This is a genomic window from Streptomyces sp. NPDC059957, assembly GCF_042730015.1.
Classification (GTDB): Bacteria; Actinomycetota; Actinomycetes; order Streptomycetales; family Streptomycetaceae; genus Streptomyces.
Genome location: NZ_JBHWMB010000037.1, coordinates 23,113 through 80,783 on the forward strand (window position 1 = coordinate 23,113; position 57,671 = coordinate 80,783).

Genomic DNA, 57,671 nt, shown 5'->3' on the forward strand with positions numbered 1-57,671 from the left:
GGGGGGTGGGGGGTGTCCCGTTGGGGGGGGGGGAAAGAGGGGGGGGGGAGGCGGGGGGGTCTGGCCGTTTTTGGCCGCCACCCACCCCTCCCGCCACCGACTCCCGGTCGGGGTCCCGCAACGCCACTTCCAGCCGGGACCGGACGGCCGCGAGGGGGTTCCGCAGCTCGTGCGAGGCGTCGGCGGTGAACTGCCGCTGCCGGGCGTCGCTGCGCTCCAGCCGGTCGAGCGTGTCGTTGACCGTCCGGGCCAGCTGCGCGATCTCGTCGGCGCCGCCCGGGTCCGGGACCCGCCGGTCGAGCTCGCTCCCCGTGACCGCCGCCAGCCCGGTGCGGATCGCCGTGACCGGGCGCAGCGCGTGGCCCGTCACCCACCAGGCCAGGGCCGCCGAGAAGGCGATCAGCGGGGGCGCGCCGGCCAGCAGGCCGAGCGCGACGGCCCGGTTGGCGTCGTCGACGTCGCCGAGAGCGGTCGCGGCGTAGACGGTGTGCGGGTCGTGCGCCCCCGGCGGGCCGGGCGCGTCCACGGCGACCACCACGCGCCGCTGTGCGCCGGGGCGTGCGGGCGGCAGGACGGCCGACCGCACGTCCCGGCCGGGCGCGGGGCTCAGCTCCGTCAGCTCCGGCGTGTCCTTCAGGTCCCCACTGGTGGCCACGACCGTACCGGCCGCGTTCCGTACGAGGACCAGGTCGACCCCGCCCTCGGGCGCGGGCAGCCGGCCCCCGGCCGGGAGGCTCCCCGTGTCGTACTGGGCGGCGACCTTGCGGGCGGCGAGCTCGGTGCGGCCGGTGGTGTTCTCGATGAGGTTGGCGCGCAGCAGGGTGTAGAGCCACAGCCCGCCGGCGGCCAGGACGGCAGCCATCGCGAGGGCGGCGGCCGCGGCGGCGCGGGTGCGCAGGCTGCCGAGGCGGCGGGGCCGGCGGGGCTTCGGCCGCGGCTCAGCCACCGTCCGGGGCCATCCGGTAGCCGGTGCCGTGCACGGTGAGGATCGAGCGGCGGCCGAAGGGGGCGTCGATCTTGCGGCGGAGCGAGGAGACGTAGACCTCGACGATGTTCGGGTCGATGCCGTGCGGGGTGTCCCAGACCTCGTCGAGGATGTCCTTCTTGGCGACGGCCCGGCCGGGCTGTTCCATCAGGCAGCCCAGGACGCCGAGCTCACGGGCGGTCAGCTCGATCTCGTGGGTGCCGCGGCGGCAGCGGCGGCCGCGGGCATCGAGGACGAGGTCGCCGGCCTGCAGGACGCCGGTCCGGTCGGCGTCGCCGGCGGCGGCGGTGGCGCGGCGGGTGAGGGCGCGGAGGCGGGCGGCGAGGACGACGAAGGAGAACGGTTTCGTCAGGTAGTCGTCCGCGCCCGAGTCCAGGCCCTCGGCCTCGTCGTACTCGCCGTCCCTGGCGGTCAGCATCAGCACGGGGGTGGCGACGCCGTGGGAACGCATCCGGGTGCAGATCTCGTAGCCCGAGAGGCCGGGGAGCATCAGGTCGAGGAGGACCACGTCGTACGGACCTCCGGTGAGGGCCAGGTCCAGGCCGCGGTGGCCGTCGTGGGCGAGGTCGACCCAGTGGCCGTCGGCGGAGAGGCCGCGCCGCAGTGAATCGGCGAGGCTGACTTCGTCTTCGACGACCAGGATCCGCATGCCCCAAGCCTCACATACCGGGCACCACTCCCCTTCTCGACGCGGAGCTCGCACCGCTGCGCGGGCTTCGCCCCGCTGCACCGGACTCCGTCCGGTGGCGGCCGGTCGGGGCTGCCGCCACCGCCGTCCCGGCGTGGGCCCGGTGGGCGGGTGGCGGCTGGGTTCGGCCCTGCGGGGCGAAGTCCCCTACCCGCCCTTCCACCGTTCCCAGGGCCGGCCCTGCCCCGGTCCTCAAACGCCGGACGGGCTGAAGCGCCGAACCCCGGGCTGCGCCCGGCCCCCTGGGGCTCGTCGGCGGGGCTGGATTTGGCCGGACGGCCGAAAAGAAGACCACCCCCAACCGGGGGTGAATGCTTGCCCGGGCGGGGGTCGATGGCCTACCCGGCCGGGGTCGGGAGGGGAGCCCCCGGCCCCACCCGCCGCCCGGCACCGACACAGGCCACCCCCAGCCCCTCCGGCGTTTGAGGAGCAGGGGTCCGGGGACTGGTCCCCGGCAGCGCTGCCGGGGGATTCGGGGGCCCGGGGGTGCCCCCGAGGGTGCGGGATCCGGGGCCCGCACAGGCGGCCCCGGCTGCGAAACCAGCGGCGCGTATTGGCACTCCGCTTGACCGAGTGCTAATCCCCGGAATAGTCTCGCGTCTGGCACTCACCCCTGGTGAGTGCCAACACAGCGACAGGCAGGTCCGGCACCCGCGACGACGGATCGACCTGGTCGCCACCTCAGACAATTAACCCCGGATCTCCGAAGCGGAAGGTCAGATCGTGACGACCACCAGCTCCAAGGTTGCCATCAAGCCGCTCGAGGACCGCATTGTGGTCCAGCCGCTCGACGCCGAGCAGACCACGGCCTCTGGCCTGGTCATCCCGGACACCGCGAAGGAGAAGCCCCAGGAGGGCGTCGTCCTCGCCGTGGGTCCGGGTCGCTTCGAGGACGGCCAGCGTCTCCCGCTGGACGTCACCGTCGGCGACGTCGTCCTGTACTCCAAGTACGGCGGCACCGAAGTGAAGTACAACGGCGAGGAGTACCTCGTCCTCTCGGCCCGCGACGTGCTCGCGATCGTCGAGAAGTAATCACTTCTCCAGTTTTGCTTTGAGCTACGCCCCTGGTCACCCCTGCTGATGCCGGGCGGCGAGGGGCGTAGTTCGTTCTTGACAGGCGGTCGCGGTGAGCGGCCGGGGATAGCAACGAGAGGGCTGAACCGCTCCCATGCCGAAGATTCTCAAGTTTGACGAGGACGCCCGTCGCGCCCTTGAGCGTGGCGTCAACAAGCTTGCCGACACCGTGAAGGTGACGATCGGTCCCAAGGGCCGCAACGTCGTCATCGACAAGAAGTTCGGCGCTCCCACCATCACGAACGACGGTGTCACCATCGCGCGTGAGGTCGAGCTCGACGACCCGTACGAGAACCTTGGCGCGCAGCTCGTCAAGGAGGTCGCGACCAAGACCAACGACGTCGCGGGTGACGGCACCACCACCGCCACCGTCCTGGCGCAGGCGCTGGTCCGCGAGGGTCTGCGCAACGTCGCCGCGGGTGCTTCCCCGGCCGCCCTGAAGAAGGGCATCGACGCCGCGGTCAAGGCCGTGTCCGAGGAGCTCCTCGCGACCGCCCGTCCGATCGAGGACAAGTCCGACATCGCCGCCGTGGCCGCGCTCTCCGCGCAGGACCAGCAGGTCGGTGACCTCATCGCCGAGGCGATGGACAAGGTCGGCAAGGACGGTGTCATCACCGTCGAGGAGTCCAACGCCTTCGGCCTGGAGCTCGAGTTCACCGAGGGCATGGCCTTCGACAAGGGCTACCTGTCCCCGTACATGGTCTCCGACCAGGAGCGTATGGAGGCCATCCTCGATGACCCGTACATCCTGATCAACCAGGGCAAGATCTCCTCCATCCAGGACCTCCTGCCGCTGCTCGAGAAGGTCATCCAGGCCGGCGCCTCCAAGCCGCTCCTGATCATCGCCGAGGACGTCGAGGGCGAGGCGCTCTCCACCCTCGTCGTCAACAAGATCCGTGGCACCTTCAACGCCGTCGCCGTCAAGGCGCCCGGCTTCGGTGACCGCCGCAAGGCGATGCTGCAGGACATGGCCACCCTCACCGGTGCCACCGTCATCGCCGAGGAGGTCGGCCTCAAGCTCGACCAGGCCGGTCTGGACGTACTGGGCTCCGCCCGCCGCGTCACGATCTCCAAGGACAGCACCACCATCGTCGACGGTGGCGGCTCTTCCGACGAGGTCCTCGGCCGCGTCAACCAGATCAAGGCCGAGATCGAGTCCACCGACTCGGACTGGGACCGCGAGAAGCTGCAGGAGCGCCTGGCGAAGCTCGCCGGCGGCGTCTGCGTCATCAAGGTCGGCGCCGCCACCGAGGTGGAGCTCAAGGAGAAGAAGCACCGTCTCGAGGACGCCATCTCGGCGACCCGCGCCGCGGTCGAGGAGGGCATCGTCTCCGGCGGTGGCTCCGCCCTCGTCCACGCCGTGAAGGTGCTCGAGGGCAACCTCGGCCTGTCGGGCGACGAGGCCACCGGTGTCGCGGTCGTGCGCCGCGCCGCCGTCGAGCCGCTGCGCTGGATCGCGGAGAACGCCGGCCTCGAGGGCTACGTCATCACCGCGAAGGTCGCCGAGCTCGAGAAGGGCCAGGGCTTCAACGCCGCCACCGGCGAGTACGGCGACCTGGTCAAGGCCGGCGTCATCGACCCGGTCAAGGTCACCCGCTCCGCGCTGGAGAACGCCGCTTCCATCGCGTCGCTGCTGCTCACGACCGAGACCCTGGTCGTCGAGAAGCCGGCCGACGACGAGGGCGACGCCGGTCACGGCCACGGTGGCCACGGCCACAGCCACTGACCTCGTCGGCAAGCACGGCAAGCACGGCAAGCAAGCACGGAAAAGCCCCGGTCACCGCTGCCAAGCGGTGGTGACCGGGGCTTTTCCCGTCTGCTTTCCCGTCTGCCGTCCCGCCTGTTATCCGGGCATCATGCCCATCTGGCGCATCAGGCCCGGGGCGTCGTAGTACCACCAGTCCTCGGCGATCTGGCCGTTGTCGATCCGGCAGGTCGTACAGCCCGACATGGTGAATTCCTTGCCCGTCGGCGCGACCCCCATGAACTCGCCCTTGTGGGTGCCCTTCCAGTCCCAGAGCGTGGTGACGCAGTCGCCTTCGGCGATCTGGCGCGTCATGTCGAAGGTCATGTCGAAGGCGCCCCGCCACATGCCGACGGTCTTGCGGATGCCCTCGCGGCCGTTGCCCTCGCCGGCGCTCTCCATGATGTCGTGGGTGACGTAGTCGGCCGCGATGCACTCTTCGACGGCGTCGAAGTTGCCCTTGCCCACGACCTCCTCGAGGAAGCGGTTCACGACGAGCTTGTTGAGGTACTCGTCGCGGACCACGTCGAGGTTCATGAACTTCGGCATTCCGTCGCAGAGCGCCACCATCTCCTGGAACATCCGGTCGGTCTCCGGGAGTTGGGAGTTCTTCATGGCCTCTTCGTACGAGGGGAACTCGATGAGGTCCACGTAGTGGGTCTTGGAGTCGCGGTCCTTGCCGATGAGGGTGTGGGTGACCGTGCGCTTGCCGGTGGTCTGCTCGGCATAGCGGTCGATGAGACTGTTCATCTCGTCGAAGCGCTTGGTCTCGTAGTCGATCACTTGTACGAATGTCATCGCGTCGCCTCCCGCGCTGGATGGGACACATCCAGTCTAGGGAGATTTCACCCATATGCCGTGTTTACTCACAGGTCACCACGGGCCGGACTGCTGAGGCCGCCATGGGGGCCGCTACGGGCGCCGCTACTGGGGTCCGTACTTGCGCCCCGTACGCGAGGACACCCCGCCCAGCAGCCCCCGCGGGGTCAGTTTCACCACGCTCATCAGCGCCTTGTACCGCGGGTCCGGGATCGACACCGTCCTGCCCCGCGCCAGATCGGCCAGGGCCGCCGCCACCAGCTTGTCGGCGTCGAGCCACATCCAGCCGGGGATGTTGTCGGTGCCCATGCCGGCCCGCTCGTGGAACTCGGTCCGCACGAAGCCCGGGCACAGCGCCATCAGCCGTACGCCCGAGCCGGTCAGGTCCTTGGCCGCGCCCTGGGTGAACTGCACGACCCAGGCCTTGCTCGCCCCGTAGGTGCCGCGCGGCAGGAAGGCGGCCACCGAGGCCACGTTGATCACGCCGCCGCGCCCGCGCGAGCGCATCGGCTCCACGGCCGCCGAGGTCAGCCGCAGCACGGCCTCGATGTGGACCTTCAGCATGGCCAGCTCATCGGCCATGGAGACTTCGAGGTAGCGGCCCTTGTTGCCGAAGCCCGCGTTGTTCACCAGCAGGTCGACCGGGTGCTTGCGGTCGGCGAGGCGTTCCTCGACCGCCGCGATGCCCTCCTCGGTGGAGAGGTCGGCGGCCAGCACCTCGGCCTCGATCCCGTGCCGGTCGTGCAGCTCGGTGGCCTGATCGCCGAGCCGCTTCGTGTCCCGGGCCACCAGCACGAGGTTGTGCCCCTGGGCGGCGAGCCGCCGGGCGAAGGCGGCGCCGATGCCCGCCGTGGATCCCGTAATCAACGCAGTCGTCATAGGCGCAACCTAGTCGCCCTGCTTCCCGTACTTCTCCAGGTGGGTCAGCGCCTTGTCCCGGGCCTCCGGCTCCAGTGCGTCACCCGCCGCCAGCGTGCGCGGCAGCAGCTCCCGCTCGGTGGTGAAGGCGCGGAACCAGAACTCCACCGTCACCTCGTGGTCCGGGCGGTGCGCGATCTCGATGGTGTCGCCGGGGGAGACCGAGCCTTCCCGCAGGACGCGCAGGTAGGCGCCCGGCCGGGCCTCCTGGGTGAACCGCTTGACCCAGGCCTTCTCGCCGAGCATCCCCTGGAAGGTCCGGCACGGGATGCGGGCCGAGGCCACCTCCAGGAGCAGATCGGGGCCGACCCGCCAGCGCTCGCCGATCAGCGCGCCGTTCACGTCGAGGCCGGAGGTGGTGAAGTTCTCGCCGAAGATCCCGCCGGGCAGTTCGCGGCCGAGCTCGTCCTCCCACCACTCCAGGTCCTCGCGGGCGTACGCGTACACGGCCTGGTGGTCCCCGCCGTGATGGCGCAGGTGGCAGACGTCGTCCCCCTCCACACCGCTCGCGCCGACCCCCTTGGGGCCGGGCGCGAAGACCCGTACGGGGCCCGGCGCCGGGATCTTGCCGTGACCGGTCAGCCCGTCGGGGGCGTCGGTGTGGTCGACGGCCGTCGCACGGCCCAGGTTCACGGAGATCAGATGCATGGCAACACGCTAGCCGAACGGCCCCAAAGCAGTCGGGGATTATTCGCGCCCGCATCAAAGCACCCCTTATGCTCGAAGGGTGATCGAGGCACGCCATCTCCGAGTTCTGCGCGCTGTCGCCGGAACCGGGTCCTTCTCCGCCGCCGCCCGCGAGCTCGGCTGCACCCAGCCGGCCGTCTCCCAGCAGATGAAGGCGCTGGAACAGTCCGCCGGCACCCCGCTGCTGATCCGCACCGGGCGCGAAATGCGCCTCACCCAGGCCGGTGAGGCGCTGGTCCGGCATGCCGCCGGGATCCTCGCCGGGCTGACGGCCGCCGAGGAGGAGGTCGCGGCCATCGCCGGGCTGCGCGCCGGCCGGGTGCGGCTGGTCTCCTTCCCCAGCGGCAGTTCCACGCTGGTGCCGACCGCGCTCGCGGCGATGCGCGCCGAGCATCCGGGGACCCGGATCTCGCTGGTCGAGGCGGAGCCGCCGCGCTCGGTGGAGATGCTGCGCGAGGGCGACTGCGATCTCGCGCTGGCCTTCCGCTACGGCGGCGCCTCCGGATCGGCGTCCGAGTGGGAGGACCTCGTGGTCCGGCCGCTGCTGACCGACCGGCTCGTCGGACTGGTGCCCGAGGGGCACCGGCTCGCGGGCGCGGAGCGGGTGGGCATGGCCGAGCTGGCCGACGAGCCCTGGATCGCGGGCTGTCCGCGCTGCCGGCGCCATCTGGTCGAAGTCTGCGAAGCCGCCGGCTTCACCCCGCGCATCGACTTCGCCACCGACGACTACCCGGCCGTGGTCGGCCTGGTCGGGGCCGGGCTCGGGGTCGCGGTGCTGCCGGAGCTCGCGGTGGAGTCCGTACGGGCCAAGGGAGTGAGCACCCTCGTCGTGGAACCGGCCGTCGAGCGGGAGGTCGTCGCGCTGACCCTGCCCGACCTGGCCCGGGTCCCGGCGGTGGCCGCGACCCTGGCCCAGCTGGAGCGGGCCGCCCGGCGCTGACGGTCCGGCGGCTGATGGTGCGACGCCGGTGATCCGGCGCTGATGGTCAGGCCGTCCGGCCCATCGGCGCCGGATCGCCGGCCCCCGGACGGGGCCGCCACGCGAAGGACCGTACGGCGGTACGGCCGGTCGGGTGACAGCCCGGTCCGGTGCGCGGCACGCCGGGGCGTGCCGGTGCTGTGTGCCGAATCAGAGAAACGTTCCTTCGGTCGTTTCGTGTGAAGCCCGCTCAGTGCGGAGCGATCGGCGTGCTCGGTCCGATCGCGGTGGTCGCCGGGATCAGGCGATGGCGTGCGCGGCCCATCAGTTCTTCGCGTTCGTCCTCGGTGAGGCCGCCCCACACCCCGTAGGGCTCGCGGACGGCGAGTGCGTGCGCGGCGCATTCAGAACGCACCGGGCATCGCATGCAGACCTCTTTAGCCGAGGTCTCGCGCGCGCTCCTGGCCGCGCCCCGCTCGCCTTCCGGGTGGAAGAAGAGGGAGCTGTCGACCCCGCGACAGGCAGCCAGCAGCTGCCAGTCCCAGAGGTCGGCGTTCGGTCCGGGGAGGCGGGAGAAATCTGCCATTGGTAGTCCTCTTGGTGCCGGTACTGAGGCGGATACGGTCCATGTCTCCACACCTACTGTCGTAGTAGATGTAAATATGACTCATTGGGAATCTAGCCTCAGACATGCGCCAAACGGAAGGAAAGCCGCCAAATAGGGCATACCGTCATCTGGAGGACACGCGGCGAGTGGCGCCCGCCTTGTGTTCGCTTCCTCACGTAGAGTGCCGAAGGTGTCCGTCCGACCCGTAACTCTTTCGAGTGACCATCGTTGAGAGTGCGAAGGCGGTTGAACCAAGAAGTTCTCGGACAGGTGTCCGGGGGCATCGACCGCACAGGTGACGATACGTACCAGCCTGGAGGCTCAAGGTGACGCGCATCAGCAGCTGCGGAGGGCGGTCATGACATCCGTCCTCGTCTGCGACGACTCCCCGCTTGCCCGAGAGGCGCTCCGTCGCGCGGTTGCCACCGTGCCCGGCGTCGAGCGTGTGACGACGGCTGCCAACGGCGAGGAAGTCCTCCGCCGCTGGGGTGCCGACCGTTCCGACCTGATTCTGATGGATGTACGGATGCCCGGGCTCGGCGGTGTGGAGACGGTTCGCCGGCTGCTCTCGGCCGACCCCGGCGCCCGCATCATCATGCTGACGGTCGCCGAGGACCTGGACGGCGTGGCCCTCGCGGTTGCCGCCGGCGCCCGGGGCTATCTGCACAAGGACGCCTCGCGCGCCGAACTGCGGGCCACGGTCACCCAGGCCCTCGCAGACCCGACCTGGAGGCTGGCCCCGCGCCGGCTCCGCTCGGCCGAGATGGGCGCCGCGCCCACGCTCACCGCGCGCGAGATCCAGGTGCTGGAGGGCATGAGTCACGGCCGGTCCAACGCGGAGATCGGGCGCGAGCTCTTCCTCTCCGAGGACACGGTCAAGACGCATGCCCGCCGGCTGTTCAAGAAGCTGGGTGCGTCCGACCGGGCGCACGCCGTGGCGCTCGGGTTCCGCTGGGGCCTGGTCCGCTGACCGCGCGACCGCCGGCCCTCACCGGCCGGCGGTGCCGCGGGCGGGCCGGCCCGCCCGGCTCCCCCGGATCCCGCGGTCCCGACCGCCCTCCGGAATCTCCCGCCGTCCGATCCGCCGCACCCTGGTGCGCACCGGGGATTGACGGTGCACAATCCGGGGGACGTGTCGCTTCGGGCGCGATGCCGCATGCTTGAGGGTGTGGCGCATCCTGGAGATGTCGCCGCGGGGACGATTCGGCCGAGCGGGAGGGGAGGGGCCAGAGCATGAGTTCCGGTGCACCCACCCCGCACAACCCGTCGACGCATAACGCTTCGACGTACAACACGGGCCGCGGTGCCGCGAATGCCCCGGCGCCAAGGCACCATGGATTGATGCGCGACGACGAGGCCCCGGGGTCACCCGCGACCACAGGCGGCAGCGGCGCCTCCCGGAGCAGTGCCTCCCGAAACAGTGACGCCTCCCGGAACAGCGGCGACAGTACCGTCAGCGCGCTCGTACGCCGTGCGGTGGAAGGCGACGAGCAGGCCACCCACGATCTGCTCGCCTTCGTGCACCCCCTCGCCATCCGCTACTGCCGCTCCCGCCTGTCGCGACTCCCCGGTGACGCTCGTCACTTCGTGGAGGACCTGGCGCAGGAGGTCTGCGTCGCCGTGTTGATGGCGCTGCCGCGCTACCGCGACACCGGACGCCCCTTCGAGGCCTTCGTCTTCGCCATCGCCGCGCACAAGGTCGCCGATCTCCAGCGGGCCGCCATGCGCCATCCGGGCAGTACGGCCGTGCCCTCCGACGAGATGCCGGAACGGCCCGACGACTCCCTGGGTCCGGAAGAGCGCGCGCTGCTGAGCAGTGACGCCGCCTGGGCCAAGAAGCTGCTCGCCAACCTCCCGGAGAACCAGCGCGAGCTCCTCGTCCTGCGCGTGGCCGTCGGACTGACCGCCGAAGAGACCGGGCAGATGCTCGGAATGTCCCCCGGGGCGGTGCGCGTCGCCCAGCACCGGGCGCTGAGCCGGCTCCGTGCGCTCGCCGAGCAGTAGGCCGTACGGGGTTTTTCCCGTAGGAAGCTACGAACCTTGCCCTTGATCTTGGTCGTGGAATGAGACGCGTCGGGATCCCGTTAGCATGGACATCCGCGCTGAGCAAGACCATCTTGGAAGGTGTCATGACTGTGAACGCCGACGGAGTGCCCGACAAATTCGCCACGCTCGGCCTCACTTATGACGATGTGCTGCTGCTCCCGGGGTCCTCGGACATGTCCCCGGACGCCATCGACACGTCCTCGCTCATCTCCCGCAACGTCCGTGTGAACGTCCCGCTGCTCTCCGCGGCCATGGACAAGGTCACCGAGGCCCGGATGGCCATCGCGATGGCCCGCCAGGGCGGCGTCGGCGTCCTGCACCGCAACCTCTCCATCGCCGACCAGGCCAACCAGGTCGACCTGGTCAAGCGCTCCGAGTCCGGCATGGTCACCGACCCGATCACGGTGCACCCCGACGCGACCCTGCGCGAGGCCGACGAGCTCTGCGCCAAGTTCCGGATCTCCGGCGTCCCGGTCACCGACCCGGCGGGCAAGCTGCTCGGCATCGTCACCAACCGCGACATGGCCTTCGAGTCGGACCGCAGCCGCCAGGTGCGCGAGGTCATGACCCCGATGCCGCTGGTCACGGGCAAGGTGGGCATCTCCGGCGTGGACGCCATGGAGCTGCTGCGCCGCCACAAGATCGAGAAGCTGCCGCTCGTCGACGAGGCCGGCCTCCTCAAGGGCCTCATCACGGTCAAGGACTTCGTGAAGGCCGAGAAGTACCCGAACGCCGCGAAGGACAAGGACGGCCGGCTGCTCGTCGGCGCGGCCGTCGGCGTCGCGGGCGACGCGTACGAGCGCGCCCAGGCCCTGATCGAGGCGGGCGCCGACTTCATCGTCGTCGACACCGCCCACGGTCACTCCCGACTGGTCGGCGATATGGTCTCCAAGATCAAGTCGAACTCGACGGTCGACGTCATCGGCGGCAACATCGCCACCCGTGACGGCGCCCAGGCCCTCATCGACGCCGGCTGTGACGGCATCAAGGTCGGCGTCGGCCCCGGCTCCATCTGCACCACCCGCGTCGTCGCCGGCATCGGCGTTCCGCAGGTCACCGCGATCTACGAGGCCGCGCTCGCCGCCAAGGCGGCCGGTGTGCCGGTCATCGGCGACGGCGGCCTGCAGTACTCGGGCGACATCGCGAAGGCGCTCGTCGCCGGTGCCGACACCGTGATGCTCGGCTCCCTGCTCGCCGGCTGCGAGGAGTCCCCGGGCGAGCTGCTCTTCATCAACGGCAAGCAGTTCAAGTCGTACCGCGGCATGGGCTCGCTCGGCGCGATGCAGTCCCGCGGCGACCGCAAGTCCTTCTCCAAGGACCGCTACTTCCAGGAGGGCGTGGGCGGCGACGACAAGCTCATCCCCGAGGGCATCGAGGGCCAGGTCCCCTACCGAGGCCCGCTCTCCGCGGTCGTGCACCAGCTCGTCGGCGGCCTGCGCCAGTCGATGTTCTACGTCGGCGGCCGCACGGTGCCGGAGCTCCAGGACCGGGGCCGGTTCGTCCGGATCACCTCGGCGGGGCTCAAGGAGAGCCACCCGCACGACATCCAGATGACGGTCGAGGCTCCGAACTACAGCCGCAAGGGCTGATCGCAGCAGCGCCACGGCAGCACCGCAGCAGCACCTGAGGGGCGGGCCCGCACGGGTCCGCCCCTCAGGCGTGCCCGGTGCGTGCGTCCGTACAGCGGTCACCGGAACGCGGCGCGCCGGGGTTCGGGGATACTGGACGGGCAGACCCACAGGAAAGGCCACCACACGTGACTGAGATCGAGATCGGGCGCGGCAAGCGCGGCCGCCGGGCGTACGCGTTCGATGACATCGCCATCGTCCCCAGCCGCCGTACCCGGGACCCGAAGGAGGTCTCGATCGCCTGGCAGATCGACGCCTACCGCTTCGAGCTCCCGTTCCTGGCCGCTCCCATGGACTCGGTCGTCTCCCCGCAGACCGCCATCCGCATCGGCGAGCTCGGCGGCCTCGGCGTGCTGAACCTCGAAGGCCTGTGGACCCGGTACGAGGACCCGCAGCCGCTGCTCGACGAGATCGCGGAGCTGGACGAGGCGACCGCGACCCGCCGTCTCCAGGAGATCTACTCCGCTCCGATCCAGGCGGACCTGATCCGTCAGCGGATCAAGGAGGTGCGCGACTCCGGCGTCGTCACCGCCGCCGCGCTCTCCCCGCAGCGCACGGCCGAGTTCTCCAAGGCCGTCGTCGACGCGGGCGTGGACATCTTCGTGATCCGCGGCACCACCGTGTCGGCGGAGCACGTCTCCGGCGCCGCCGAACCGCTGAACCTCAAGCAGTTCATCTACGAGCTCGACGTCCCGGTCATCGTGGGCGGCTGCGCCACCTACACCGCGGCCCTGCACCTGATGCGCACCGGCGCGGCCGGTGTCCTGGTCGGCTTCGGCGGCGGCGCCGCGCACACCACGCGCAACGTGCTGGGCATCCAGGTCCCGATGGCCACCGCCGTCGCGGACGTGGCCGCGGCCCGCCGCGACTACATGGACGAGTCCGGCGGCCGCTACGTGCACGTCATCGCCGACGGCGGCGTGGGCTGGTCCGGCGACATCCCCAAGGCCGTCGCCTGCGGCGCCGACGCCGTGATGATGGGCTCCCCGCTGGCCCGTGCCACGGACGCGCCCGGCAAGGGCAACCACTGGGGCATGGAGGCCGTCCACGAGGACGTGCCGCGCGGCAAGAAGGTCGACCTCGGCACGGTCGGCACCACCGAGGAGATCCTCACCGGCCCGTCGCACTCCCCGGACGGCTCGATGAACATCTTCGGTGCGCTGCGCCGCTCGATGGCCACCACCGGCTACAGCGAGCTCAAGGAGTTCCAGCGGGTCGAGGTCACCATCGCGGACTCCCAGCACAGCCGCTGAGGCCCGTCTCGCACCGCCTGAGGCCCGGCTCCCCCTGTGGGGAGCCGGGCCTCAGGCGTTGTCCGGGGCGGCCCGGTGCGCGGTGCCGCGTCAGTCGCCGATCTTCTTGGCGGTGCTGAATCCGACGAAGGCGCCGAGGGCCAGGAACAGGAAGGTGAAGACGTCGGCGTCCTCCTTCCAGATGTCGACCAGGCCGGCGACGCCGAGCGTGCTCAGCACGTCGCCCAGGCCGGCGCCGCTGCCCCCCGCGATCGCGAGTGCGTAGTAGAACAGCTGGCCGAGGAAGACGGAGACGACCGAGAGGACCGCGCCGACGATCGGAAGGATCGGGTTGCGGCCGCCGAGCTTGCCGGCGGCGAAGCCGATGATGGCGCCGACGCCGACCGCTGCGTAGCTGATCTCGCGCTCGAGGGCGTTCATGATGCCGCCGTACGCCGCGGCGGCGGCCAGGGCGGCCACGAGCGCGGCGACGATCCCGAGGCCCACGTTTGCGGGGCGCGCCGGGGTCGGGGCCTGGGCCTGGAGGAAGTCGGCGCCGGACGGGCCCGGGTAGGTGTAGTCGGCCGGGGCGGCGGTGGTGTCGCTCGCGGGCGTCGGGGCGTCGGGTACGGGCGGCTGGGACTGCTGGCTCATGGAGAAATCCCCCCCAGGGATTTTGGGCACACGGGGCCCGCACGGCTGACGTGGGGGTGTATGCGCGAGATAAGTCGCCGCAGGCTAGCAGCAGCCTGCGACATCCGTGGAGGGGTTTCGGGCGGGCGGCGGCACCCCCTACAGGCGGTGTGCGGCGCCCGCCGGGCTGGCGCCGCGGGTGTCCAGGAGCAACTGGGCCTTGACCGCCAGGCCTTGCAGATCGTAGGTGCGGTGGTGCTGGAGCAGGATCGTCAGATCGGCGTTGGCGGCGGCCTCGTACAACGATTCGGCGCGGGGGACGGGCTGGTCCCTGACGCGCCATCCGGCGATGTACGGGTCGTGGTAGCTGATCAGCGCGCCGAGGTCGAGGAGGCGGCTGGCGATCTCGCGCGCCGGGGAGCCCTCCTGGTCGGCGAGGTCCGGCTTGTAGGTGACGCCCAGGAGGAGGACGCGGGCGCCGCGCGCGGACTTGCCGTGCTCGTTGAGCAGGGTGGCGCTGCGCTGGATGACGTACTGCGGCATCCGGTCGTTGATCTCCTGCGCCAGACCGACCATGCGCAGCGGGTGACCCGGGGTGCGGGTGGTGTGGGGGAGGTAGTTGGGGTCGAGGGGGACTCCGTGGCCGCCGACGCCGGGGCCGGGGCGGAAGGCCTGGAACCCGTACGGCTTGGTCTCGGCGCAGCGGATGACGTCCCACAGGTCCACGCCCAGGTCGTGGCAGAGCACGGCCATCTCGTTCATGAGGGCGATGTTGACGTGCCGGTAGTTCGTTTCGAGGAGCTGGACCGTTTCGGCCTCGCGCAGGCCGCGGGCGCGGACCACCTTGTCGGTGAGGCGGGCGTAGAAGGCGTGTGCCGACTCGGTGCAGGCGGGGGTGAGGCCGCCGATGACCTTGGGGGTGTTGGAGATGCCGTGCGTGCGGTTGCCGGGGTCGAGGCGGCTGGGGGAGTAGGCCAGGTGGAAGTCCCGGCCGGCGCGCAGGCGGGAGCCCGATTCGAGGATCGGGCGCAGATAGTCCTCGGTGACGCCCGGGTGGGCCGCCGATTCGAGGATGACGGTGGTGTGCGGGCGCAGCCGGGCGGCGAGCGTGCGGCCCGCCTCGCCGACCGCGGACAGGTCGAGTGCGCGGTCGGCGCCGAGCTGGGTGGGGGCGCAGATGACGGCCGTGCGGACCCGGCCCAGTTCGGCGGGGTTGGTGGTGACCCGGAAGCCGGCCGCCGACATGCGGCGGATCTCGGCGGCGGTGAGGGTGGAGTCCGTCGCCGGACCGCTGTCGTAGCCGACCGTCTCGATCCCGGCGGCCACGGCTGCCTGGGCGAGCGGGAGGCCGAGATGGCCGAGTCCGATGACGGCGAGATCTGCGGGCATGGGGGTGCCGTCCCTTCCCTTCCCTGACATGCATGAGGGGGCGGAGCGCGCAAGTCCTGTGGAGGAGGAAATCTGGCGCAATGTCAGACTAGGCGTATATATGACAGATATGTCGTATTCAGGGGTCTTGGTCGCCTCCGTGTTATCCACAGGCGGTGGCTGATGTGGATGCGGCCGGACAGAATCATGAACGGGCGATGTGAGCGGGATCACCCACGACCGGTGGGATGACCGCATAGGGCGGACGGGGCGACCCGCGTCAACGGGAGGCAGGCAGCCGTGAGGACTGGGACAGGGGCAGGGACGGGCGCAGCGGCGGGTACGGGGCGGGTGCCGGGGGCGGGGATGGGCATGGGCGCGGGGATGGGGGGAGGCGGTGGACGGGCCTCGCTGGGGCCCGTGCAGCGGGCCGAGGCGCTCGCCGGGATGGCCGAGCGGGAGCTCGACGTGCTGGTGGTCGGCGCCGGTGTGGTGGGCGCCGGTACCGCCCTCGACGCCGTGACCAGAGGCCTGGCGACCGGGCTGGTGGAGGCGAGGGACTGGGCTTCGGGTACGTCCAGTCGGTCCAGCAAGCTCATCCACGGAGGGCTCAGATACCTGGAGATGCTCGACTTCGCCCTCGTGCGGGAGGCGCTGAAGGAGCGCGGCCTGCTGCTGGGGCGGCTCGCCCCGCACCTGGTGAAGCCGGTGCCGTTCCTCTACCCCTTGCAGCACAAGGGGTGGGAGCGGTTCTACGCCGGTTCGGGCGTGGCGCTGTACGACGCCATGTCGCTCTCCAGCGGTCACGGGCGCGGTCTGCCGACGCACCGGCACCTCTCCCGCAAGCGCGCCCTGCGGATCGCGCCGGCGCTGCGCAAGGACGCGCTGGTGGGCGCCCTGCAGTACTACGACGCCCAGATGGACGACGCCCGTTACGTGGCGACACTGGTCCGGACGGCCGCGGCTTACGGGGCGCAGTGTGCCAACCGGGCGAGGGTCATCGGCTTCCTCCGGGAGGGCGAGCGGGTCGTCGGGGCGCGGGTGCAGGACGTGGAGGGCGGCGGGGAGTACGAGATCCGGGCGAAGCAGATCGTCAACGCCACGGGGGTGTGGACGGACGACACCCAGGCGCTGATCGGGGAGCGCGGGCAGTTCCACGTGCGGGCATCGAAGGGCATCCACCTCGTGGTCCCCAAGGACCGGATCCACTCCTCGACCGGGCTGATCCTGCGGACCGAGAAGTCGGTGCTCTTCGTCATCCCGTGGGGCCGGCACTGGATCGTGGGCACCACCGACACCGACTGGGACCTGGACAAGGCGCACCCGGCCGCTTCGAGCGCGGACATCGACTACCTGCTGGAGCACGTGAACTCGGTGCTGGCGGTCCCGCTCACCCGGGACGACGTCCAGGGGGTCTACGCCGGCCTGCGGCCGCTGCTGGCCGGGGAGTCGGACGCGACGAGCAAGCTCTCGCGCGAGCACACGGTGGCGCACCCGGTGCCCGGGCTGGTGGTGGTCGCCGGCGGCAAGTACACGACCTACCGGGTGATGGCCAAGGACGCGGTCGACGAGGCGGTGCACGGGCTGGACCAGCGGGTCGCGCCCTGCGTGACGGAGGACGTGCCGCTGGTCGGGGCCGAGGGGTACCGGGCCCTGTGGAACGGCCGGGCGCGGATCGCCGCGCGGACGGGGCTCCACGTGGTGCGGGTGGAGCACCTCTTGAACCGGTACGGCTCGCTGACGGAGGAGCTGCTGGCACTGATCGCGGAAGACCCCACCCTCGGGGAGCCGCTGACCGGTGCCGACGACTACCTCCGCGCCGAAGTGGTCTACGCGGCCTCGCACGAGGGGGCGCGCCACCTGGACGACGTGCTGACCAGGCGGACGCGGATCTCGATCGAGACCTTCGACCGGGGGACGCGATCGGCGCGCGAGTGCGCGGAGTTGATGGCTCCGGTTCTGGGCTGGGACGAGCAGCAGATCGAGAAGGAAGTGGAGCACTACGAGAAAAGGGTGCAGGCTGAACGGGAATCGCAGCGCCAGCCGGACGATCAGACGGCGGACGCGGCGAGGCTGGGGGCGCCGGACATCGTGCCGTTGTAACTCCGCGACGTTGCGGGCGGAACCGCGGACCCGGGGCTCCCGTCCGTTGCGGAGTAAGGGACAATGAGGGTTCTGCCGGGGCGGGTTACCGGGCACCCCGGCCGCTGCCAGGGCAACCGGAGCAGGCGGCACGAACGCAGAGGGGACGCATGTCGAAGCCGGAGCACACCGAGTCGCCGGAGCCGTCTGTCGGGACGGGATCGCCGGTGCCTCCGGCGACACCCCCGACGGATCCGAAGTCTCCTGCCGAGACGCCTGCGGCGGGAGCCGCGAAGCGTGCCACCGCCGCGAAGCCCGCGGGGGCGGGGGCCGCGAAGGCCGCGCCCGCCGGTGCGAAGCGTGTTCCGGCGCGGGCTGCGAAGGCCGGCGGCGGTTCGGCCGCCGACCCCACGGACGCTGACACCGGTGCCGAAGCGGACGCCGAATCCGGCGCCGAATCCGGTGTGGGCAGCGCTGCTGGGGCCGCTGCGGGGGTGGCCGGTCCGGAGGACGCGAAGCCCGCGGCTTCCGTGGCGGAGCCGGAGCCGCGGAAGGCGGCTGCTACGAAGCCTGCCGCGGCGGAGGCTGAGCCCGAGGACGCGAAGCCTGCGGGTGCCGGGTCCGGGGGTGCGAAGGCTGCCGGGGTGAAGGGTGAGCCCGAGGACGCGAAGCCTGCCAGGGTGAAGAGTGAGCCGCAGGATGCGAAGCCCCTTGGGGTGAAGGCCGAGTTGCGGAAGGCTGCCGTCGTGCGGGCGGACGGTGGGGGCGAGGACGCCAAGCCCGTCGCGGTGAGCAAGGCCGACGAGGTGGCCGCAGCCGTCAAGGCCGCCGCCGCCAAGGCCGGATCGGGCGCCCAGGACGAGGGCCGACTGCTCGCGGGCCGGTACCGGCTCAGTGACATCCTCGGCAAGGGCGGCATGGGCACCGTCTGGCGCGCCCAGGACGAAACCCTCGGCCGGACCGTCGCCGTCAAGGAACTCCGCTTCGGCAGCGGCGTCGACGACGACGAGAAGCGCCGCCTCATCACCCGCACCCTCCGCGAGGCGAAGGCCATCGCCCGGATCCGCAGCGGCGGTGCGGTGACCGTCTACGACGTCGTCGACGAAGACGGCCGGCCGTGGATCGTCATGGAGCTCATCGAGGGCCCCTCGCTCGCGGAGTTCATCCGCGAGAGCGGCCCGCTCACCCCCCGCCGCGCCGCCGAAGTCGGCCTCGCCGTGCTCGACGTACTGCGTGCCGCCCACCGTCAGGGCATCCTGCACCGGGACGTGAAGCCGTCCAACGTGCTCCTCGCCGACCACGGCAACGGCCGCGTGATCCTCACCGACTTCGGCATCGCCCAGGTCGAAGGCGACCCCTCCGTCACCTCCACCGGCATGCTCGTCGGCGCACCCTCGTACATCTCGCCCGAGCGGGCCCGCGGCCAGCGGCCCGGCCCGCCGGCGGACATGTGGTCGCTCGGCGGCCTGCTGTACGCCGCGGTCGAGGGGGTTCCCCCGTACGACAAGGGGTCGGCGCTCGCGACGCTCACCGCCGTGATGACGGAGCCCGTCGAACCGCCCAAGAACGCCGGTCCGCTGACCGAGGTCATCTACGGCCTCCTCGTCAAGGACCCCGCCCACCGGCTCGACGACGAGCGCGCGCGGGTGCTGCTGACCGCCGTGATCGAAGCGCCCGAGCAGCCGGCTCCCGTACCCGCCCCGGATGTCGAGGAGACCCGGCAGATATCGCTCGCCGAGGCTCGGGACGCCGCCGAGAAGGCGGCTGCCGACAAGGCGGCCAAGGCCGCCGAGAAGGCGGAGAAGAAGGAACGCGAGCGCCGTGAGCGCGAGCAGCGCGAGCGCGCCCGCGCGGCGTTGAAGTCGGCCCGCAAGGCGGCGGCCGCCAGTGCCGCGGCCGTCGCCGCCGAGGCAGCGACCGCGAGCGCCGCCGAGTCCCCGTCGCCGCGCCCCGCGCCCGTCGCGGCCCCGCTCACCGACGTCGTGCCGCGCCGCACGATCGCGCTCGCGATCGCCGGCGTGGTCGTGGCGCTCGCCGTCATCGGCTCGGTCATCGCGTACGCCATCACCGGCGACGACGACAAGGGCGGGTCGCCGAAGGACGGCAAGGGGGGCAGTTCCGCGTCCGCTTCGAGCTCCGCGGGCGGTTCCGTGCCGCAGCCCCCGGCTTCGCCCTCGCCCTCGCCCTCGCCGAAGTCCGGCGATTCTTCGGGCGGAGGGTCCGCTTCGCCGGACCCGGGCCAGTCGCAGGGCTCCGGCACCAATCCCGGCCAGGGCCAGGGAGCCACGCCCGGGGGGTCCCTGCCCGGGATCCCGCCCGGGTACTTCCAGGTCGACGACCCCGGGTTCCACTTCGCGATGGTCATGCCCGAGGGCTTCAAGCAGACCGGCGTGATAGGGAAGAAGGACGGCGTCGTCTACAGCCGCGACGGCGGTTTCCCGCGCATCCAGATCGACTTCAACAGCTCACCGAAGGACGACGCCCGCGCCGCCTGGCTCGCGCTGGCCCCGAGCGTGGCGAGCAGCAGCACCAACTACAAGCTGCTGCGCCTCGAACCGGTCCAGTACCGCGGGTACCCGACCGTCGCGGACTGGGAGTTCGAGCGGGACCAGAAGGGCGTGCGGGTCCGGGTGCTCGACCGCGGGTTCCGGATCGACGCGAAGCACGGCTACGCCATCATGATCACCTGCCTCGCCGACCAGTGGGACGCGGCGGAGTGCGCGTCGATGCGCAGCACGGCGTTCGACACCTTCCAGCCACGGGGCTGATACCCGCCCCCAGCGGGCTCGGGTCAGCCTCTCCAGGGCCGGGACGCGGGCGCCTCGGGCGTCGTATCGTGTCAGCGGGGCCTGGGGGACGGGCCCGCAGCTCTCGGGGGAGGCGATGTGGAGGACTACGCGGGCCGGATCCTGGCCGAGCGCTACCGTCTGCCGCTGCCGCCTTCGGACGCTTACGAACTGATCGAGACCCGGGCCTTCGACACGCGCAGCGGCCAGGAAGTCCTCGTACGGCAGGTCCCGTTGCCGGAGGTCGTCGACGCGGAGCTGCTGGACGGCACGCGGGGCGGTCCCCCCGCCGCGGAGGGCCGGCGCGTACCGCACGGTGAACTGCCCGCCGTGCGCAGGGCGATCGAGGCGGCGCAGGCGGCGGCGTCCGTGCCGGACCATCCGCGGCTGGACCAGGTCTTCGACGTCTTCGCGGAGGGCGGTTCGCTGTGGATAGTCAGCGAACTCGTCCCGGCCCGACCGCTGGCGGCGCTGATCGCCGACGAACCGCTGAGCCCGTACCGGGCCGCGGAGGTGGCGGCGGACGTGCTGACCGCTCTGCGGGTGCTGCACGCGCACGGGTGGACGCACCGGAACATCACCATGCGGACGGTACTGATCTGCGAGGACGGGCGGGTCGTCCTGACCGGGCTCGCGGCGGGTGCGGCGGAGGACGCCCTGTGCGGGTACGACCCGGTCCCACCGCGGGACGGTACGGGCGATTCCGCGGGGCCCTGGCCGGGTGGTGAACCGGGTGGTGAACCGGGTGGTGGTGTGGGGCTCCCGGCGGGGCGGCCGGCGAGTGGCGGCGGGTACGGAGACGGGTACGGCGGAGCTGCCTTGGCAGGGCCGGGGGCGGGTGCGGGGTACGGCGGCGGGTCCCCGGGCGGCTCCTGGGGCGGGCCGGCGGCGGATGCGGCTGGGCCGTCCGGCGCAGAGCTCGGCTACCGGTACGACGATGCGTATGGCGGCGGGGCCGCGGAGCTGTCCGGGGCCGATGGCGGGGCCGGTGCGGGTGCGGCCGTCCAAGAGGGCGGGTACGCGGCGGAGTACGCGCCGCTCGTGGCTCCGGGATACGACACCGGGCCGCGCTACCGGGACCACATAAGCCCGAGCACGACCGGTACCCCCGGCGCCACCGGCACCTCCGGAACCCCCGGCACCTCCGGAACCCCCGGCACCTCCGGCACCCCCGGCACCTCCGGAACCCCCGGCACCTCCGGCACCCCCGGCACCTCCGGCACGCCCGGAACCCCCGGCACTCCGGGAACCTCAGGCGCTCCCGGTACCTCCGGCACCCCCGGGGACCGGCCCAATCTGAAGGCCGCCGCGCGGGCCGGGGCCGTCGCCGCGTACCGGGCCGGGGCCCAGGCCGCCGCGCGGATCACCGAGCAGCGCAGGGCGGCCGGGGCGGAGGCCGCGCCGGAGCAGGAGGCGGAGCCGAGGCCGGCGGGGTCGAAGCTGCCGCAGGGGTACTCGTACCCGTACGGCGGCCCGGACAGCGGCGCGACCTGGCACGGCGCCACCCCGCGCCGCCAGGCCCTGCCCCCGGCCGAGGCGGAGCCGCCGGCCCGCGCCGCGCTGCCGGCGCAACTCGCGCTTCCGCAGGGCTACCAGCAGGCGGACAGCCCGGGCGAGGACACCCCCCGGGCCTCCGACGACGGGCAGGGCCCCGGGCAGCCGACGGCGCCGGTCGGTCAGGCGCATCCGCAGGACGGCGCCGTGCACCGGGCGGCCCCGGGGCCGGGGCCGGGGTACGAGCCCGGCTACGGGCAGCCCTCGCCCGGACCCGGCCGCCCGGACCGGGCGGGCACCGGCCGGCCGGTCGCACGGGACGGCGCCGACCACGGCCGGCAGCCCCGGCTCGGGCCGGGTCGCCCGGATCAGGCGGGCTTCGGCCAGGCCGGCCCGCAGGGCGGTGCCGGGTATGTGACGGCTTCCGGGGCCCGGGTCCCGGGCCAGAGCGGTCCGCAGGCCGGCCCGCAGGCAGATCCGCAGGCCGGCGCCGGATATGTGGCGGCCACCGGGGCCGATGGGTACGGCCAGGGTCGTCCGCGGGACGGCGCCGGGCGCGCCGGGCTTCCCGGGGGCGACGGGTACGGCCGGAGCGGTCCGCAGAGCCGTCCGCAGGGCGGTGCCGGGGCTTCCGGGGCGGGCGGGCACGGTCAGGCCGACCCTCAGGGCGGCGCCGGGTACCCGGCGGTTTCCGCGGGTGGCGGCTACGGGGCGTCCCGCCCCGGCGGTGGCGCTGCCGGGTGGGGGAACGGGCCGCGGAGCGGGCTCGACGCGGAGCGGGCCCGGCAGACGCGGATGGCCGTGGTCGGGGCCGTCACCGAGCGGTGGGCTCCCGAGCAGGCGCAGGCCGTGCACGGGCCGTGGCAGTTGGCCGCGCCGGTCGGGCCTGCCACCGACCTCTGGGGGCTGGGGGCGCTGCTGTACCGGGCCGTGCAGGGCCATGCCCCGTACCCCGAGGACAGCGTCGCCGAGCTCGTGGAGATGGTCTGCGCCGAGCCCCCCGCCTTCGCCGAGGAGTGCGGCCCGCTGCGCCCCGTCGTGGAGTCCCTGCTGCGCCAGGACCCGACCGAGCGGCCCGACTTCGAGGAGCTCCGCGGCTGGCTGCGCTCCCTGGTGCGGTCCGCCCCGGAGCCCGACGGCGGCTTCGCCATGCTGCCGCCGGTGGTGGAGGATCCGGCCAGGCTGCCCGTCGTACGGCGGCGGGCCGACCTGCACGGCCGGCACCGCAGTGCCGAACATCCCCGCAAGCCGCGCTCTCTGGGGCGTTCCCTGTTGCTGGGGATCCTCGTCCTGCTCTCGGGAGCGGTGGCCTACGCCCTGTTCTTCATGCCCCGGGCCGCCGATCCGCAGGGCGGGCAGAAGGCCGCCGGAATGAGGCCGCCCGCCGCGACCCAGTCGCAGAGCCCGGGCCAGAGCCCGAGGCCGAGCCCGAAGCCGAGCGGGTCCGGCCAGGCCCCGAGCCCCTCCGCGAACCCGCCCGAGTCCAAGCCCGCCCCGCAGACCAACGCCCCCGCCCCTCCCGGGTACACGGCCCAGCAGGACGCCGAGCACTTCTCGATCAACGTTCCGAACGGCTGGGAGCGTCGCGGAATGAACGAGTCCGGTCAGGTCCGCTACACGGAGGGGGACTTCGTCCTGACCGTCGTCCCCGGCCGGGACAAGGTCCAGGGCAACCCCGACCCGGCCACCTACCAGAAGGACAAGGAGCCCGAGCTGGCCCCGTACCGCTCCTCCACCTGGTCCAGCGTCAGCGACATCAAGTCCACCAAGGTCGGCAACCAGCTCCGCGTCACCGGCCGGTACACCTGGATCGACGGCAACGGCCGTTCCGTCGTGGCCCGCAACTTCGTGGTCGCGCTCGGAGGTTCCTACCACGTGGTCATGGTGACCGGCCCGCAGGACCAGGAGGGCAAGGTCACCGAGACCTTCGAGCAGGCGACGGTCAGCTACAAGAGCGGCGGCTGACGAGGCATCAGTACGGCGATTGCGTCACAGTGCGGCCCAACCGCCTCCGAGTGGTTCCGCCGCCGCCCGCGATCTCCGTAGTCTGACCGGAAGTGCACAGAGCGGCGGCGGGGATTCGTGGAACAGCAGACAGGTGCGGGTGCGGTGCTCGCGGGCCGGTACCGGCTCGTCGAGCCCATCGGCAGGGGCGGCATGGGCAAGGTGTGGCGCGCCCACGACGAGCTGCTGCACAGGACGGTCGCCGTCAAGGAACTGACGGCCGGCCTGTACGTCGCCCAGGCGGACCGGGACGTCCTGCACGCCCGGACGCAGAAGGAGGCCCGGGCCGCGGCCCGGATCCAGCATCCGGCGGTCGTCACCGTGCACGACGTACTGGAACACGACGACCGGCCCTGGATCGTCATGGAGTACATCGACGGCCCCTCCCTCGCCGACGCGGCGAAGACGGCCGGCCGGATCGAACCCCGCGAGGCGGCCCGGATCGGGCTGCACGTGCTCGGCGCGCTGCGCGCCGCGCACGCGGTCGGCGTACTGCACCGGGACGTGAAGCCGGGCAACGTGATGCTCGCCAAGGACGGGCGGGTGATGCTCGCCGACTTCGGCATCGCCGCGATCGAGGGCGACTCCTCCATCACGCGCACCGGTGAACTCATCGGCTCCATCGACTACCTGGCCCCCGAACGGGTCACCGGCGGGTCCCCCGATCCGGCCTCCGACCTGTGGTCGCTCGGTGCGACGCTGTACACGGCCGTCGAGGCGCGCTCGCCGTTCCGCCGTACCTCGCCCATCTCCAGCCTCCAGGCCGTGGTGAACGAGGAGCCCCCCGCCCCGACCCACGCGGGCGCGCTGGCCCCGGTCATCACGGCGCTGCTGCGCAAGGACCCGGCGCAGCGGCCGTCGGCCGACGAGGCCGAGCAGATGCTGCTGCAGGCGATGGAGGGCCGCGAGCCGAAGTCGGCGCAGGCATACGTACCCACGCGCGCGATGGGCTCCGAGGAGCTGGGCGCGGCCCGGAACGAGCCGACGGACACGGCCGCGCTGCCCGAGGACGAGGGACAGGGGCAGGGGCCGGACCGGGGCCGGGCCGCGGAACCGGAGCCGGCGTTCGCCGCCAGGTCCGAGGCCGGACCGGGCGCGCAGGGCGGACCGGGCGCGCAGGGCGGACCGGGCGCGCAGGGCGGGCCGGGTCGGCCGGGTGCCGGGGCCCCCGGCTGGATCGGGCGCGCGGCGGTCATCGCCGTGGTGGCGGCGTTGCTCGGCGGCGGCGGGGTGTTCGGGATCCTGAAGTACACCAGCGACTCGGAAACGGACGGCGGGATTCCGGGCCGGACGGCCGGTGGGCCCCAGTCGCCGGGCGATTCGTCGGGTGCCGGGAACGCCAAGGGGCAGGCGGAGGAGGCTCCGCCGGCGGGCTGGTCGAAGACGGTCGACAAGCAGGGCTTCTCCCTCTTCGTCCCGGACGGCTGGAAGCGCCGGGAGGACGGGACGCAGATCGACTACACCGGGGACGGCGGCAAGCACTTCATCCGGATCGCCATGGACCGCAAGCCGACGTTCAGGGACCCGTACGCCCACCTGCTGGACCTGGAGAAGCAGGTCGCCAAGCGCTCCGACTACGTGCGGCTGACCCTGCACCCGAACACCTTCCGGGGGCAGGTCAAGGCCGCCCTGTGGGAGTTCGTCTGGACGGAGAAGGCAGGGGCCTTCGCCGGGCCCCGGAAGGCCATCGAGCAGATGTACTACGCGCCGGACGGCACCGAGTACGCGGTGTACATGTCGGGTCCGGTCGCGGACTGGGACACGACCCGGTCGCAGTTCGACATCGTGCTCAGCGGCTGGCAGCCGGCCCCGGCCGGCTGAGGCCGGGGCCCCGACCCCGCCCCCCGACCCCGCCCCCCTGGCCCGCTGGGAACGGGCCCCGACGGCTGCGGCGTGCCCGGATTCCGCCATCCTGCCAGCGATCACTGGCAGAAATGGCAAAATCCGGTTACCGGCGGGTACCCAAAGCACCCCCGGGCGCAATACGCTCACGGCCATGACGGACACGCAGGCCCCGGCCCCCCTCCGCAGCGCCCCGCAGCCCACCAACCCGGTCGCCCCCGCCCCGGCCGGCGCCCGGAGCGCCGCCGACGTGGTGACCCCAGAACTGGTCGCCCGGCTGACCCGCGGAGTGGCCGGCTCCGGCCGCACCGCCAACCACAGCCCCTTCACCGGGGACCGGCTCGCGGAGCTTCCCGAGGCCACCCCCGAGGACGTGGCGAACGCCTTCGCCGCGGCCCGCGCCGCGCAGCCCGCCTGGGCGGCCGTGCCGGTCCGCGCGCGGGCCGCCGTACTGCTGCGCTTCCACGACCTGGTCCTGGCCCGGCAGGCCGAGGTGCTCGACCTGATCCAGCTGGAGACCGGCAAGGCCCGCCTGCACGCCCACGAGGAGGTGCAGGCCGTCTCGATCGCCGCCCGGCACTACGGCCGCAAGGCGCCCTCGTACCTGCGCCCCAAGGGCCACACGGGTGCCATGCCCACCCTCACCAAGGTCACCGAGCTGCGCCAGCCGCGCGGGGTCATCGGCCAGATCGCCCCCTGGAACTACCCCCTCGAGCTGTCCATCGGTGACGCCCTGCCCGCCTTCGTCGCGGGCAACGCCGTCGTGATGAAGCCCGACACCGAGACCGCGCTGACCGCCCTGTGGGCCCGCGACCTGATGATCGAGGCGGGCCTGCCGGCCGAGGTGTTCCAGATCGTCCTCGGCGAGGGCCCGGTCGTCGGCCCCGAGCTGGTCCGGCACGCCGACTACGTTTCGTTCACCGGCTCCACGCGTACCGGCCGCGAGGTGGCCCAGGGCGCGGCCGCCCGCCTGGTCGGCGTCTCCCTCGAACTCGGCGGCAAGAACGCCATGCTCGTCCTGCGCGACGCCGACGTGGAGAAGGCCGCCGCCGGCGCCGTCCGCGCCTGCTTCTCCTCCGCGGGCCAGCTGTGCATCTCCATCGAGCGGCTGTACGTCCACGCCTCGATCGCCGACGAGTTCGTCGCCCGGTTCGCCGCCCGGACGAAGGCCATGCGCCTCGGCTCCTCCCTCGCCTACGGCGCGGACATGGGCTCCCTGGCCGGCGAACGCCAGCTGGCGGCCGTACAGCGCCACGTGGACGACGCCGTGGCCAAGGGCGCCACCCTCGTCACCGGCGGCGTCGCCCGCCCCGACATCGGCCCGCTGTTCTACGAGCCGACCATCCTCGACGGCGTCGAGACCGCGATGGCGGTGTGCGGGGAGGAGACCTTCGGCCCGGTCGTCTCCATCTACCGCTTCACCGACGAGGACGAGGTCATCGAGGAGGCCAACGGCACCTCCTACGGCCTGAACTCCAGCGTGTGGACGAAGGACGCCCGCCGCGGCCACGCCGTCTCGGCCCGCCTGCGCACCGGCACCGTCAACATCAACGAGGGGTACGCCCCGGCCTACGGCAGTGCCCAGGCGCCCATGGGCGGCATGAAGGAATCCGGCCTCGGCCGCCGCCACGGCTCCGAGGGCATCCTCAAGTACACCGAGGCCCAGACCGTCGCCCACCAGCGGCTGCTGCCGATGGCGCCCTCGTTCGGGATGGACGACGAGAAGTACGCGGCGTTCATGACCCGCAGCCTCAAGGTCATGAAGGCCTTCCGGCTCCGCTAGTCCGCGGGCCTGCCCGTCGCAGGCCCGCCAGTCCGCAGGCCCGCCAGTCCGCAGGTCCGTTGCGCAGCAGGTCCGTTCCGCTTGGGTCCGTTTGGGAGGCACCGCAGTGTCGTACGACTACGACCACGCTTACGACTACGACGTCATAGTCATCGGATCGGGCTTCGGAGGAGCGGTCTCGGCGCTGCGGCTCACCGAGAAGGGGTACCGGGTCGGCGTCCTGGAGGCGGGACGCCGGTTCACCCGCGCGACCCTGCCGAAGAACAGCTGGGACCTGCGCAACTACCTGTGGGCCCCGGCCCTGGGCCTGTACGGGATCCAGCGCATCCACCTCCTCGGCAACGTGATGGTGCTCGCGGGCGCCGGGGTCGGCGGCGGCTCCCTCAACTACGCCAACACCCTCTACGTGCCCCCCACCGCGTTCTTCGAGGACCGGCAGTGGGCGTCCATCACGGACTGGCAGGACGAGCTCGCCCCCTACTACGACCAGGCCAAGCGGATGCTGGGGGTCAGGCTCAACCCGACGACGACCCCCTCCGACGTCCACCTCAAGGCGGCCGCCGCCAAGATGGGCGTCGCCGACTCCTTCCACATGGCCCCGGTCGGCGTCTTCTTCGGGGACGGCGCCGATGCCGAGGGCCAGGGCAAGGTCCGCCCCGGTGACGAGGTCGCCGACCCCTACTTCGGCGGCGCCGGCCCCGCCCGCAAGGCATGCACCGAGTGCGGCGAGTGCATGACCGGCTGCCGGCACGGCGCGAAGAACACCCTGAACGAGAACTACCTGCACCTCGCGGAGCGGGCCGGGGCCGTCATCCACCCCATGACCACGGTCACCGCCCTCTCCGACCACCCCGACGGCGGCTACCGCGTCCGCACCGTCCCCACCGAGGGCCGCCGCCGCGCCGAGCCCAAGGTGCTGCGCGCCCGCTACGTGGTCGTCGCCGCGGGCACGTACGGAACCCAGACCCTCCTGCACACGATGAAGGACCTCGGCGAGCTGCCCCGCCTCTCGGACCGGCTCGGCGATCTGACCCGGACCAACTCCGAAGGCCTCGTAGGAGCGCAGACCGATGACCGCCGCTACCGCAAGCGGCACGGAAAGGACAAGCGGGCGGACTTCACGCGGGGCGTGGCCATCACCTCCTCGGTGCACCCCAACGCCGACACGCACATCGAGCCGGTGCGCTACGGCAAGGGCTCCAACGCGATGGGGTTCATGACCATCCTCCAGGTGCCGTACTCCACCCACCGGGTCCGCGCCTGGTTCGGGCGCACCGCCCGCCACCCCGTGCAGCTGCTGCGCTCGCTGTCCAACCGGCGCTGGTCGGAGCGGACCATCATCGGTCTCGTCATGCAGTCCCTCGACAACTCCCTGACCACCTACCGCAAGCCCGGCGGCATAGGGAAAGGGCTGCTCACCGCCCGGCAGGGCCACGGAGCGCCCAACCCCGTACAGATCGCCGAGGCCACGCGGGCGGCGACCCTGCTGGCGGAGGAGATCAACGGGTTCCCGGGCAGCAACATCGGCGAGCTGATGGGCACCCCGCTGACGGCGCACTTCCTCGGCGGCTGCCCGATCGGCGCCTCGCCCGAGGAGGGCGTGGTCGACCCGTACCACCGGCTCTACGGGCACCCGGGCATCTCGGTGGTGGACGGCTCGGCGGTCTCCGCGAACCTCGGGGTCAACCCGTCGCTGACGATCACCGCACAGGCGGAACGGGCGATGTCCTACTGGCCGAACAACGGCGAGCGCGATCCGCGTCCGGAGCAGGGGGCGGCCTACACCCGCCTGACGGCCGTGGAACCGGTCCGCCCGGCGGTGCCGAAGGAGGCCTTCGGGGCGCTCCGCCTGCCGTTCCTGGCGGTACCGGAGGTTCCGCCGCGCACGGCGTCCCCCGCCGAATAGCCGCAAGCGCCGCATGCCCGCCGAATGACTTCGGCGGGCACCGCACTCCCCCTCCGAGCGCGGTACCCGCCGAACTACATGGAAGACATCCGCCCGGCCCGGATGGTTGTAGCGGAAACCGCCGACGGTGGTGTGGTGTGCGTCACACGGTCAACAGGGCAACCGAGGAGGGCCTTCGCGTGTCAGGACCGGCATGAGAAAGCACATCTCCCTGCTGGCGGCAGCCGGCCTGGTGGCCGTCGGCCTGGCCGCCACCCCCGCGTACGCCGCGGATCCGGTGTTCACGCTCGTCAGCCCGGCGGAGATCGGCCTGCACCCGCACCCCGGGCAGAGCGGCCGGCCGCAGAAGACCACGGTCGACTTCCGTGTCGAGAACGAGACCGGGAAGGGCTTCGGCGAGCAGAGCACCTACACGATCGACCTGAGCGCCCTCAAGGGCATCGCCGACGTGACGATCGGCGGGGAGACGTCCGCGGACTGCACCCTCACCGCGGCGGCGGTCACCTGCAAGGACTGGGCGATCTGGGAGCACGGGACCGAGGTCGTGTCCCTGGACCTCGCCGCCGCCAAGGGCAGCGCCGTCGGCACGGTCGTCGACCTGACGATGACCGGCGCGGCGCAGGGTGCCACCTTCAAGCCGACCACGACCAAGGTCAAGGTCGGCGGCCCGGACCTGGTGATGGAAGAGGCCAAGCTGAAGCAGAAGCTCGTTCCGGGCGAAACCCAGCCGCTCCCGATCGTCTTCGGCAACACGGGCACCGAGTCCGTCGACGGCGTGGCGCTGGAACTGCAGACCACGCACGGCATGGGCCTGGTCGAGGAGTACGACAACTGCGCCTACAGCGAGGACGACAGCGAGGGCCAGCCCTGGAACGTGGGCTGGGGCACTACGGTCTGCACCTTCGACAACGAGATCAAGCCGGGCGAGATCTGGGAGATCGCCGGCGCGCTCACCCTCGAGGCCCGTCCGCACGCCTTCATGGACGAGGTGCTCTACGGGGTGCACGAGGCCGGCTCCCAGCCGAAGTCCACGCAGAAGTTCAGCACGCCCCGCACGGGCAAGAAGCTGGGCCTCAAGGTGCGCTCGGCCAAGGCCGCTCCGCGGGCGGTCGACCTGGACCCGTGGAACAACCAGCACGAGTTCGGCTTCCAGGTGAAGAACACCGCCGACCTGGTGGCCACCTCCACCTTCCTGAAGGGCAAGGCGGGCGAGACGGTCAAGGCCGAGCTCGGCTTCCGCAACCAGGGCCCGGCATGGGTCGCCTACCTCCGCTCCGGTGAGAACGTGGCCCTGACGGACATCGTGATCCCGGCCGGCGCGAAGGTCACCAAGGTGCCGAAGTCCTGCAGGGCCGTCACGGCCTCGGGGGACTACCGCGAGCAGCAGCTGGGCGCCCCGCGCTACATGTGCCCCACCTCGCACGTCATCGGGGAGAAGCAGAAGTACGCGTACCCGTTCGAGCTGAAGATCGAGAAGGTGATCGCGGACGCCACCGGCTCCGTCTCGGTCGGCGGCTGGTCCCCGGAGGGCACCGCGCCGGCGAGCTGGGACGCGAAGCACGCCAACAACAAGGCCGCCTTCGTGATCAACGGCACGGGCGTCGCCCCCACGCCGACCCCGTCCCCGACCGCCCCCGGCCCGAAGCCGACGGCCTCCACGAGCCCGTCGCCCACGCCGGGTGCGAGCACCACTCCGAGCCCGGGCGCCAGTTCCGGCAACGGCAAGACCCCGAACGGCGGCCTCGCCGACACCGGCGCCACCGCCGGACCGGTCCTGATCGCCGGTGCGGCGCTCGTGGCCGCCGGTGGCGCGGTGTTCCTGGTGTTCCGCCGCAGGGCCACCGGCCGCGCGTAACGGCGTAGGGAAACAGAAGAACGGCCGGTCCGGGGCGTCCCCCGGGCCGGCCGTCCTTGTGTGGTGACCGGGCTGCTGTCCCCTGCCGTCCGGTCACGTGAAGGAGCGAGGTCCCACGACGCACACCCCGCAGGGGGTGCGTCTCATCGCTCCAGCGAGCCACGCGTGGTGCTGCGGTCCCGCACCTGGCTGGCACGGTCATCCGCATCAACGAAGGGCCGTGGGGGCGGTCACGGTCCGGACGGGTGACGAACAGGCGTGACGGGTGACGAACAGGCGTCACGGGCAACCGCGGCGAGCTCAGACCCGGCCGCGGCACAGCTCCAGCAAGGTCATCGCGAGCGAGGTGCCCGGCTTGCCGAGGGCGTCGCTCCAGTGGGTCAGGACCTCCATCTCCCGCGACAGGTGCACCCGGCGCCCGCCCGAGCCGATCCGGGCCTCCTGGATGACGGTCGAGACGGCCATCCGTTCCTGGATCAGGCCGATGATCCGGTCGTCGATGGCGTCGATCCGCTCGCGGGAGCCGGCGATCAGCTGCTCGGGGGTGGTGGCGGGAGCGGTGACGGTGGCGGTGGCGATCGTGCTCATGGTCGGTCTCCTGTGGTGTGGGTGGGGAGGGAGGGTCCGACCGGAGCGGGAAACGCAGAGCGCCCCGGTCCTGTCGGACCGGGGCGCTCTGGGAAGTCAGTGGCTCAAGCGAGCATCACGATGACCCATGGCGACCGGACCGGCCGGTGCCATAGGTAAAGAGGAAGCTCAGCTGCTTGCGCATGGAGGGATTATGACCCTCTGTCCCGCTCCGTGCCAAGCCGGTTCGGACGGTGAGACGAAGAGGGGTATCCGTCCCCCGTTAGAATCGACAAAACAACCCCCTCTTTCCGCCGGAAGGCCTGCCCCGTGCCAGAAGCCACCTTCGCCACCCACGACAGCGCCCCGGACACGGTTCTCGTCGTCGACTTCGGCGCCCAGTACGCGCAGCTCATCGCTCGCCGCGTCCGCGAGGCACGGGTCTACTCCGAGGTCGTGCCCAGCACGATGCCCGTGGCCGAAATGCTCGCCAAGAACCCGAAGGCGATCATCCTCTCCGGCGGCCCGTCCTCCGTGTACGAGGAGGGCGCCCCCCAGCTCGACGGCGCGATCTTCGAGGCCGGCGTCCCCGTCTTCGGCATGTGCTACGGCTTCCAGCTCATGGCCGTCACCCTCGGCGGCACCGTCGACAACACCGGCTCGCGCGAGTACGGCCGTACTCCGCTGGCCGTCTCCAAGGCCGGATCCACCCTCTTCGAGGGCACCCCCGAGAACCAGTCGGTGTGGATGTCCCACGGCGACGCCTGCTCCGCCGCTCCCGAGGGCTTCACCGTCACCGCGTCCACCGACGTCGTCCCGGTCGCGGCCTTCGAGAACGACGAGAAGAAGCTCTACGGCGTGCAGTACCACCCCGAGGTGATGCACTCCACGCACGGCCAGCAGATCCTGGAGCACTTCCTCTACCGCGGCGCCGGCCTGCAGCCCACCTGGACCCCCGGCAACATCGTCGAGGAGCAGGTCGCCCTCATCCGCGAGCAGGTCGGCGACAAGCGCGCCATCTGCGGCCTGTCCGGCGGCGTGGACTCCGCGGTCGCCGCGGCCCTCGTCCAGAAGGCCATCGGCTCGCAGCTCACCTGCGTCTACGTGGACCACGGTCTGATGCGCAAGGGCGAGACCGAGCAGGTCGAGAAGGACTTCGTCGCCGCCACCGGCGTGCAGCTGAAGGTCGTCGACGCGCAGGAGCGCTTCCTGAACGCGCTGGCCGGAGTCTCCGACCCGGAGACCAAGCGCAAGATCATCGGGCGCGAGTTCATCCGCGTCTTCGAGGCTGCCCAGCTGGAGATCCTCCAGGAGGACGGCCCGGCGGTCGCCTTCCTGGTCCAGGGCACCCTGTACCCGGACGTCGTCGAGTCCGGCGGCGGCACCGGCACCGCCAACATCAAGTCCCACCACAACGTGGGCGGGCTCCCCGACGACATCGAGTTCGAGCTCGTCGAGCCGCTGCGCCAGCTGTTCAAGGACGAGGTCCGGATGGTCGGCCAGGAGCTCGGCCTGCCCGCCGAGATCGTCCAGCGCCAGCCGTTCCCCGGCCCCGGCCTCGGCATCCGCATCGTCGGCGAGGTCACCAAGGAGCGCCTGGACCTGCTCCGCGAGGCCGACGCCATCGCCCGCCACGAGCTCACGGCGGCCGGCCTGGACCGCGAGATCTGGCAGTGCCCGGTCGTCCTGCTGGCCGATGTCCGCAGCGTCGGCGTCCAGGGCGACGGCCGTACGTACGGCCACCCGATCGTGCTGCGCCCCGTCTCCTCCGAGGACGCGATGACCGCGGACTGGACGCGCATGCCGTACGAGGTGCTCGCGCGGATCTCCACCCGCATCACCAACGAGGTGCCGGACGTCAACCGTGTCGTCCTGGACTGCACGAGCAAGCCCCCGGGCACCATCGAGTGGGAGTAGTCCCCACTCGCCCGCCCGGGCGCAGTCGTACGTGACGAGGCCGCCGCTCCCGCGCAGGGAGCGGCGGCCTCGCCGCGTGTATGGCCTCTTCGGCCGGTCGCCGGTACTTTGCGCCGCGACCTTGAAGGAGGGGCCATGACCGAGCGACCCGCACCCGCACCTGCACCCGTGCCCGTCGAGCGGCTGGGCTTCGAGATGCCGCCGGTGTTCGCCACCGCCGGGGAGGAGCGCGCCCACCGCAAGGAGCGGCTCGCCGGGGCGCTGCGGCTGCTGGGGCGGCTCGGGTACGAGGACGGGGTGGGCGGGCACGTCAGCGCCCGGGACCCGGAGTTCGAGGACTGCTACTGGGTGAACCCCTTCGGCCGGGCCTTCGCCGCGATCGGCCCCGACGACCTGCTGCTCGTCGACGGGGAGGGGCGGGTCCGCCAGGGGGAGCGCAGGGTCAACCAGCTGGCCTTCGCGGTGCACGCGGCCGTCCACCGGGCCCGGCCCGCCGTGGTGGCCGTCGTCCGCACGCAGGCCCCGTACGGCAGGGCGCTCGCCGCGCTCGGCGAACTGCTCGCCCCCGTCACCCAGGAGGCCTGCGCCTTCTACGAGGACCACGCACTGCTCGACGAGTACGCGGGTGACGGGGACGGCGAGCGGATCGCGGGTGCGCTCGGCCCCTACAAGGCGCTGGTCCTGCGGAACCTCGGGCTGCTGACGGTCGGCGACTCGGTGGAGGCGGCCGCCTGGTGGTTCATCGCGGCGGAACGGGCCGCGCAGGTGCAGCTGATCGCGCGGGCGGCCGGGAAAGCGGTGCTCATCAGCCATCACAGCGCGCTCGCGACCCGGGAGCGGTTCGGGTCGGATCTGGCGGCGTGGGTGAACTGTCAGCCGCTGCTGGAGGCCGCGGATGCGGGTGCGTCAACATCATGAACGGTTAATCACCTGCTCTGACATCGTGCGCAATCCGGAACACTGCCGCAGTGGTGCACAATTCGCTGGCACTGCACCGTAGTTCAGAGAGGCGGCACGTTCGTGGCTGTCCAAGAGATGTCCAGAAGCACCCATACCGCGGCCTGTGCCTGCGAGGACTGCACACGAGAGGGGCACCGCCGCGCGGTCGCAGCGTTCCTGGAGAAGCGCGACGAGTTCGCCTCGGGGCAAGGGGTGCCGGCCGCCGTGGCCCACTCGCTGGGTGCCTCCCGGCAATGGGTCTCCGACGAGCTGACCCTGTCGGCCCGGACGGTCGCCGACCGGGGCCGGGAGGCGGGCAGCTCCTGGCTCTACCTGTTCTCCCGGCGGGCCGTCCTCGCCGTGTGGATCGCCGCGGGGGTGCTGCTCCTGGTCCAGGTCGGCACCGCGCTCGGCACCGGCTGGTCCACGACGCGCACCGCCGGGCTGCTGGCCGCGCTCGCCCTGGCCGCCCTGCTGACGGTGGCGGCCCGCGCGCAGACGCTCCGGGGCGGTCTGCTGGCCCCGCTGGTCGGCGAGGACAACCGGCTGTCCACCTCGAAGACGGTACCGAGCGCCTGGCTGGTGCTCACCGCCTTCGCGACGCTGCTGCCCGCTCTGCGGCTCGCGGCCTCCTCGCCGGGACCCGAGCGCCAGGCCCTGTACGCGGGACTCGCGCTCGACCGGGCGCTGCCGCTGCTGGCGGTGCTCGGGCTGACCTCGGGGGTCGCGGTGCTGGTGCGCCGGGTGGTCTCCGTACGGATCATGGGGCAGCGGCTGCAGAAGCTGCCGGCGGACCGCCCGACCGGGGCGGACCTGCTGACGGACGACGCGGGCCGGGGCTCCTTCCCGGACGCCCAGTACGTCCTGGTCTCCACGGTGGTGCTGGCCTTCGCGGGGGTCTCGCTGGCCCGGTTCCCGGACCGGCTGCCGGCGCTGCCATGGGCGCTGGCGCTGCTGGTGGCGCTGTCGGCGGCCGTGTACCTGGCGGCGAAGTACGCGGAGGGAAGCCGCCCGCTGGTCCTGTCGGTGGTGCGCAGACGCGAGCCCGGGGATCTGGACGCGGCGATCCGCCCCGGCGACGACATCGAGATCCGCGGCGTGGGCTTCGTCCCGCCGGGGGCGCAGACGCCGGAGATGCTGGCCCGGCTGGTGGTCCGGGTGGGTGCGGTCCATGTGCACGTACCGCTGGTCCCGGTGGCGGGCGGCTTCACCAACCCGTCCGACGCCGTACTGACCGTGCCCGTCCCGGCCGAAGTGGAGCCGGGGCGGATCGAGATCCAGGTCGTCACCGCCGCGGGGGTGGAATCAAACCGGTGCACCATCGACGTGGCGGAGTGAAGCGGGTACACATAGCGCGTGACCCGAACTGACGTCCCCTCCGGCGCCCCTGACGCTCCTACCGGCCTGAGTCGCCTGCGTGACCTGCGCGAGCTCGCCTCCCGGCACGCGCTCCTGCCCCTGCGGATCTTCCTCGGCGTGACCTTCGTCTACGCCGGCCTGGACAAGCTGACCGACTCGGCGTTCCTCAGGGCCAGCGGCAGCGGCTCCATCGGCGAACTGATGAACGGGGTGCGCGACACCTCGGCGATCCCGGCCCTGGTGGACCTGGCGCTGAAGGCGCCCGTCGGTTTCGCCGTGGCCCTGGCCGTCGGGGAACTCCTGGTCGGCCTGGGGGTCCTGGCCGGGCTGCTGACCCGGATCGCGGCCGTCGGCGGGGCCCTGATCTCGCTCAGCCTCTGGCTCACCGTGTCCTGGGCGGTGACCCCCTACTACTACGGCAACGACCTGATCTACCTCATGGCCTGGACCCCGCTGATCCTCGCGGGGGCGCCCTACCTCTCGCTGGACTCGGTGATGCCCTCGCGCCGGTCGCGGCGCACGGCGTAGGTCACCAGCCCGGCGACGGCGGCGAAGGCGAGACCGCCCGCCGTCATCATCAGGACGAAGAACCAGGGCGGATCGGCCTCACCCGCCGCGCCGAGGAGATAGAGCACCCCGGCCGCCATCAGGACCAGTCCCGCGATCAGCCGTCCCGGCTGGAACTCATGACGCCGCACGGGTCACCTCCACCTGTCCCACACCCGCGCTGAGGTGCAGCTCGATCGTGCCGCCTGCCGTGGTGCCCGAGTCGGGGGGCAGCGTCGCCCTCCGTGTCTCGTCCTGGCTCTGTATGCGTACGTCCTCGCCGGTGTCGCCGGGCATCTGGATGTCGCCCAGCCTGATCGTCGCCACCGTCTTCGCGGTGACCTCCCTCGGGAGGATCACCCGCAGCCGGCCCGCGTCGATGGAGGCGCGAACGGGCACGGTGGTGCCCTTGGGCACGTCCACGTGGCTGAGGTCCAAGGTGGCGAGCCCGGTACCCGCCTCGTACACCGGCGCCACCTCGGCCACCGCGGTCGGATGCCAGTCCACGACGCGCCAGTCGGTACTGATGTCCTTGGGCAGCGCGACCGACCCGGCCAGCAGGACGGCCGTGATCACCGAGAGCAGGATGGTGCCGAAGCCCGTGCGGCCCTTGACCGAGCTCACCGCGAGCCCCAGGCCGAAGACGGCGAGGGCGGCGGCGAAGCCGACCTGCAGGGCGTGGCTCAGGGTGCTGCCCTCCCAGACCGCGGCGGTGGCGATGCTCCCGGCCAGCGCGGCCAGTACGAACACCCGGCCGCCGATGCCGCCGCGGCGCTCCCAGGGGAGGCGCTCCCCGGACGGCGGAGCCGCCGCCGGGCCGCCGGGGACGACCCCGGCCGAGTCCTCGGGTCCCCACAGGTACCCCGTCGAGCCGACCGGCCCCGTGGTCCCGTCCTTGACCAGCGGATCCCGCCACCAGGACGGGCCCCCGGGCGCGGGCGGCGCCTGGGTCTCGGGAGGCGCCGGACTGTGCGCGGTGCGGTGCCCGGTGCGGGTGGCCGCCGGGTACACGAACTCGGCGCCCGCCCCGGCCTTCTCCTCGGGAGCCGCGCCGGGCCCGCTCCGCCGCCGCTGCGACCAGTACGCCGCGGCGCCCAGCGCCAGGACGGCCAGGACGGAGAAGACCGCCAGCCCGCCGTTGTCCAGCATCGACAGGAACAGGGCGCAGCCCACCAGTGCGGCGAAGACCGCCGCCAGCGTCGAGCCCTCGACCCGGCCGGTCAGCAGCTTCTTCGCCTCGCTGTCCTCCTCGCCCTCCTGGGGCAGCAGCAGCCACGCGAAGCCGTAGAAGATCAGGCCGACGCCGCCGGTGACGGCGAGGACACCGAGCACGATCCGGAAGATCACCGGGTCGAGACCGAAGTACCGGCCCAGACCGCCGCACACGCCCGCGAGCACCTTGTCGCGCTTGCCGCGGCGCAGGGGAGGGCGCTCGGCGAGCGGGGAAGCGGAGCCGGCGCTCGCGCCGGCCGCACTCCTGCCGGCTCCTGCGTCCGGCGGCGGGGAATCGTGTACTTCGGTCATGCGTACATGGTGACGGTCCGCCGCCGCCGCGGGCATCCGGATCTACCCTGGCGCAACCCTGATATCCCCCCGAGAGAACTGGGGGGCTGCCCTGATGCCACGGCCGCCGCGAGCGTGTGACCATCGGTGACATGCCCGTAGCAGCCGCCCCACGCACGCCGTACGCACCGGACTCCGACGAAACGCCGCAGCGCAAGCTCTACCGCAGCGCCGACGGCCGGATGCTCGGCGGAGTCGCGCGCGGCCTCGCCGGGCACCTGGGCCTGCCCGTCGTCTGGGTCCGGCTCACCTTCCTCGGCCTGTTCATGTGGGGCGACGGCCTCGGCATGCTGCTCTATGCCGCGTTCTGGGTCTTCGTACCGCTCGGCATCGGAGGCCGCAGCGGCCACCGCTCCTACTTCGACACCCTCCCCGACGGCACCCGCCGGCTGCGCAAGCCCGAGCGGGGCCAGATCCTCGCCCTGATCGCGCTGTGCGTCGGCGCGGGCATCTTCATCTCCCAGGTCCAGGTCGGCGGCAGCTCCGGACGGTACGTGTGGCCGACCCTGCTCGTCGGAGCCGGCGTGGTCCTCGTCTGGCGCCAGGCCGACAACGCCCGCCGCGCCCACTGGAACGCCGCCGCCGGCCGGCACGCCCGGCTGCTGCAGGCCGCCCGCGCCCTCGCGGGCGTCGCCCTGGTCGGCGTGGGCCTGACCGTCTTCATAGTGGTCCGCGGCTCCGCCGCCCAGCTGGGCAACGTACTGACCGCCACCCTCGCCGTCCTCGTCGGCGTCGCCCTCCTGGCGGGACCCTGGCTGATCCGGATGACCCAGGACCTCTCCGAAGAGCGGCTGATGCGCATCCGCGCCCAGGAGCGCGCCGAGGTGGCCGCCCACGTCCACGACTCCGTGCTGCACACCCTCACCCTGATCCAGCGCAACGCCGAGGACGTCGGGGAGGTGCGCCGTCTTGCCCGCGCCCAGGAGCGGGAGCTGCGCAACTGGCTGTACAAGCCCGAGGGCACCGGCAAGGACGAGGGCGAGGAGCCCACGACGCTCGCCGAGGCCGTGAAGAAGACGGCCGCCGAGGTGGAGGACCACCACGGGGTCCAGATCGAGGTGGTCGTCGTCGGCGACTGCCCCCTCGACGACAAGCTGGCCGCACAGATGCAGGCCGCGCGCGAGGCGATGGTCAATGCCGCCAAGTACGGTGGCGACGGCGGCCCCGTCCAGGTGTACGCCGAGGTGGAGGGCCAGACGGTGTTCGTGTCCGTACGGGACCGCGGACCCGGCTTCGACATCGACGCGGTACCGGACGACCGGATGGGCGTACGAGAATCGATCATCGGCCGGATGCAGCGCAACGGCGGGACCGCTCGACTGCGGTCCGCGCCCGACGGCGGCACGGAAGTCGAGCTGGAGATGGAGAGGGCGGCGAAGGCAGCATGACCGAGGACAGCGCGAGCACCGGCGGCGTGACCAGGAGGGTCCGGGTGGTGCTCGTCGACGACCACCGGATGTTCCGCACCGGGGTGCAGGCCGAGATCGGCGAGACCGAGCGGACCGGGGTCGAGGTCGTCGGCGAGGCCGCCGACGTGGACCAGGCCGTCACCGTCATCACCGCCACCCGACCCGAGGTGGTGCTCCTCGACGTGCACCTGCCCGGTGGCGGCGGCGTCGAGGTGCTGCGCCGCTGCGCCCCGCTGATGGGCGCCGTCGAGGACCCGGTACGGTTCCTGGCCCTGTCGGTGTCGGACGCGGCCGAGGACGTCATCGGGGTCATCCGGGGCGGCGCCCGCGGCTACGTCACCAAGACGATCACGGGCACCGACCTGGTGGACTCGGTCTTCCGCGTCCAGGACGGGGACGCGGTGTTCTCGCCGCGCCTCGCGGGCTTCGTGCTCGACGCCTTCGCCTCGACGGACGCGCCGCCGGTCGACGAGGACCTCGACCGGCTCACCCAGCGCGAGCGCGAGGTGCTGCGGCTCATCGCGCGCGGGTACGCGTACAAGGAGATCGCCAAGCAGCTGTTCATCTCGGTCAAGACCGTGGAATCGCACGTCTCGGCGGTGCTGCGCAAGCTCCAGCTCTCCAACCGCCACGAGCTCACCCGCTGGGCGACGGCCCGCCGGCTGATCTGACCCCGGTCGCCTGAGCCCCGGTCGCCTGAGCCCCGATCGTCCGGGCCCCGGTCAAGCCGGCCGGGAGGCTCCGGCCCAGGGCATCGAGTCGATCGGCGCGAGGCGGACCGTGGAGCCGGGGCGCGGGGCGTGCACCATCTGGCCGTTGCCGACGTACATGCCGACGTGTGTGACGCCGGAGTAGAAGAACACCAGGTCGCCCGGGGCCAGCTGGCCGCGGGAGACCCGCTGTCCCGCGTTGATCTGCGTGTAGGTGGTGCGCGGCAGCGACACCCCGGCCGCCCGCCACGCCGCCTGGGTCAGCCCGGAGCAGTCGTACGAGCCCGGGCCCGTCGCGCCCCACACGTACGGCTTGCCGATCGCCCCGTACGCGAACGCCACCGCGCGGGCCGCGCGGGAGCCTCCCCCAGCTACCGCTGGGAGGTGCCCCCAGGAGGGCGGCGGTGCCTGGGTGGCGGGGCCGCTCGGGGCGGGGCCGGCCGGGGCGGGGCCGGCCGAGCGGGCCTCGTAGGCCGCCCGCTCCTCGGCCGTCAGCTTGGCCAGCAGCCGCTGCGCGGCGGTCAGCTTCTCCTCGATCTCGACCTTGTGGCCCGCGAGTTCGCGCTGCCGGTCCCGCAGCTCGGCGAGCCGCCCGGCCGCCTGGTCCTTGAGCTTCCCGACCTCGTCGAGCCCCCGCCGCACGGCCGAGATGTCGGCCGCGTTGCGGTTCCCGGCCCGGGTGATGAGGGCGGCCCGGTTCAGGTACTCCTGCGGATCGTCGGACATCGCCAGCTGTACGGCGGCGCCCAGCGTTCCGCTGCGGTACTGCGTCGCCGCCAGCGAACCGAGCGCGCTGCGGGCCGCGTTGAGCCGGTCGGTCTTGCGTGCGGTCTCGTCCCGCAGCCCGTCGAGCGCGCGCTGCGCCTCGTCGGCCTTCTCCTTCGCCCCGTTGTACTGGTCCGTCGCGGCCTCGGCCTCCTCGTAGAGCCGGTCCATCTCGGCCTTCACCTGCGAGGGCGTCGGCTGCGGATCGGCTTGGGAGGTGCCTTCGAACGCGGTGGCGGTGGCAGCGCCCGCGAGGGCGAGGGTGGCGGCGGTGGTGCGTACGGAGCTCCGTGCCGTGCCGCCGGTGAGCGGGCGCTGCCTGGGCTTTCGATGACTGGCCACGAGGGCCTCACGTCCTTCCTCCATCGGTGCTTGGGGGAGGACGCTAGACCCGAAGGTAACGGGAAGATGACGAGATGATCGAAAGTGGCCGGACGTGACCGGACTTGCCTGGTCGGGCGTCTGCCGGTGGCCGACCGCTATCCGCGGATCTCCGTCAGGCGGGCGAAGACGACCACGTTGCCGTCGTAGCCCCCCTTCTTCGAGAAGCCGCCGCCGCAGGTGATCACGCGGAGTTCAGGGGCGCCCTTGGAGCCGTAGACCCGCGCTGCCGGGAAGTCGTCCTTGCCGACGACCTCGATGCCGTAGACCGTGAACACGGCGGTACGGCCGTCCTGTCGGTCCACCTCGATGTGCTGCCCCTGCCCCAGCGAGCCGAGCGTGTAGAAGACGGCCGGACCCTGCTTGTTGTCCACGTGGCCGTCGATCACCGCCGTGCCCTGGGCGCCCGGGGCGGGGGAGCCCTCGTACCAGCCGGCCAGGTTCCGGTCCTGCGGCGGCGGCGCGTCCACCCAGCCCTCTGCGTCGAGTCCGACCCGGGTGACGGGGGCGTCGACCTGTACGGCCGGAATCCGGATCCGGGTCGGCGGGGAGGGCTTCAGTGGCTGCGGGGCGGGCGGGAGGCGGCGGGCGGCCTCGTCGTGGGCCGGGTCGCTGACCAGCACGGCGGCCTGCGCGGGCTGCGGCGGACCGCCGTTCAGTTCGAGCCCGTTGGTGAGGAGAAACGTGCCGCTGAGGGCGACCACGGCAACGACGCCCCAGCCGCCGCGAGGCCTCGTACGCTCCTGGGGGCGGGGCATGATGCGTGCTCCTTCGGTGGTGCTCGGGGTTCGGGGGCCGGTACTGGACCGGGCCCGTCCGGTCGCCAGGGGCGGGTCGGACGGGCCCGGCGGTCAGGAGTCCGGCGGTCAGGCGCTGTCGCCCGCCCGGCGGCGCATCAGGAACACGCCGCCGCCGAGGGCACCGGCCAGCAGGGCGGAACCGGCCGCGATCTCGGTGCCGTTCAGCCCGGCGGCGCCGCCGCCGAGGCCGGCCTTGACGCCCTTGGAGGGGGTGGTCGTGCCGGTGCCGGTACCGGTCGAGTGGCCCGCGACCGTGAGGGTGGTCGTGCCCTTCTCGCCCTTGCAGTCGAAGGTGACCTCGTACTGGGCACCCGGCTTGGCGTCCGCGTCCACCTTGACGGTGGCGGGCTTGCCCTCGTTGAGCTCGACCGCGTCGAAGATGCCGGAGGAGACCTTCACCAGCGGTTCCTGGCACTTGGTGGCGTTCAGGGTGACGGTGCCGCCCGGGGCGACGGTGGCGGGGGAGACGGTGAAGCCGAAGGACGTGACGTTGGGCGTGGTCCCGCCGTCGTTGGCCGAGGCCAACGGCGCGGCGAGCGCGAAGGCGGCGGTGGACAGCAGGGCTACGGACGCGACACGTATGGAACGCATGGTGAATCCTCCGGGTCCCCGAGGCGCAACCGCGAACAGGTTGTCCGCAAAAGGCAGGAAATGCTCCTCGATGTGCTAGACGCTAGGCCCGGTTGGCGGAACCTGCGAATCGAACGGCACGAACGGACCAACGGCGGGAGTGAGTTGGCGGGCGCCGCGCCAACTCCTCTGATACGGACGGTGAGCGGCACGCCGGACGGCCCGCCGCATGGTGGCGCTGAGTGACGGACGCGCCGAGGGGGCGGCCAACGGACTCCAACGGACTCGAACGGACGCCAACGGACGCCAACGGGCGCCGATGGACGGATCCGTGGCCGCCGACGCGTTCACCCCGGCCGGACGCTCCCGTAGATCGGCTGGTAGTAGACCGAGTCCTCGCGCACGGACGTCCCCGGCCGCGGGGCGTGGATCATGCGGCCGCCGCCGATGTAGATCCCGACGTGGCTGATGTCCGAGTAGAAGAAGACCAGGTCCCCCGGGCGCAGATCCTTCGTCGTGATCCGCGGGGCCGCCTTCACCTGGTCCCATGTGGTGCGCGGCAGCGTGATCCCCGCGGCCCGCCAGGCGGCCTGGGTCAGGCCGGAGCAGTCGTACGAGCGCGGGCCCGTCGCGCCCCAGACGTACGGTTTTCCCAGCTGGGCCCGGGCGAAGGCCACCGCCTTGGCACCCGCAGCCGACGCGGCGGAGTCCGAGGGCCGCGGTCCCGAGGCGGCGGGAGCCCGGGGGGCCAGGGCCCGCGCCCGCTCCGCCGCGGTGAGCCGCGCCAGCAGGGTGTTCGCCTCCGCGAGCCGGGTCTGCACCTCCTGCTTGCGCCCGCGCAGCTCCTCCTGCGCCCGCTCCAGGTCCGCCACCGCCACGGCCGCCTCCCGGCGTTTGCCGGCCGTCTCCGCCCTGGCCCGGGTGTACTGGGTGAGCAGCGCGTCCTCGCGGCCGCCGAGCCGGTTCAGCAGGTGCGTCTGGGCGAAGAAGGCCTGCGGATCGTCGCTGAGCAGTAGCGTCGCGGTCCCGCCGAGGCCGCCGGAGCCGCGGTACCGGTCGGCGGCGTGGCTGCCGAGCAGCCGGCGGGCCTCGTTCAGCTTCTGCGTGGTGCCGGCGATCTGGTCCATGAGCGCCGACAGCAGGGCCCGCTGCTCCTCGGTCCGCCCGGCCGCCGCGTCGTAGGCCTGGGTGGCCGTGCCCGCCAGCCGGTGCAGCCCGTCCACGCGGGTCCGTACCTCCTCCACCGAGGGGCGGGGCGCCGGAGCCGCCGCGGCCTGGTGGGGCAGGAGCAGACCCAAGGAGGACAGGGCCGCGGTCGTGACGACCGCGGCGGGGGCGTGCGGATGTCTTCGGGTGCGCGGCTTGCGGTGGTGGGGGGAGGGGTGGGACGAGGGGAATCCGTACGTGTACACGGGCCGGCACCTCCTTCCGGTTGGCGGAGCACGCTAGCGGCGCAGCGAGCGACTCGGAAGGGGGCGGGAGGGGGCGACAGGGGTTCGCAGGGCATATGCCGCCGAATTTTTCCGTGCGGGGACCGGGATTTTCCGGGGGCGGGACCGGCTGTCGGTCCCGCCCTCTAAACTCGGAAGGCGATGAGCAGCCTCTTTGACGACAGCTTCCTGACCGACCTCTCCCCCTCCGAAGAGGTCCCCCCGCCGCCCGAAGACCACGCCGCCCCGGAGACGGGCGCGGACGATCTCTTCGGGGGCCGGTTCGACGCGCCCATGCACGGGGACGCGTACTACCGGGACGGGGCCCCCAGGCCCGTCATCGACCCGGCGGCGCTCCTGGAGGGGCTGAACACGGAGCAGCGTGCCGCCGTGGTGCACGCGGGCTCCCCGCTGCTCATCGTGGCCGGCGCCGGCTCCGGCAAGACGCGCGTGCTGACGCACCGCATCGGCCACCTGCTGGGCGCGCGGGGGGTCCACCCCGGGCAGATCCTGGCGATCACCTTCACCAACAAGGCCGCCGGTGAGATGAAAGAGCGCGTCGAGGGCCTGGTCGGGCCGCGCGCGAACGCCATGTGGGTCTCCACCTTCCACAGTGCGTGCGTGCGGATCCTGCGCCGCGAGTCGAAGCGGCTCGGTTTCACCTCGTCCTTCTCGATCTACGACGCGTCCGACTCGAAGCGCCTGATGGCGCTCGTCTGCCGCGACCTGGACCTGGACCCGAAGAAGTTCCCGCCGAAGGCCTTCAGCGCCAAGATCTCGAACCTGAAGAACGAGCTCATCGACGCGGACGCCTTCGCCGGGCAGGCCGCCGACGGCTTCGAGAAGACCCTCGCCCAGGCGTACGCGATGTACCAAGGGCGCCTCGGCGAGGCCAACGCGCTCGACTTCGACGACATCATCATGACCACGGTCCACCTGCTCCAGGCCTTCCCGGACGTCGCGGAGCACTACCGGCGCCGCTTCCGGCACGTGCTGGTCGACGAGTACCAGGACACCAACCACGCCCAGTACACGCTGGTGCGCGAGCTGGTCGGCACCGGCTACCCGGACCTGCCGCCCGCCGAGCTGTGCGTCGTGGGCGACGCCGACCAGTCGATCTACGCCTTCCGCGGCGCGACCATCCGCAACATCCTCCAGTTCGAAGAGGACTACGCGGACGCGACCACGATCCTGCTCGAGCAGAACTACCGCTCCACGCAGACGATCCTGTCCGCCGCCAACGCGGTCATCGAGCGCAACGAGAACCGCCGCGCGAAGAACCTGTGGACCGAGGCCGGCAGCGGCGCCGTCATCACCGGCTACGTCGCGGACACCGAGCACGACGAGGCGCAGTTCATCGCCGACGAGATCGACCGGCTGACGGACGCGGGCGACGCCAAGGCCGGCGACGTCGCGATCTTCTACCGGACCAACGCGCAGTCCCGCGTGTTCGAGGAGATCTTCATCCGCGTCGGACTGCCCTACAAGGTCGTCGGCGGCGTCCGGTTCTACGAGCGCAAGGAGGTCCGCGACGTCCTCGCGTACCTGCGCGTCCTGTCGAATCCCGAGGACAACGTCCCGCTCCGCCGGATCCTGAACGTGCCCAAGCGCGGCATCGGCGAGCGCGCCGAGGCGATGATCGACGCGCTCGCGATGCGCGAGAAGATCACCTTCCCGCAGGCGCTGCGCCGGGTCGACGAGGCCTTCGGCATGGCCGCCCGCTCGACCAACGCCGTCAAGCGCTTCAACGTGCTGATGGAAGAGCTCCGTACGATCGTCGACTCGGGCGCCGGCCCGGCCGTGGTCCTGGAAGCGGTCCTGGAGCGTACGGGCTACCTCGCCGAGCTCCAGTCCTCCACCGACCCGCAGGACGAGACGCGCATCGAGAACCTCCAGGAACTCGCCGCCGTGGCACTGGAATTCGAGCAGGCCAGGGAAGCCGCGGCGGCCGAGGCCGCCGAGAACGGCGCCCCGCCGGTGGGCCCCGGCACCCTCGCCGAGTTCCTGGAGCAGGTCGCGCTGGTCGCCGACTCCGACCAGATCCCGGACGAGGACACCGACGGCAACGGGGTCATCACCCTGATGACCCTGCACACCGCCAAGGGCCTCGAGTTCCCGGTGGTCTTCCTGACCGGCATGGAGGACGGGGTCTTCCCGCACATGCGCGCGCTGGGCCAGACCAAGGAACTGGAAGAGGAGCGCCGTCTCGCCTACGTCGGCATCACGCGGGCGCGCGAGCGGCTGTACCTGACCCGCTCGAGCATGCGCAGCGCGTGGGGCACCCCCTCCTACAACCCGCCGTCGCGGTTCCTGGAAGAGATCCCCGCCGAGTACCTGCAGTGGAAGCGGACGGGCGCGGCACAGAAGCCGGCGGGCCCCATGCGGAGCTCGGGCTCGGGGTACGGGTCTTCGGGCTCGGGCGGGTCGAAGGCCTCGTTCGGCACCTCGCCGGAGGCCTTCCTGTCCTCGTCGCGCACCAAGTCGGGTCCGTCGGGGTTCGCCACGCGGCGGGCCTCCGACAAGCCGGTCATCGCGCTGGTGGTCGGGGACCGGGTCACGCACGACCAGTTCGGGCTCGGCACGGTCATGGAGGTCAGGGGAGCGGGCGCCGACGCGCAGGCCACCATCGACTTCGGGGACGAGAAGCCGAAGCGGCTGCTGCTGCGGTACGCGCCGGTGCAGAAGCTCTGACGGGCGGTACGCAGGACGGCCCCACGAACGCGGAAGGGCCCGCCCCCGAGGGGGGGGGCCCTTCCGCGTTCGTGCTCGGTTCTAGTTCGGGTTCAGGCCGTGGGCGCGCAGCCACGACTGGGGGTCCACCGGGGACCCACCGCCCGGTCGTACCTCGAAGTGGAGGTGCGGGCCGGTGGAGTTGCCGGAGTTGCCGGAGTACGCGATCACGTCGCCGGCCTTGACCTTGCCGGAGCGGATCTTGGCGCTGCTGAGGTGGCAGTACCAGGTCTCGGTGCCGTCGGGCGCGGTGAGTATCACCATGTTGCCGTAGGCGGGGTTCCACTGGCTGCGCACGGTGCCGTCGGTGGCGGCCATGACCGAAGACCCGTAGGAGACCGGGAAGTCGATGCCGGTGTGCACGGACATCCAGTTGACGCCCGCCTGGCCGAAGCCGGCGCTGAGGCCGTGCCGTGCGACGGGGAGGGCGAACTTGGGGCGGGCCGCTTCCTTGGCCGCCGCCTCTTCCGCCTTCTGCTTCTTCTCCTCGTCCTGGCGAATGCGCAGGTCGATGCGTTCCTGGGTGCGGCTCGCGCGGTCCGCGAAGTCGCCGGCGTCGGCGCTGAGGGCGGTGAGCTGCGTGTCGAGCTTGCTGTTCGCCGCGACCGGCTTGATGGACGCCGGGTCGGGGGCGGCCAGGGTGGTGGTCTCCTCGGACGGCTTCTCCGTACCGGTGAGCCCGCCCACGGAGGCGGCGGCGACACCCGCGACACCCATCACGCAGGCCGAGGGAACGGCCACGGTCAGGAGCGCGGAGCGCTTGGCCGGAGTGCGGCGGCGGTTGTTGCCGCCGGCCTTGGCGGTACTCGCCTTGGCGACGGGCTTGGACCCGGGCTTCGAGCCGGCGCGGCGCGAGGGGCGCGGCTCGGCGGGCGCGGCCGGCGTGACGGGCATGGCCTGGGTGGGGAGATCGTGCACCTTGGCATCCGCGACCGCGCCGGCATCCATGCCATCGGCATCGGTATCGGTATCGACATCGGCGGGGAGGAACTCGAAGACGGCGGTCTCGGTGTAGGTCATGTCGGACCCGGACCCGGCCTCGGCCAGGACCTCCGGGGAGGTGGCGGCGTAGACCTCGTACCCGTAGTCGTAGGTGTACTGCTGCTCGTGGACCTGGGCGTGGGCCTGGCCGTGGGCCTGGTCCTGTGCCTGCTCCGGGACTTGTTGGTGCTGTTGCTGCTCGTAACCGCCGTACCCGTAGGTCTGCTCGGAGGCAGTGTTCCAGGCGGTGGCGTCGTAGGCGCCGGTCTCGGTCCCGTAGCCGGGGACCGACCAGTGACCGGTCTGAGCGGCAGAGGTCTCGTAGCCGAAGGCGGTGGACTGGTAGTCCATGGAGACGCCGCCCTGGGTGGGGACGGTCGAGAGGTAGCCGTCGTAGTCGGCGTATCCGTCGACGGACGGCTGCGCATAGCCGTTCTGGGGGGCGACCCACGCTGTGCTGTCGTACGAACCGGTGTCGTAGGAACCATAGGTGGCGCCGTAGTTGTAGCCCTGGCCCTGCGTTTCGTAGGACGCATAGGCTGAATCGCCAGCGAAAGTGGTGGTGGAAAGGCCGTCATACCCAAAATCGGGGTACTGGCCCGACGAAGGGCGGTCGTTCACCAACTTCTCTTTCGCCTCGGCAGCGGGGGGCCTGGGTGGCCGAGGAATGTGGGGTCCTCGGAGGAGAGCAGTGGCGTGACTGTACCCGGCGGTTACACGCAACGACAATCTTCGGAGGCTTTTGTGCTCGGCGGAACCGGGCATTCGGCCGCCTTTCGGTCGGCCGAAGACCCACCCTTGGCCTTGAGTTCGAAAAATGTTCGACTGGAGGTCGGTTTTCGATCCCGCGGTCGAGGCGGACTCTGGGCGGTCGGGCGGTCGGGCGGTCGGGTGGTCGGACGGTCGGACGGTCGGGTGGTCGGACGGTCGGACGGTCAGGCGACGGAAGTGGCGCCGGGGTGGGGGAGGGCGATCGGCCTGGGTCCGTCGAGCGCGCGCCGGACCGCCGCCATGACGGTGGGGTGCGCGGGCAGGGCGAGATGTCCGATGCCGGTGACCTGCACGTTCTCCACGAGCAGGTCCGGGTGCTCGATACGGGCCGTCCCGGTCGGGTCCATCAGCTCGTCGAACTCGCTCCAGAACGCCACGCACCGGGTCCGGCAACCGGGCGCGGGCGCGCGGAGTTCGGTGAGCACCTCGGAATCCGGGCGCATCTGCCGGACCAGGGGGTGCGCGTCCATGAAGGGCGCCACGCGGGTGCCGGAATGCGGGGTGCCGAGCGTGACGAGCGTGCGGACGCGCGCGTCGCCGCCGAGGCGCTGGACGTAGTACCGCCCGACCAGCCCGCCGAGACTGTGCCCCACCAGGTCCACCCGGTCCTGCCCCGTGCGCTCGCACAGTTCCTCGACGCGTCGGCCGAGATGCCGGGCGGTGGAGCGCAGGTCGCGGGTGAAGGGGGAGTAGTTGTACGCCTCCACCTGCCGCCGTCCGCCGGTCCCGAGGGCGCGGCGCAGCAGGACGAAGACGGAGCGGTTGTCGGTGAACCCGTGGAGCAGCACCACCGGCGGGCGCTCGTGGGTGGCGGTGGCGGGTCGCTCCGGCAGTACCCCGGTCGGATACAGCAGGATGTGCCCGCCGAGCACGATGACTTCCAGTACGCCCGCCCGAAGCGCGGCCCCGGACATGGTCAGCCCCATGACGGCCCCCCTAGCGTCTTGGGACCGGGGCGTCCGACCGCCCCGTGCCGTGCGGCTGTCGGCGCGGAGCGGTGGTACGCCATCCCACGTGTGATTTCCCCCTCGTGGTTGACCGCGAAACGGGGGTGTGCGCGATGCTGTACTTAACGTTCGTTCACTCGGGAGGCAGTGCGATGGGTGTGACCGGTCCGATCCGTGTGGTGGTGGCCAAGCCGGGCCTCGACGGCCACGACCGAGGCGCCAAGGTGATCGCGCGGGCCCTGCGGGACGCGGGCATGGAGGTCATCTACACGGGCCTCCACCAGACCCCCGAACAGATCGTCGACACGGCGATCCAGGAGGACGCCGACGCGATCGGTCTGTCGATCCTGTCGGGCGCGCACAACACGCTGTTCGCGCGCGTGCTGGAACTCCTCGCGGAGCGCGACGCGGCAGACATCAAGGTGTTCGGTGGCGGCATCATCCCGGAGGCGGACATCGCTCCGCTGAAGGAGAAGGGTGTGGCCGAGATCTTCACTCCGGGCGCGACGACCACGGCAATCGTCGACTGGGTCCGCGCGCACGTGCGGCAGCCGGCGTAGCCCCGCGCGGTGCCGGCTGTAGCTCCGGCCGGTTCGGGTGTGCGGCGCCGTTGCCGGGGACCGGTCCCCGGGCCCCTGCGCCTCAAACGCCGGCGGGGCTGGGGTGTGGTCGGCGTCTGCCTGGCTGCGGGTGGGGGCCGGTGCCGGGGGCGGGGTGGGGTGTCGGCCTGGACTGCATGATTTAGGCGCCCTCTGCTCTGCTCCGACAAGGTGTGGGGTGTGCCTGCGCCACAAATCACGCTTTACGTCCAGGCCGACACCCCACCCCGCCCCCGTCCCCGGCCCGGGCCGCCCCTCCCGTTCCCGTCCGGGGGTGGGACTTTCAGACCCGCCCGCGCCATTCCAGCCGTCCGGCGTTTGAGGACCGGGGTCTGGGGCGGAGCCCCAGGGGTCCGGGCGCAGCCCGGGGCCCCCGCTTTCAGCCCGTCCGGCGTTTGAGGACCGGGTCAGGGCCGGCCCTGGGAACGGTGGAAGGGCGGGTCGGGGACTTCGCCCCGCAGGGCACCCTGGACGGAGCAGGCGCCCTGGGGCGGAGCGTGCAACCCGGGTCGGGGGCGGCGGTCAGGGCGGCGGGGTCAGTTCTGCGTGGAGCGCGGCCCGTAGTCGCAGGGTGGCGACCAGGCGTTGGAAGGCTTCCGACCAGTACGCCGCCGCGCCTCCCTCCTCCACCGGCTCCGCCGCCAACGCATCGAGCCGCCCCGCCTCCGCAGGATCAAGGCACCGCTCCGCCAGCCCCATCACCCCGCTGAAGCTCCACGGGTAGCCGCCCGCCTCCCGTGCGGAGTCCAGCGCCTCGATCACCGCCCGGCCCAGCGCCCCTGCCCACGGCACCACGCACACCCCGAGCAGTTGGAACGCCTCCGGCAGCCCGTGTGCACGTATGAACTCCGCTACCCACGCCGCCCGTTCCTCCTCGCCGAGGATCGACAGGAGCTTCGCCCGTTCTGCCAGCGACGCCGTCGCCGGGCCCGCCGCGGGCGGTGCGGACGCCGAGCCGAGCAGGGCCTGGGACCAGGCGGGGTCGCCCTGCCGCACCGCGGCCCGGCACCAGGCCGCGTGCAGTTCCTCCGCCCAGCCCTCGGCCACCGGCAGCGCCACGATCTCCGCCGGGCCGAGCCCCCCGAACCGGTCCCGCCAGCACGACAGCGGTGCAGACTCCACCAACTGGCCCAGCCACCAAGCCCGTTCCCCGCGTCCGGCCGGCGGCCGCTTGACCACGCCGTCGCGCAGCATCCCCGCGTCGCACTCGGCGGGTGGCGTCACCCCCTCCGGGCCGACGCAGGCCAGCGCCCGCTCGGCCATCCGCCCGGCCAGCGCCGAGGTCGGCAGCGCCGACAACAGCTCAGCGGCCGTCGCCCGGACATTGCGGCTGCGGTCGCCCAGCGCAGCCTCCAGGAACGGCTCGTCGCCCACCGACAGCCCCACCCGCAAGGAGTCGAGGAACATCAACCGGTCCTCGGCCCGCTCGGTGCTCCACGTGGTCTCCAGCAGCCGCGGCCCGGCGGCCGCCTCGTGGGCCCGTACGAGGCCGAGCAGCGCGACCCGCTCCGCGAACAGCCCCTCCTGCCACAGCCGCTCCACCCCCACCGCGTCTTGTACGTCGGGCAGTTCGCCGGCGCCCCCGGAACCCCCGCGCAGTGCGAACCGCCAGTCCGGATTGAGCCGGGCCAGCCACAGCCCGCGCGTCCCGGCCAGGGCCAGCGCCTGCGGCCGGAGGTCGCTGCGGGCCCGCGCGACGTCCAGCAGCGCGGGCACGAGCGAGGCAGGCGCCCGGTACCCGTGCTGTCCGGCGGCGGCCAGCCACTGCGGCAGCAGCTCGGTCAGGTCCGGGGCGGCCCCCCGCCGCCCGCTGCCGCTGCCCGCACCGGCCCGGCCCGCCAACAGCTGCGCGAGCCGCCGCCGGGCCGGCTGCGGAGGCTCCGGCCGCGGGTCCCGCGGCGCGGGCTCGGGCAGCGGACCCGCCTCGGCGGGTCTGAGCCCGGCTCGGCGCCGCAGCGTCTGCACGGCCGCTGCCCCGAGCAGGGCTTCGGGACTGCCCCGGCGCCGCTCGGTGCCCAGCAGTGCGGCGCCCACCAGCTCGTCCCAGTTCTCGTCCTCGTAGGCCGTGTCCGTGGACCCGCTCGTGGCTCTGCCGGTCGCTCTGTCCGTCGCTGTTTCCGTGGTCGTGTTCACCGGATGCCCTCCCTCTTCCCTCGTGTGCCGTGCCGTGTGCGGGTGTTGGGCCGCTCCGGTCCCGCCCCCTCCGCGGGACCGGAGCCGCCCGGTCTGATTCCCCTGTGGCGCACACGACCGTGACTACGGCCTCAACTGGCGTGGTTGTCGTCCACGAAAGCCCCCCGGCTCAGTCGTTTCGAGTACGTCGGCGCCCCCGCGCCGCCGCTTTCCCCTGCGCCCGCTCAGCCCAGCACCACCGGCTCCGAGGAGTCCGGCTGCCAGGCCGTCAGCGGGGTGAATCCGCGGTGTCCGCACTCGCCGAACACCGTCAACGGGCCGCCCCCCGAAAGCGAGGCCAGCTGCCACAGCCCGGTCCCGGGTCGGCTCCCGGGCCCGGTCAGGGGCACGGGCAGGGCGGACGTCCCCTCAGCGTCCGCCAATTGCCATGCAGTCGTGCCCTGTTGCTCTCCCTGCCGTCCTCCCTGTTGTCCCCCCGGTATCGGAACCACCGGTCCGAGCACCACCGGCCAGGACTCCAGCCAGGGGTCCTCGCGCAGCGCAGCGCCGTACGCCTCGAGTGCCGCGCCCGTGCTCACGCCGGTCGGCGTGGTCCGGGACGGTGCTGCCGGCGCGAACCTCTCCCCGAGGTCCGCGCGCAGCCCGGCGGAGCCGGGCCGGAAGCGGGCTTCCGCCTCCAGCACCAGACCGACGGGCAGTGCCAGCCCCGGCGGTCGCCCGGGCGGGCCGAAGTCCAGGACCAGGGCCGGCCGCCCGCTCGCCAGCCCGCGCAGCCATATCCGGCGGGTGGTGAGACGGCCGTCCGGTGACGCCGTGTCGTACTGGGCCAGCACGAGCCAGTGGTCCCGTACGGCCTCGCCTTCCGTCCGGGGCTGCAGTCCCAGACGGCTGCGGACCGTCGCGGCCAGCGGTTCCGGCAGTGCGGAAACCCCGAGCCAGGCCCGGTCCAGCAGGTGCAGCAGCGCGGCCTCCTCCAGCATCCGGGCGGGCCAGCCGGTGCCGCAACTGGGTATCGTCCCCAACTCCCGCACCCGCGCGGCCAGTCCGGGGGCCTGGGCGTCGACCATGCGGGCGGCGGTCTCCTCCCAGGCCGCATATCCCGCCTGCTCCTGACCGGCGAGCCCGCCGCGCGCCAGGTCCGCGAGCCGCTGTTCCAGCTCGGTGACGCCCGCGCCTATCCGGGCCGCCCGCCGCTCGGCCCGCTTGCGGGCCCCTTCGGCGTCGGCCGGCCCGGCCCGTCCGGAGCGGTCGGCGGGGCGCGCGGCCTTCGCCGCCCGCTCCGTGAGCCACTCGTCGGCCCAGTCCGGAGCCTCGGCCGAGGTGCCGGACGCGGTGCCGGAGGTGGTGCCGGCCGGCGTGCCGAGCCCCTCCTCGGCCCAGAGCAGCAGCAGGCCCAGCGCGTGCTTGCACGGGAACTTCCGGCTCGGGCAGGAGCACTTGTACGCAGGCCCGGACAGGTCGACGACCGTCCGGTACGGCTTGCTGCCGCTGCCCTTGCACAACCCCCACACCGCACCGGAAGCGGAACCTCCGGTCTGTGACCACGGCCCCGCCCCGCCGAGTCTGGCCCCCGCCTTGCGTGAGGCATCGTCAGGAGCCAGAGCCAGTACCTGTTCCGCTGTCCAGCGGACCCCCTGCTCAGTCATGTGTTCCACCGTAGAGACCCCCACTGACAATCGCTCTGACCTGCAACAACACGTCTCCCGGGGCCCGTTGTCAGTGGTCGGGTGCATCGTGGTTCCAGCAGTCGTCGAGCGGCTGCGGAGCATTGGAGGGGGACCATGGCCACGACCGGGAACGAGACCACCGCAGAGGCGCTGCGACCGCACGCCGAAGACGCCTTCGCGCACGAACTGAAAGCCCTGGCGGCCGCAGACGACCGGCCCCGCCCGGCCCGCTGGAAACTCTCCCCGTGGGCCGTGGCGACGTACCTGCAGGGCGGCACGCTCGACGACGGCACCGTCATCACGCCCAAGTACGTGGGCCCGCGCCGGATCGTCGAAGTCGCCGTCACCACCCTCGCCACCGACCGCGCGCTGCTGCTCCTCGGCGTGCCCGGCACCGCCAAGACCTGGGTGTCCGAGCACCTCGCCGCCGCCGTCAGCGGAGACTCCACGCTCCTCGTCCAGGGCACCGCCGGCACCCCGGAGGAGGCCATCCGCTACGGCTGGAATTACGCCCGCCTCCTTGCCCACGGCCCGAGCCGCGAAGCGCTCGTACCGAGCCCGGTCATGCGGGCCATGGCCGAGGGCATGACCGCCCGCGTCGAGGAGCTCACCCGGATCCCGGCCGACGTCCAGGACACCCTCATCACCGTCCTGTCCGAGAAGACGCTCCCGATACCGGAGCTCGGCCAGGAGGTGCAGGCCGTGCGCGGCTTCAACCTCATCGCCACCGCCAACGACCGCGACCGCGGGGTCAACGAGCTCTCCAGCGCGCTGCGCAGGCGCTTCAACACCGTCGTCTTGCCGCTGCCCGCCACCGCCGACGCCGAGGTCGACATCGTCGCCCGCCGCGTCGACCAGATGGGCCGCGCCCTCGACCTCCCCGCCGCCCCGGAGGGCCTGGAGGAGATCCGCCGCGTCGTCACCGTCTTCCGCGAGCTGCGCGGCGGAGTCACCGACGACGGGCGTACGAAGATCAAATCGCCCAGCGGCACCCTGTCCACCGCCGAGGCCATATCGGTGGTCACGGGCGGCCTCGCCCTGGCGGCCCACTTCGGGGACGGCGTCCTGCGCCCCTCCGACGTGGCCGCGGGGATCCTCGGGGCCGTCGTCCGGGACCCGGCCGCCGACCAGGTCGTCTGGCAGGAGTACCTGGAGGCCGTGGTCCGCGAGCGCGACGGCTGGAAGGACTTCTACCGGGCCTGCCGGGAGGTGACGGCATGAGCCCGGGGACGAGGGATCCGGACGCCCCCACGGGCCCGCTGCTGCTCGGGATACGGCACCACGGGCCCGGCTCGGCCCGGGCGGTGCGCGCCGCGCTGGACGCGGCGCGGCCGGCAGCGGTGCTGATCGAGGGACCGCCGGAAGGGGACGCGCTGCTCCCGCTCGCCGCGGACCCGGGGATGCGGCCGCCCGTCGCCCTGCTCGCGCACGCGGCCGACGACCCGGGGCGGGCCGCCTTCTGGCCGCTGGCCGGCTTCTCCCCGGAATGGGCGGCCATCCGGTGGGCGCAGGAGCGGGACGTGCCGGTCCGCTTCATCGACCTGCCGGCGGCGCACTCGCTGGCCGTGGGGGAGGGAGCGGGGGACCAGGAGGGGGAGGCGGACCGGGAGGGCGAGGAGCACGGGGCGGCGCCCGGATCCGTACGGCTGGACCCGCTCGCCGTGCTGGCCGAGACCGCCGGGTACGAGGACCCCGAGCGGTGGTGGGAGGACGTCGTGGAGCACCGGGGCGGGGCCGGACCGGCCGCCGACCCGCTGGGCGTGTTCGAGGCGCTCGGGGAGGCCATGGGCGCCCTGCGCGAGGAGTACGGGGCGGGCGGCCATCACCGGGACCTGGTGCGCGAGGCGTACATGCGGCAGCGGATGCGGGCCGCGCGCCGGGAGTTCGGCGACGCCTACGCCGTGGTCTGCGGGGCCTGGCACGTCCCGGCGCTGCGGGCCAGGACCACCGCCGCCGCGGACAAGGCGCTCCTCACCGGGCTGTCCAAGGTCAAGGTGGAGACCACCTGGGTGCCCTGGACCCACCGGCGCCTCGCCCGGGCCGGAGGGTACGGCGCGGGCATCACCTCGCCCGGCTGGTACGCGCACCTCTTCGCGGCCCGGGACCGGCCCGTCGAGCGCTGGCTGACCAAGGTCGCGGGCCTGCTCCGCGAGGAGGACCGGCAGGTGTCCCCGGCCCACGTCATCGAAGCCGTCCGGCTCGCGGACACCCTGGCCGCGATGCGGGGCCGGCCGGTGCCGGGGCTGACGGAGACCCTGGAAGCGGTCCGGGCGGTGATGTGCGACGGCTCCGACATACCGCTCGCGCTGATCGAGGACCGGCTCGTCGTCGGGGACGTGCTCGGCGAAGTCCCCGACGCGGCGCCCGTCGTACCGCTCCAACGGGACCTGAACCGGCAGCAGCGCTCGCTGCGGCTCAAGCCCGAGGCGCAGGACCGGGAGCTGGAGCTCGACCTGCGCAAGGACACCGACGCGGCCAAGTCGCTGCTGCTGCACCGGCTGCGGCTGCTGGGCGTCGACTGGGGCGTCCCGACGGCCTCCCGGGGGAGCACGGGCACCTTCCGCGAGACCTGGCGCCTGCGCTGGGAGCCGGAGCTCGCGGTGCGGGTGGCCGAAGCCGGCATCTGGGGGACCACCGTCCTCGGGGCGGCCACCGCCAGGGCCGAGGCCGACGCGGCGGGCGCCGGGGAGCTGGGCGAGGTCACCGCCCTGGCGGAGCGGTGCCTGCTGGCCGGGCTCTCCGGGGCACTGCCCGCCGTACTGCGGGCCCTCGCGGACCGGGCCGCTCTGGACACCGATGTGGCGGGACTGGCCAAGGCGCTGCCCGCGCTGGCCCGTTCGCTGCGGTACGGCGACGTGCGCGGCACCGACGCGGCGGCGCTGGGGACGGTGGCGGCCGGGCTCGCGGAGCGGATATGCGTGGCGCTGCCGCCCGCCTGCGCGGCCGGGCTGGACGCCGACGCGGCGGAGGAACTGCGGGGGCACGTGGACGGCGTGCACGGTGCGATCGGGCTGCTGGAGGCACTGGACACGGACGGACTGCGGGAGCGCTGGGCAGCGGTGCTGCGGACGCTGGCCGGGCGGGACACCGTCCCCGGGCTGATACGCGGGCGGGCGGCGCGGCTGCTGCTCGACGACGGGCGGCTGCCGCCCGAGGAGACCGCGCGGCTGATGGGGCTCTCGCTGTCCCCGGCGTGCGCACCGGCCGACGCGGCGGGCTGGATCGAGGGGTTCGCGGGCGGGGGCTCGGGCGGCGGCACGCTGCTGGTGCACGACGAGCGGCTGCTGGCGCTGATCGACGGCTGGCTGGTGTCGGTGCCGGAGCGGGCGTTCATCGATGTCCTGCCGCTGCTGCGCAGGACCTTCGGGGGGTACGAGGCGGGGGTTCGGCGGAGCCTGGGGGAGCTGGTGCGGCGGGGGCCGGGCGGGGGCCCGGCCGGGGCGGGTCCGGGGGCGGCTGCGCCGGCCGGCTTCGGTCCTGAGCTGGACCCGGTCCGGGCGGATGCGGTGGTGGGCCTGGTCCGGCTGCTGCTGGCGGGGGCGCCGGGGTGAGGGGCCCTGGCGGGTCCGGGGCCGCGGCGGTCGGGGGTGGCCCGGGCCCGGCGTGGGCGGGCTGCGGTGGGCCGCTGCGCGGGGCGGAGTCCCCTACCCACCCTTCCACCGTTCCCCGGGCTTCGCCCGGACCCCTGCCGTGTGCGGCGCCGTGGCCGGGGGCCGGACCCCTGCGCCTCGAACGCCGGCGGGGCTGGGGGTGGCCGTGGTGGATGTGGGCGTGCGGCGCCGTTGCC

At 72.7% G+C, this 57,671-nt stretch carries 43 protein-coding genes; 24 read left to right on the forward strand and 19 right to left on the reverse strand.

Going from position 1 to position 57,671, the window contains the following annotated elements; genetic code table 11:
* The coding region (locus tag ACFWBW_RS24155) for a histidine kinase dimerization/phospho-acceptor domain-containing protein (protein WP_385375824.1) at positions 1 to 946 on the reverse strand (946 nt) is incomplete at its 3' end.
* Positions 939 to 1,634 (reverse strand): response regulator transcription factor, encoded by a 696-nt coding sequence (locus tag ACFWBW_RS24160; protein WP_385375827.1) that lies wholly within the window; start codon positions 1,632 to 1,634, stop codon positions 939 to 941. The genes ACFWBW_RS24160 and ACFWBW_RS24155, both read right to left, overlap by 8 nt.
* A 762-nt stretch (positions 1,635 to 2,396) precedes the next feature.
* Here ACFWBW_RS24160 and groES point away from each other — a divergent pair.
* Together groES and groL are read left to right on the forward strand one after the other, a co-directional pair.
* Positions 2,397 to 2,705, forward strand: coding sequence for a co-chaperone GroES (gene groES / locus ACFWBW_RS24165; protein WP_008739621.1), 309 nt, complete (start codon positions 2,397 to 2,399; stop codon positions 2,703 to 2,705).
* A 136-nt stretch (positions 2,706 to 2,841) separates the two neighbouring features.
* The gene (gene groL / locus ACFWBW_RS24170) at positions 2,842 to 4,473 is read left to right on the forward strand and encodes a chaperonin GroEL (protein WP_327254515.1); all 1,632 of its coding nucleotides are present in this window, start codon (positions 2,842 to 2,844) and stop codon (positions 4,471 to 4,473) included.
* A 117-nt stretch (positions 4,474 to 4,590) separates the two neighbouring features.
* On the opposite strand, the gene ACFWBW_RS24175 is transcribed toward groL, so the two are convergent.
* The 3 genes from ACFWBW_RS24175 to ACFWBW_RS24185 all read right to left on the reverse strand — a co-directional run bounded on the left by ACFWBW_RS24175 (position 4,591) and on the right by ACFWBW_RS24185 (position 6,876).
* Complete coding sequence (locus ACFWBW_RS24175; RefSeq protein WP_385375830.1) at positions 4,591 to 5,289, reverse strand: ester cyclase; 699 nt, start codon at positions 5,287 to 5,289, stop codon at positions 4,591 to 4,593.
* Positions 5,290 to 5,415: 126 nt separating this feature from the next.
* Positions 5,416 to 6,189 carry an SDR family NAD(P)-dependent oxidoreductase gene (locus ACFWBW_RS24180; RefSeq protein WP_385375832.1) on the reverse strand — a complete coding sequence of 258 codons (774 nt, stop codon included), beginning with the start codon at positions 6,187 to 6,189 and terminating at the stop codon, positions 5,416 to 5,418.
* A gap of 9 nt (positions 6,190 to 6,198) precedes the next feature.
* Positions 6,199 to 6,876, reverse strand: a complete 678-nt coding sequence (locus tag ACFWBW_RS24185) for an MOSC domain-containing protein (protein WP_385375835.1) — start codon at positions 6,874 to 6,876, stop codon at positions 6,199 to 6,201.
* A gap of 79 nt (positions 6,877 to 6,955) precedes the next feature.
* Here ACFWBW_RS24185 and ACFWBW_RS24190 point away from each other — a divergent pair, with 79 nt between their 5' ends.
* Positions 6,956 to 7,855, forward strand: coding sequence for a LysR family transcriptional regulator (locus ACFWBW_RS24190; protein WP_385375838.1), 900 nt, complete (start codon positions 6,956 to 6,958; stop codon positions 7,853 to 7,855).
* A gap of 229 nt (positions 7,856 to 8,084) precedes the next feature.
* Here ACFWBW_RS24190 and ACFWBW_RS24195 read toward each other — a convergent pair whose 3' ends face one another.
* Positions 8,085 to 8,420: a WhiB family transcriptional regulator gene (locus ACFWBW_RS24195; protein ID WP_250744119.1), complete on the reverse strand. Its 336-nt coding sequence runs from the start codon at positions 8,418 to 8,420 to the stop codon at positions 8,085 to 8,087.
* 379 nt (positions 8,421 to 8,799) lie between these two features.
* On the opposite strand from ACFWBW_RS24195, the gene ACFWBW_RS24200 reads away from it, so the two are divergent.
* From ACFWBW_RS24200 to ACFWBW_RS24215, 4 genes are all read left to right on the forward strand, one after another.
* Positions 8,800 to 9,411 carry a response regulator transcription factor gene (locus tag ACFWBW_RS24200; RefSeq protein ID WP_003948568.1) on the forward strand — a complete coding sequence of 204 codons (612 nt, stop codon included), beginning with the start codon at positions 8,800 to 8,802 and terminating at the stop codon, positions 9,409 to 9,411.
* Positions 9,412 to 9,782: 371 nt separating this feature from the next.
* Positions 9,783 to 10,445: a sigma-70 family RNA polymerase sigma factor gene (locus ACFWBW_RS24205; protein ID WP_385375841.1), complete on the forward strand. Its 663-nt coding sequence runs from the start codon at positions 9,783 to 9,785 to the stop codon at positions 10,443 to 10,445.
* Positions 10,446 to 10,570: 125 nt separating this feature from the next.
* Positions 10,571 to 12,076: an IMP dehydrogenase gene (guaB, locus tag ACFWBW_RS24210; RefSeq protein WP_327254520.1), complete on the forward strand. Its 1,506-nt coding sequence runs from the start codon at positions 10,571 to 10,573 to the stop codon at positions 12,074 to 12,076.
* A gap of 167 nt (positions 12,077 to 12,243) precedes the next feature.
* The gene (locus tag ACFWBW_RS24215) at positions 12,244 to 13,368 is read left to right on the forward strand and encodes a GuaB3 family IMP dehydrogenase-related protein (protein ID WP_266905383.1); all 1,125 of its coding nucleotides are present in this window, start codon (positions 12,244 to 12,246) and stop codon (positions 13,366 to 13,368) included.
* Between the two features lie 90 nt (positions 13,369 to 13,458).
* On the opposite strand, the gene ACFWBW_RS24220 is transcribed toward ACFWBW_RS24215, so the two are convergent.
* Positions 13,459 to 14,001, reverse strand: coding sequence for a hypothetical protein (locus ACFWBW_RS24220; protein ID WP_385375845.1), 543 nt, complete (start codon positions 13,999 to 14,001; stop codon positions 13,459 to 13,461).
* A 138-nt stretch (positions 14,002 to 14,139) separates the two neighbouring features.
* Complete coding sequence (locus ACFWBW_RS24225) at positions 14,140 to 15,369, reverse strand: nucleotide sugar dehydrogenase (RefSeq protein WP_266905375.1); 1,230 nt, start codon at positions 15,367 to 15,369, stop codon at positions 14,140 to 14,142.
* A gap of 363 nt (positions 15,370 to 15,732) precedes the next feature.
* On the opposite strand from ACFWBW_RS24225, the gene ACFWBW_RS24230 reads away from it, so the two are divergent.
* The 7 genes from ACFWBW_RS24230 to ACFWBW_RS24260 all read left to right on the forward strand — a co-directional run bounded on the left by ACFWBW_RS24230 (position 15,733) and on the right by ACFWBW_RS24260 (position 31,100).
* The gene (locus ACFWBW_RS24230) at positions 15,733 to 17,451 is read left to right on the forward strand and encodes a glycerol-3-phosphate dehydrogenase/oxidase (protein WP_385375924.1); all 1,719 of its coding nucleotides are present in this window, start codon (positions 15,733 to 15,735) and stop codon (positions 17,449 to 17,451) included.
* A gap of 659 nt (positions 17,452 to 18,110) precedes the next feature.
* The gene (locus tag ACFWBW_RS24235) at positions 18,111 to 20,198 is read left to right on the forward strand and encodes a serine/threonine-protein kinase (protein WP_385375848.1); all 2,088 of its coding nucleotides are present in this window, start codon (positions 18,111 to 18,113) and stop codon (positions 20,196 to 20,198) included.
* A gap of 117 nt (positions 20,199 to 20,315) precedes the next feature.
* Positions 20,316 to 23,675: a hypothetical protein gene (locus tag ACFWBW_RS24240; RefSeq protein WP_385375851.1), complete on the forward strand. Its 3,360-nt coding sequence runs from the start codon at positions 20,316 to 20,318 to the stop codon at positions 23,673 to 23,675.
* 117 nt (positions 23,676 to 23,792) lie between these two features.
* A complete protein-coding gene (locus ACFWBW_RS24245; RefSeq protein WP_385375854.1) occupies positions 23,793 to 25,535 on the forward strand; it encodes a serine/threonine-protein kinase in 1,743 nt (580 codons plus the stop codon).
* 175 nt (positions 25,536 to 25,710) lie between these two features.
* Positions 25,711 to 27,339, forward strand: coding sequence for a succinic semialdehyde dehydrogenase (locus ACFWBW_RS24250; RefSeq protein WP_385375857.1), 1,629 nt, complete (start codon positions 25,711 to 25,713; stop codon positions 27,337 to 27,339).
* Positions 27,340 to 27,445: 106 nt separating this feature from the next.
* A complete protein-coding gene (locus ACFWBW_RS24255; RefSeq protein ID WP_385375859.1) occupies positions 27,446 to 29,245 on the forward strand; it encodes a GMC oxidoreductase in 1,800 nt (599 codons plus the stop codon).
* Between the two features lie 193 nt (positions 29,246 to 29,438).
* On the forward strand, positions 29,439 to 31,100 hold the full coding sequence (locus ACFWBW_RS24260; RefSeq protein ID WP_385375862.1) for a peptidase: 1,662 nt from the start codon (positions 29,439 to 29,441) through the stop codon (positions 31,098 to 31,100).
* 300 nt (positions 31,101 to 31,400) lie between these two features.
* On the opposite strand, the gene ACFWBW_RS24265 is transcribed toward ACFWBW_RS24260, so the two are convergent.
* Positions 31,401 to 31,688 carry a chorismate mutase gene (locus ACFWBW_RS24265; RefSeq protein ID WP_385375865.1) on the reverse strand — a complete coding sequence of 96 codons (288 nt, stop codon included), beginning with the start codon at positions 31,686 to 31,688 and terminating at the stop codon, positions 31,401 to 31,403.
* Positions 31,689 to 31,997: 309 nt separating this feature from the next.
* On the opposite strand from ACFWBW_RS24265, the gene guaA reads away from it, so the two are divergent.
* The 4 genes from guaA (at position 31,998) to ACFWBW_RS24285 (ending at position 36,410) form a co-directional block, all read left to right on the forward strand.
* Entirely contained in the window at positions 31,998 to 33,584 is a 1,587-nt protein-coding gene (gene guaA, locus ACFWBW_RS24270) for a glutamine-hydrolyzing GMP synthase (RefSeq protein WP_266905358.1), read from the forward strand.
* A gap of 135 nt (positions 33,585 to 33,719) precedes the next feature.
* Positions 33,720 to 34,502 (forward strand): class II aldolase/adducin family protein, encoded by a 783-nt coding sequence (locus ACFWBW_RS24275; RefSeq protein ID WP_385375868.1) that lies wholly within the window; start codon positions 33,720 to 33,722, stop codon positions 34,500 to 34,502.
* A 102-nt stretch (positions 34,503 to 34,604) separates the two neighbouring features.
* Positions 34,605 to 35,861, forward strand: coding sequence for a hypothetical protein (locus tag ACFWBW_RS24280; RefSeq protein WP_385375871.1), 1,257 nt, complete (start codon positions 34,605 to 34,607; stop codon positions 35,859 to 35,861).
* Between the two features lie 18 nt (positions 35,862 to 35,879).
* Entirely contained in the window at positions 35,880 to 36,410 is a 531-nt protein-coding gene (locus ACFWBW_RS24285) for a DoxX family protein (protein ID WP_385375874.1), read from the forward strand.
* Here the strand turns inward: ACFWBW_RS24285 and ACFWBW_RS24290 are convergent.
* Together ACFWBW_RS24290 and ACFWBW_RS24295 are read right to left on the reverse strand one after the other, a co-directional pair.
* Positions 36,356 to 36,580, reverse strand: coding sequence for a hypothetical protein (locus tag ACFWBW_RS24290; RefSeq protein ID WP_385375877.1), 225 nt, complete (start codon positions 36,578 to 36,580; stop codon positions 36,356 to 36,358). The genes ACFWBW_RS24285 and ACFWBW_RS24290 overlap by 55 nt on opposite strands.
* Complete coding sequence (locus tag ACFWBW_RS24295; protein ID WP_385375880.1) at positions 36,567 to 37,952, reverse strand: PspC domain-containing protein; 1,386 nt, start codon at positions 37,950 to 37,952, stop codon at positions 36,567 to 36,569. The genes ACFWBW_RS24290 and ACFWBW_RS24295 overlap by 14 nt, the downstream gene beginning before the upstream one ends.
* 131 nt (positions 37,953 to 38,083) lie before the next feature.
* Here ACFWBW_RS24295 and ACFWBW_RS24300 point away from each other — a divergent pair, with 131 nt between their 5' ends.
* Together ACFWBW_RS24300 and ACFWBW_RS24305 are read left to right on the forward strand one after the other, a co-directional pair.
* On the forward strand, positions 38,084 to 39,379 hold the full coding sequence (locus ACFWBW_RS24300; protein ID WP_385375883.1) for a PspC domain-containing protein: 1,296 nt from the start codon (positions 38,084 to 38,086) through the stop codon (positions 39,377 to 39,379).
* A complete protein-coding gene (locus ACFWBW_RS24305) occupies positions 39,376 to 40,071 on the forward strand; it encodes a response regulator transcription factor (RefSeq protein WP_243333471.1) in 696 nt (231 codons plus the stop codon). Before ACFWBW_RS24300 ends, ACFWBW_RS24305 begins: the two co-directional genes overlap by 4 nt.
* Positions 40,072 to 40,122: 51 nt before the next feature.
* On the opposite strand, the gene ACFWBW_RS24310 is transcribed toward ACFWBW_RS24305, so the two are convergent.
* From ACFWBW_RS24310 to ACFWBW_RS24325, 4 genes are all read right to left on the reverse strand, one after another.
* A complete protein-coding gene (locus ACFWBW_RS24310) occupies positions 40,123 to 41,217 on the reverse strand; it encodes an NlpC/P60 family protein (RefSeq protein ID WP_385375886.1) in 1,095 nt (364 codons plus the stop codon).
* Positions 41,218 to 41,354: 137 nt separating this feature from the next.
* On the reverse strand, positions 41,355 to 42,014 hold the full coding sequence (locus ACFWBW_RS24315; protein ID WP_385375889.1) for a class F sortase: 660 nt from the start codon (positions 42,012 to 42,014) through the stop codon (positions 41,355 to 41,357).
* 108 nt (positions 42,015 to 42,122) lie between these two features.
* Complete coding sequence (locus tag ACFWBW_RS24320) at positions 42,123 to 42,647, reverse strand: hypothetical protein (RefSeq protein WP_385375891.1); 525 nt, start codon at positions 42,645 to 42,647, stop codon at positions 42,123 to 42,125.
* Positions 42,648 to 42,973: 326 nt separating this feature from the next.
* On the reverse strand, positions 42,974 to 44,038 hold the full coding sequence (locus ACFWBW_RS24325) for an NlpC/P60 family protein (RefSeq protein WP_385375894.1): 1,065 nt from the start codon (positions 44,036 to 44,038) through the stop codon (positions 42,974 to 42,976).
* Positions 44,039 to 44,218: 180 nt separating this feature from the next.
* On the opposite strand from ACFWBW_RS24325, the gene pcrA reads away from it, so the two are divergent.
* Positions 44,219 to 46,747 (forward strand): DNA helicase PcrA, encoded by a 2,529-nt coding sequence (pcrA, locus tag ACFWBW_RS24330; RefSeq protein WP_385375897.1) that lies wholly within the window; start codon positions 44,219 to 44,221, stop codon positions 46,745 to 46,747.
* Positions 46,748 to 46,828: 81 nt separating this feature from the next.
* Here pcrA and ACFWBW_RS24335 read toward each other — a convergent pair whose 3' ends face one another.
* Positions 46,829 to 48,532 carry a peptidoglycan DD-metalloendopeptidase family protein gene (locus tag ACFWBW_RS24335; protein ID WP_385375900.1) on the reverse strand — a complete coding sequence of 568 codons (1,704 nt, stop codon included), beginning with the start codon at positions 48,530 to 48,532 and terminating at the stop codon, positions 46,829 to 46,831.
* A gap of 170 nt (positions 48,533 to 48,702) precedes the next feature.
* Positions 48,703 to 49,464 (reverse strand): esterase/lipase family protein, encoded by a 762-nt coding sequence (locus ACFWBW_RS24340; RefSeq protein ID WP_385375903.1) that lies wholly within the window; start codon positions 49,462 to 49,464, stop codon positions 48,703 to 48,705.
* 173 nt (positions 49,465 to 49,637) lie between these two features.
* Between ACFWBW_RS24340 and ACFWBW_RS24345 the strand changes: the two genes are divergently transcribed.
* Positions 49,638 to 50,045: a cobalamin B12-binding domain-containing protein gene (locus tag ACFWBW_RS24345; protein WP_356516175.1), complete on the forward strand. Its 408-nt coding sequence runs from the start codon at positions 49,638 to 49,640 to the stop codon at positions 50,043 to 50,045.
* Between the two features lie 561 nt (positions 50,046 to 50,606).
* Here ACFWBW_RS24345 and ACFWBW_RS24350 read toward each other — a convergent pair.
* Positions 50,607 to 52,217, reverse strand: a complete 1,611-nt coding sequence (locus tag ACFWBW_RS24350; RefSeq protein ID WP_385375906.1) for a DUF5691 domain-containing protein — start codon at positions 52,215 to 52,217, stop codon at positions 50,607 to 50,609.
* 224 nt (positions 52,218 to 52,441) lie between these two features.
* Positions 52,442 to 53,863 (reverse strand): SWIM zinc finger family protein, encoded by a 1,422-nt coding sequence (locus tag ACFWBW_RS24355; RefSeq protein ID WP_385375909.1) that lies wholly within the window; start codon positions 53,861 to 53,863, stop codon positions 52,442 to 52,444.
* Between the two features lie 135 nt (positions 53,864 to 53,998).
* On the opposite strand from ACFWBW_RS24355, the gene ACFWBW_RS24360 reads away from it, so the two are divergent.
* Both ACFWBW_RS24360 and ACFWBW_RS24365 read left to right on the forward strand, forming a co-directional pair.
* Complete coding sequence (locus ACFWBW_RS24360; RefSeq protein WP_356516171.1) at positions 53,999 to 55,105, forward strand: AAA family ATPase; 1,107 nt, start codon at positions 53,999 to 54,001, stop codon at positions 55,103 to 55,105.
* Complete coding sequence (locus tag ACFWBW_RS24365) at positions 55,102 to 57,435, forward strand: DUF5682 family protein (protein ID WP_385375913.1); 2,334 nt, start codon at positions 55,102 to 55,104, stop codon at positions 57,433 to 57,435. The genes ACFWBW_RS24360 and ACFWBW_RS24365 overlap by 4 nt, the downstream gene beginning before the upstream one ends.
* The last annotated feature ends 236 nt before the right edge of the window (positions 57,436 to 57,671 follow it).

Coding starts and splice junctions, on each gene's coding strand:
- ACFWBW_RS24260 (WP_385375862.1), top strand. CDS start 29,439: ATGAGAAAGCACATCTCCCTGCTGGCGGCAGCCGGCCTGGTGGCCGTC.
- ACFWBW_RS24305 (WP_243333471.1), top strand. CDS start 39,376: ATGACCGAGGACAGCGCGAGCACCGGCGGCGTGACCAGGAGGGTCCGG.
- ACFWBW_RS24315 (WP_385375889.1), bottom strand. CDS start 42,014: ATGCCCCGCCCCCAGGAGCGTACGAGGCCTCGCGGCGGCTGGGGCGTC.
- groL (WP_327254515.1), top strand. CDS start 2,842: ATGCCGAAGATTCTCAAGTTTGACGAGGACGCCCGTCGCGCCCTTGAG.
- ACFWBW_RS24220 (WP_385375845.1), bottom strand. CDS start 14,001: ATGAGCCAGCAGTCCCAGCCGCCCGTACCCGACGCCCCGACGCCCGCG.
- ACFWBW_RS24320 (WP_385375891.1), bottom strand. CDS start 42,647: ATGCGTTCCATACGTGTCGCGTCCGTAGCCCTGCTGTCCACCGCCGCC.
- ACFWBW_RS24355 (WP_385375909.1), bottom strand. CDS start 53,863: ATGACTGAGCAGGGGGTCCGCTGGACAGCGGAACAGGTACTGGCTCTG.
- ACFWBW_RS24180 (WP_385375832.1), bottom strand. CDS start 6,189: ATGACGACTGCGTTGATTACGGGATCCACGGCGGGCATCGGCGCCGCC.
- ACFWBW_RS24160 (WP_385375827.1), bottom strand. CDS start 1,634: ATGCGGATCCTGGTCGTCGAAGACGAAGTCAGCCTCGCCGATTCACTG.
- ACFWBW_RS24360 (WP_356516171.1), top strand. CDS start 53,999: ATGGCCACGACCGGGAACGAGACCACCGCAGAGGCGCTGCGACCGCAC.
- ACFWBW_RS24225 (WP_266905375.1), bottom strand. CDS start 15,369: ATGCCCGCAGATCTCGCCGTCATCGGACTCGGCCATCTCGGCCTCCCG.
- pcrA (WP_385375897.1), top strand. CDS start 44,219: ATGAGCAGCCTCTTTGACGACAGCTTCCTGACCGACCTCTCCCCCTCC.
- ACFWBW_RS24265 (WP_385375865.1), bottom strand. CDS start 31,688: ATGAGCACGATCGCCACCGCCACCGTCACCGCTCCCGCCACCACCCCC.
- ACFWBW_RS24295 (WP_385375880.1), bottom strand. CDS start 37,952: ATGACCGAAGTACACGATTCCCCGCCGCCGGACGCAGGAGCCGGCAGG.
- ACFWBW_RS24275 (WP_385375868.1), top strand. CDS start 33,720: ATGACCGAGCGACCCGCACCCGCACCTGCACCCGTGCCCGTCGAGCGG.
- ACFWBW_RS24185 (WP_385375835.1), bottom strand. CDS start 6,876: ATGCATCTGATCTCCGTGAACCTGGGCCGTGCGACGGCCGTCGACCAC.
- ACFWBW_RS24205 (WP_385375841.1), top strand. CDS start 9,783: ATGCGCGACGACGAGGCCCCGGGGTCACCCGCGACCACAGGCGGCAGC.
- ACFWBW_RS24335 (WP_385375900.1), bottom strand. CDS start 48,532: ATGCCCGGTTCCGCCGAGCACAAAAGCCTCCGAAGATTGTCGTTGCGT.
- ACFWBW_RS24300 (WP_385375883.1), top strand. CDS start 38,084: ATGCCCGTAGCAGCCGCCCCACGCACGCCGTACGCACCGGACTCCGAC.
- ACFWBW_RS24365 (WP_385375913.1), top strand. CDS start 55,102: ATGAGCCCGGGGACGAGGGATCCGGACGCCCCCACGGGCCCGCTGCTG.
- ACFWBW_RS24340 (WP_385375903.1), bottom strand. CDS start 49,464: ATGGGGCTGACCATGTCCGGGGCCGCGCTTCGGGCGGGCGTACTGGAA.
- ACFWBW_RS24345 (WP_356516175.1), top strand. CDS start 49,638: ATGGGTGTGACCGGTCCGATCCGTGTGGTGGTGGCCAAGCCGGGCCTC.
- ACFWBW_RS24175 (WP_385375830.1), bottom strand. CDS start 5,289: ATGACATTCGTACAAGTGATCGACTACGAGACCAAGCGCTTCGACGAG.
- ACFWBW_RS24250 (WP_385375857.1), top strand. CDS start 25,711: ATGACGGACACGCAGGCCCCGGCCCCCCTCCGCAGCGCCCCGCAGCCC.
- guaB (WP_327254520.1), top strand. CDS start 10,571: ATGACTGTGAACGCCGACGGAGTGCCCGACAAATTCGCCACGCTCGGC.
- ACFWBW_RS24195 (WP_250744119.1), bottom strand. CDS start 8,420: ATGGCAGATTTCTCCCGCCTCCCCGGACCGAACGCCGACCTCTGGGAC.
- ACFWBW_RS24200 (WP_003948568.1), top strand. CDS start 8,800: ATGACATCCGTCCTCGTCTGCGACGACTCCCCGCTTGCCCGAGAGGCG.
- ACFWBW_RS24230 (WP_385375924.1), top strand. CDS start 15,733: ATGGGGGGAGGCGGTGGACGGGCCTCGCTGGGGCCCGTGCAGCGGGCC.